Annotated in this window: 45 protein-coding genes; 17 read left to right on the forward strand and 28 right to left on the reverse strand. The window is 68.9% G+C overall.

The features are described 5' to 3' along the window. From VI056_02380 to VI056_02400, 5 genes are all read left to right on the forward strand, one after another. The coding region (locus VI056_02380) for an alpha/beta hydrolase (protein ID HEY6201866.1) at positions 1–204 on the forward strand (204 nt) is incomplete at its 5' end. Positions 205–222: 18 nt separating this feature from the next. Continuing rightward, positions 223–786, forward strand: a complete 564-nt coding sequence (locus tag VI056_02385; protein HEY6201867.1) for a hypothetical protein — start codon at positions 223–225, stop codon at positions 784–786. A 1-nt stretch (position 787) separates the two neighbouring features. After that, the gene (locus tag VI056_02390; GenBank protein ID HEY6201868.1) at positions 788–1,240 is read left to right on the forward strand and encodes a hypothetical protein; all 453 of its coding nucleotides are present in this window, start codon (positions 788–790) and stop codon (positions 1,238–1,240) included. 12 nt (positions 1,241–1,252) lie between these two features. Beyond that, positions 1,253–5,740 carry a crosslink repair DNA glycosylase YcaQ family protein gene (locus VI056_02395; protein ID HEY6201869.1) on the forward strand — a complete coding sequence of 1,496 codons (4,488 nt, stop codon included), beginning with the start codon at positions 1,253–1,255 and terminating at the stop codon, positions 5,738–5,740. Continuing rightward, entirely contained in the window at positions 5,733–6,635 is a 903-nt protein-coding gene (locus VI056_02400) for a DNA-formamidopyrimidine glycosylase family protein (protein ID HEY6201870.1), read from the forward strand. The genes VI056_02395 and VI056_02400 overlap by 8 nt, the downstream gene beginning before the upstream one ends. Here the strand turns inward: VI056_02400 and VI056_02405 are convergent. From VI056_02405 to VI056_02420, 4 genes are all read right to left on the reverse strand, one after another. After that, positions 6,632–7,015: a hypothetical protein gene (locus tag VI056_02405; protein ID HEY6201871.1), complete on the reverse strand. Its 384-nt coding sequence runs from the start codon at positions 7,013–7,015 to the stop codon at positions 6,632–6,634. The genes VI056_02400 and VI056_02405 overlap by 4 nt on opposite strands. A 693-nt stretch (positions 7,016–7,708) precedes the next feature. After that, positions 7,709–9,127, reverse strand: coding sequence for an NAD(P)(+) transhydrogenase (Re/Si-specific) subunit beta (locus VI056_02410; protein ID HEY6201872.1), 1,419 nt, complete (start codon positions 9,125–9,127; stop codon positions 7,709–7,711). Continuing rightward, positions 9,127–9,438, reverse strand: coding sequence for an NAD(P) transhydrogenase subunit alpha (locus VI056_02415; protein ID HEY6201873.1), 312 nt, complete (start codon positions 9,436–9,438; stop codon positions 9,127–9,129). The genes VI056_02410 and VI056_02415 overlap by 1 nt, the downstream gene beginning before the upstream one ends. Further along, positions 9,435–10,577, reverse strand: coding sequence for a Re/Si-specific NAD(P)(+) transhydrogenase subunit alpha (locus VI056_02420; GenBank protein ID HEY6201874.1), 1,143 nt, complete (start codon positions 10,575–10,577; stop codon positions 9,435–9,437). The genes VI056_02415 and VI056_02420 overlap by 4 nt, the downstream gene beginning before the upstream one ends. Before the next feature lie 60 nt (positions 10,578–10,637). On the opposite strand from VI056_02420, the gene VI056_02425 reads away from it, so the two are divergent. The 3 genes from VI056_02425 to VI056_02435 all read left to right on the forward strand — a co-directional run bounded on the left by VI056_02425 (position 10,638) and on the right by VI056_02435 (position 14,231). Further along, on the forward strand, positions 10,638–12,767 hold the full coding sequence (locus tag VI056_02425) for a cyclic nucleotide-binding domain-containing protein (GenBank protein HEY6201875.1): 2,130 nt from the start codon (positions 10,638–10,640) through the stop codon (positions 12,765–12,767). A gap of 51 nt (positions 12,768–12,818) precedes the next feature. After that, positions 12,819–13,004 (forward strand): hypothetical protein, encoded by a 186-nt coding sequence (locus VI056_02430; protein ID HEY6201876.1) that lies wholly within the window; start codon positions 12,819–12,821, stop codon positions 13,002–13,004. 123 nt (positions 13,005–13,127) lie between these two features. Further along, positions 13,128–14,231 (forward strand): Os1348 family NHLP clan protein, encoded by a 1,104-nt coding sequence (locus tag VI056_02435; GenBank protein ID HEY6201877.1) that lies wholly within the window; start codon positions 13,128–13,130, stop codon positions 14,229–14,231. A 58-nt stretch (positions 14,232–14,289) separates the two neighbouring features. On the opposite strand, the gene VI056_02440 is transcribed toward VI056_02435, so the two are convergent. Both VI056_02440 and VI056_02445 read right to left on the reverse strand, forming a co-directional pair. Continuing rightward, the gene (locus tag VI056_02440) at positions 14,290–14,964 is read right to left on the reverse strand and encodes a Crp/Fnr family transcriptional regulator (protein HEY6201878.1); all 675 of its coding nucleotides are present in this window, start codon (positions 14,962–14,964) and stop codon (positions 14,290–14,292) included. 4 nt (positions 14,965–14,968) lie between these two features. Further along, positions 14,969–15,904 (reverse strand): TIGR03560 family F420-dependent LLM class oxidoreductase, encoded by a 936-nt coding sequence (locus tag VI056_02445; protein HEY6201879.1) that lies wholly within the window; start codon positions 15,902–15,904, stop codon positions 14,969–14,971. Between the two features lie 17 nt (positions 15,905–15,921). Here VI056_02445 and VI056_02450 point away from each other — a divergent pair, with 17 nt between their 5' ends. Continuing rightward, positions 15,922–17,280, forward strand: coding sequence for an aminotransferase class III-fold pyridoxal phosphate-dependent enzyme (locus tag VI056_02450; protein ID HEY6201880.1), 1,359 nt, complete (start codon positions 15,922–15,924; stop codon positions 17,278–17,280). A gap of 340 nt (positions 17,281–17,620) precedes the next feature. Here VI056_02450 and VI056_02455 read toward each other — a convergent pair whose 3' ends face one another. Both VI056_02455 and VI056_02460 read right to left on the reverse strand, forming a co-directional pair. Next, positions 17,621–18,634 (reverse strand): TIGR03842 family LLM class F420-dependent oxidoreductase, encoded by a 1,014-nt coding sequence (locus VI056_02455; GenBank protein HEY6201881.1) that lies wholly within the window; start codon positions 18,632–18,634, stop codon positions 17,621–17,623. A 13-nt stretch (positions 18,635–18,647) separates the two neighbouring features. Then, on the reverse strand, positions 18,648–18,851 hold the full coding sequence (locus tag VI056_02460) for a hypothetical protein (protein ID HEY6201882.1): 204 nt from the start codon (positions 18,849–18,851) through the stop codon (positions 18,648–18,650). Between the two features lie 90 nt (positions 18,852–18,941). Here VI056_02460 and VI056_02465 point away from each other — a divergent pair, with 90 nt between their 5' ends. Continuing rightward, on the forward strand, positions 18,942–19,583 hold the full coding sequence (locus VI056_02465; GenBank protein HEY6201883.1) for a CGNR zinc finger domain-containing protein: 642 nt from the start codon (positions 18,942–18,944) through the stop codon (positions 19,581–19,583). On the opposite strand, the gene VI056_02470 is transcribed toward VI056_02465, so the two are convergent. Together VI056_02470 and fgd are read right to left on the reverse strand one after the other, a co-directional pair. Continuing rightward, positions 19,561–20,001, reverse strand: a complete 441-nt coding sequence (locus tag VI056_02470) for a TIGR03668 family PPOX class F420-dependent oxidoreductase (protein ID HEY6201884.1) — start codon at positions 19,999–20,001, stop codon at positions 19,561–19,563. The two genes, VI056_02465 and VI056_02470, sit on opposite strands and share 23 nt — an antisense overlap. Further along, positions 19,994–20,986, reverse strand: coding sequence for a glucose-6-phosphate dehydrogenase (coenzyme-F420) (gene fgd / locus VI056_02475; protein HEY6201885.1), 993 nt, complete (start codon positions 20,984–20,986; stop codon positions 19,994–19,996). The genes VI056_02470 and fgd overlap by 8 nt, the downstream gene beginning before the upstream one ends. Between fgd and cofE the strand changes: the two genes are divergently transcribed. Genes cofE through VI056_02490 form a run of 3 tightly spaced genes read left to right on the forward strand, consistent with a single transcriptional unit; the run spans position 20,985 to position 22,821 of the window. Continuing rightward, entirely contained in the window at positions 20,985–21,764 is a 780-nt protein-coding gene (gene cofE, locus VI056_02480) for a coenzyme F420-0:L-glutamate ligase (GenBank protein HEY6201886.1), read from the forward strand. The genes fgd and cofE overlap by 2 nt on opposite strands. Positions 21,765–21,784: 20 nt before the next feature. After that, complete coding sequence (locus VI056_02485) at positions 21,785–22,195, forward strand: TIGR03618 family F420-dependent PPOX class oxidoreductase (GenBank protein HEY6201887.1); 411 nt, start codon at positions 21,785–21,787, stop codon at positions 22,193–22,195. Beyond that, the gene (locus VI056_02490; protein ID HEY6201888.1) at positions 22,195–22,821 is read left to right on the forward strand and encodes an amino acid transporter; all 627 of its coding nucleotides are present in this window, start codon (positions 22,195–22,197) and stop codon (positions 22,819–22,821) included. Before VI056_02485 ends, VI056_02490 begins: the two co-directional genes overlap by 1 nt. A gap of 59 nt (positions 22,822–22,880) precedes the next feature. On the opposite strand, the gene VI056_02495 is transcribed toward VI056_02490, so the two are convergent. The 5 genes from VI056_02495 to VI056_02515 all read right to left on the reverse strand — a co-directional run bounded on the left by VI056_02495 (position 22,881) and on the right by VI056_02515 (position 26,606). Then, entirely contained in the window at positions 22,881–23,210 is a 330-nt protein-coding gene (locus VI056_02495) for a zinc-ribbon domain containing protein (protein HEY6201889.1), read from the reverse strand. A 155-nt stretch (positions 23,211–23,365) separates the two neighbouring features. Then, positions 23,366–23,944 carry a GNAT family protein gene (locus tag VI056_02500; protein HEY6201890.1) on the reverse strand — a complete coding sequence of 193 codons (579 nt, stop codon included), beginning with the start codon at positions 23,942–23,944 and terminating at the stop codon, positions 23,366–23,368. After that, positions 23,944–24,531: a GNAT family protein gene (locus VI056_02505; protein ID HEY6201891.1), complete on the reverse strand. Its 588-nt coding sequence runs from the start codon at positions 24,529–24,531 to the stop codon at positions 23,944–23,946. Before VI056_02505 ends, VI056_02500 begins: the two co-directional genes overlap by 1 nt. 18 nt (positions 24,532–24,549) lie before the next feature. Continuing rightward, a complete protein-coding gene (locus tag VI056_02510) occupies positions 24,550–25,920 on the reverse strand; it encodes an ATP-binding protein (protein HEY6201892.1) in 1,371 nt (456 codons plus the stop codon). After that, positions 25,920–26,606, reverse strand: a complete 687-nt coding sequence (locus VI056_02515; GenBank protein HEY6201893.1) for a response regulator transcription factor — start codon at positions 26,604–26,606, stop codon at positions 25,920–25,922. Before VI056_02515 ends, VI056_02510 begins: the two co-directional genes overlap by 1 nt. A 34-nt stretch (positions 26,607–26,640) precedes the next feature. Between VI056_02515 and VI056_02520 the strand changes: the two genes are divergently transcribed. After that, a complete protein-coding gene (locus tag VI056_02520; GenBank protein HEY6201894.1) occupies positions 26,641–27,468 on the forward strand; it encodes a PIG-L deacetylase family protein in 828 nt (275 codons plus the stop codon). Here VI056_02520 and VI056_02525 read toward each other — a convergent pair. Together VI056_02525 and VI056_02530 are read right to left on the reverse strand one after the other, a co-directional pair. Continuing rightward, positions 27,435–27,947 (reverse strand): hypothetical protein, encoded by a 513-nt coding sequence (locus VI056_02525; GenBank protein ID HEY6201895.1) that lies wholly within the window; start codon positions 27,945–27,947, stop codon positions 27,435–27,437. The genes VI056_02520 and VI056_02525 overlap by 34 nt on opposite strands. Positions 27,948–28,168: 221 nt before the next feature. Next, positions 28,169–28,717, reverse strand: a complete 549-nt coding sequence (locus VI056_02530) for a nuclease-related domain-containing protein (GenBank protein HEY6201896.1) — start codon at positions 28,715–28,717, stop codon at positions 28,169–28,171. Between the two features lie 112 nt (positions 28,718–28,829). Between VI056_02530 and VI056_02535 the strand changes: the two genes are divergently transcribed. Next, positions 28,830–29,849 carry an SIS domain-containing protein gene (locus tag VI056_02535; GenBank protein HEY6201897.1) on the forward strand — a complete coding sequence of 340 codons (1,020 nt, stop codon included), beginning with the start codon at positions 28,830–28,832 and terminating at the stop codon, positions 29,847–29,849. Positions 29,850–30,210: 361 nt separating this feature from the next. Here the strand turns inward: VI056_02535 and VI056_02540 are convergent, their stop codons facing one another. From VI056_02540 to VI056_02580, 9 genes are read right to left on the reverse strand one after another with little or no spacing between them, the layout of a single operon-like run. Next, positions 30,211–31,137 (reverse strand): family 10 glycosylhydrolase, encoded by a 927-nt coding sequence (locus tag VI056_02540; GenBank protein HEY6201898.1) that lies wholly within the window; start codon positions 31,135–31,137, stop codon positions 30,211–30,213. Then, positions 31,134–31,892, reverse strand: a complete 759-nt coding sequence (locus VI056_02545) for a ChbG/HpnK family deacetylase (protein HEY6201899.1) — start codon at positions 31,890–31,892, stop codon at positions 31,134–31,136. The genes VI056_02540 and VI056_02545 overlap by 4 nt, the downstream gene beginning before the upstream one ends. Further along, entirely contained in the window at positions 31,889–32,692 is an 804-nt protein-coding gene (gene murQ / locus VI056_02550) for an N-acetylmuramic acid 6-phosphate etherase (protein HEY6201900.1), read from the reverse strand. The genes VI056_02545 and murQ overlap by 4 nt, the downstream gene beginning before the upstream one ends. Beyond that, positions 32,689–33,597: a BadF/BadG/BcrA/BcrD ATPase family protein gene (locus VI056_02555; protein ID HEY6201901.1), complete on the reverse strand. Its 909-nt coding sequence runs from the start codon at positions 33,595–33,597 to the stop codon at positions 32,689–32,691. Before VI056_02555 ends, murQ begins: the two co-directional genes overlap by 4 nt. Then, entirely contained in the window at positions 33,594–34,700 is a 1,107-nt protein-coding gene (locus VI056_02560) for an anhydro-N-acetylmuramic acid kinase (protein HEY6201902.1), read from the reverse strand. Before VI056_02560 ends, VI056_02555 begins: the two co-directional genes overlap by 4 nt. 37 nt (positions 34,701–34,737) lie before the next feature. Continuing rightward, entirely contained in the window at positions 34,738–35,778 is a 1,041-nt protein-coding gene (locus tag VI056_02565) for a serine hydrolase domain-containing protein (GenBank protein ID HEY6201903.1), read from the reverse strand. After that, a complete protein-coding gene (locus tag VI056_02570; GenBank protein HEY6201904.1) occupies positions 35,775–37,448 on the reverse strand; it encodes a glycoside hydrolase family 3 N-terminal domain-containing protein in 1,674 nt (557 codons plus the stop codon). The genes VI056_02565 and VI056_02570 overlap by 4 nt, the downstream gene beginning before the upstream one ends. After that, positions 37,445–38,914, reverse strand: coding sequence for a glycoside hydrolase family 3 N-terminal domain-containing protein (locus tag VI056_02575; GenBank protein HEY6201905.1), 1,470 nt, complete (start codon positions 38,912–38,914; stop codon positions 37,445–37,447). The genes VI056_02570 and VI056_02575 overlap by 4 nt, the downstream gene beginning before the upstream one ends. After that, positions 38,911–39,300: a hypothetical protein gene (locus VI056_02580; protein HEY6201906.1), complete on the reverse strand. Its 390-nt coding sequence runs from the start codon at positions 39,298–39,300 to the stop codon at positions 38,911–38,913. Before VI056_02580 ends, VI056_02575 begins: the two co-directional genes overlap by 4 nt. A 37-nt stretch (positions 39,301–39,337) precedes the next feature. On the opposite strand from VI056_02580, the gene VI056_02585 reads away from it, so the two are divergent. Next, positions 39,338–40,903 (forward strand): beta-N-acetylhexosaminidase, encoded by a 1,566-nt coding sequence (locus VI056_02585; GenBank protein HEY6201907.1) that lies wholly within the window; start codon positions 39,338–39,340, stop codon positions 40,901–40,903. Between the two features lie 13 nt (positions 40,904–40,916). Here VI056_02585 and VI056_02590 read toward each other — a convergent pair whose 3' ends face one another. Next, complete coding sequence (locus tag VI056_02590) at positions 40,917–42,095, reverse strand: hypothetical protein (protein ID HEY6201908.1); 1,179 nt, start codon at positions 42,093–42,095, stop codon at positions 40,917–40,919. A 19-nt stretch (positions 42,096–42,114) separates the two neighbouring features. Then, the gene (locus VI056_02595) at positions 42,115–43,650 is read right to left on the reverse strand and encodes a molybdopterin-dependent oxidoreductase (protein ID HEY6201909.1); all 1,536 of its coding nucleotides are present in this window, start codon (positions 43,648–43,650) and stop codon (positions 42,115–42,117) included. A 41-nt stretch (positions 43,651–43,691) separates the two neighbouring features. Here VI056_02595 and VI056_02600 point away from each other — a divergent pair. Continuing rightward, on the forward strand, positions 43,692–45,547 hold a 1,856-nt coding region (locus VI056_02600), incomplete at its 3' end, for a S9 family peptidase (protein ID HEY6201910.1).

Here is a 45,547-nt window from a genome sequence, read left to right on the forward strand (position 1 = left end):
CTTCTGATCATCGCCGGCGAGCTGGACCGCACGGTCGAGAAGAAGATGGTCGTCGCGAACTTCCGGAAGTACGCGCGCTCGACCGCGGTGACGGACTACCACGAGTTCTCCGGCCGCACGCACTGGATCTGCCGGCAGCCGGGCTGGGAAGAGGTGGCCGACTATGCGCTGGAGTGGCTCGCGAAGCAGGTGCCCGCGACCTAGCCGCGCATACTTTCCCGCGTGATCTACGACCTCGACGCCGGCCGGCCGGAACGCCCGGCTCGTGGCGTGCGCATGACCGCCGTCACCGTCGTCGCCGTTGGGGTCGCCCTGGTGTACTTCACCGCGATGGCCTTCGCGCCCGGCCAGCGCGCCGCACAGACGCCGATCTTGACGTTCTCGACGCCGGCGCTCCCGACGATGGCAAGTCCGACCTTCAATACGCAACCGGTGCCGGATCGGACGCTCGTCCTTCCCGAGGAGGACGCGGTCAGGACGTTCCGGATCACCTCGCAGGGTCAGACCGGCCTGGTGAACAACGACTCCATTGCGACGACGTACCGGTTGCGCGCGACCGGCGACCTCGTCACGGTCGCGCCGCTGCCGCAGAGCGAGGCGCTCCCGTACACGTCGCCGCTGGACATCGATCCGCCGCTACGAGTGCGCGGCCAGCCGGCTCAGGCGACCATCACGTTCGGTGGGACGAGCGCGATCCGCTGGGTCGAGAACACCGTGGTGTTCGAGATGTCGTCGCGGACGCTGAGCGTGGCGCAGCTCGTGGAACTGGCGAACAAGCTGCGCTGACATGATCGAGGACGTCGAAGGCGCCACTTCGGAGCCGACACGACACCTCCAGGCTGTCGCGCTCTCGGCGCTCAGCGCGGCGGTCTCCCTGATCGTGCTTCTCGTGCTCGTTCTGCCTCGCTCGGAGGTGGGCGGCCCGCCGGCGGCATCGCCGGCCGCGAGCCCCAGCGCAGGCTCGTTCACGATGACTTTCGCCAGACCGGACGCGGGTGTCACGTGGAACCAGGTGTTCTCGCGCGACGGGACCGTGCTGCTGCTGTGCTTCGCCGGCAGTGACGCGTCGCCGCTCGTCTTCGCCAGGCCGGATATCTGGGGACCGTTCGCCGTCGTCGCGCCAGAAACCCCCACGGCCCGTTTGGTCCCGGTACCCGTCGCTGCGGCGAACACCGGCTGGCTCTCTGTGAACTGCGCAACGTCCGAAGTCTTCGTGCCCTGGGAGATGTTCGCGCGCTAGTACTCTCTCCCGATGGGGAGCGGCGCACTCGCGACCTTCCATGAGCCCACCCGCGACTGGTTCGAGAGCTCGTTCGCGGCGCCAACGCGCGCGCAGGAGCTCGCATGGCCGGCGATCGCGTCGGGTCAGAGCACGCTCGTGCTCGCGCCGACCGGGTCCGGGAAGACGCTCGCGGCGTTCCTCTACGCGATCGATCAGCTCCTGTACGCGGAGCCGGACGGCTGCCGCGTCGTGTACGTCTCGCCGCTGAAAGCGCTCGCCATCGATGTCGAGCGCAACCTGCGCGGGCCGCTCGTCGGCATCCGCCACGTCGCCGAGGGCATGGGCACGCCGCTCCGCGAGCCCAGCGTGGCGACGCGGACCGGGGACACCCCGGCGCGGGACCGCGCGCGCTTCGCGAAGACGCCCGCGGACATCTTCATCACCACGCCGGAGTCCCTGTACCTCGTGCTCTCGAGCTCAGCGCGCGAGAGCCTGCGGAATGTTCGGACCGTGATCGTCGACGAGATCCACGCGATGGTCGCGACCAAACGCGGCGCGCACCTCGCGCTCTCGCTGGAGCGGCTCGAGGAGCTCGCCGGCCGTCCGTTGCAGCGCATCGGCCTCTCGGCCACGCAGCGGCCGCTCGATGAGGTCGCGCGTTTCCTCGGTGGCTTCAACGCCGATGGCCAGCGCCCCGTGAAGATCGTCGACGCGGGTCACACCAAACAGCTCGACCTGCGCGTCGAGGTCCCGGTCGACGACATGTCGAAGCTGGGTACTGAGACGCTCGAGATCCGCAGTGGCCCCGCATCGCGCGCCGACGCGCGGTCGAGCATCTGGCCGGCGATCTATCCGCGGCTTCTCGAGCTCATCCGCGAGCACCGCTCGACGCTCATCTTCGTCAACAGCCGGCGCCTCGCGGAGCGCATCGCGAACGCCGTGAACGAGCTCGCCGGAGAAGAGCTGGTCCACGCGCATCACGGCTCGGTCGCGCGCGAGCAGCGCCTCCGGATCGAGGACGATCTCAAGGCGGGCCGGCTGCGCGCGCTCGTCGCAACGTCGTCGCTCGAGCTCGGCATCGACATGGGCGCGATCGATCTGGTCATCCAGGTCGAGTCGCCGCCGTCGGTCGCGAGCGGCATGCAGCGCATCGGGCGCGCCGGCCATCAGATCGACACGCCGAGCAAGGGCGTGATCATGCCGAAGTTCCGCGGCGACCTTCTCGCGTGCGCCGCGCTCACCGAGCGCATGCACGCCGGCGCGGTCGAGCAGTCGCGCTACCCGCGCAATCCGATCGACGTCCTCGCGCAGCAGATCGTCGCGATGGTCGCGGTCGAGCCGTGGACCGTCGACGACCTCGAGCGCGTCGTGCGGCGGGCGGCTCCGTTCTCCGATCTCGCGAGGCCGATCCTCGAAGGCGTGCTCGACATGCTCTCGGGCCGCTTTCCGTCGGACGAGTTCGCCGAGCTGCGGCCGCGCGTGGTCTGGGACCGCGTCGGGAATGCGCTGCGCTCCCGTGAGGGCGCCGGCCGAATCGCGCTGACGAGCGGCGGCACGATCCCGGACCGCGGGCTGTATGGAGTGTTCCTCGTGGGCGCGGAGCCGGGAAAGGGACGCGTCGGCGAGCTCGACGAAGAGATGGTGTTCGAGACACGTCAGGGCGAGACCTTCCTCCTCGGCGCGTCGACCTGGCGGGTCGAGGAGATCACCCACGACCGCGTGCTCGTCTCGCCCGCGCCCGGTGTCCCCGGGAAGATGCCGTTCTGGAAGGGGGAGGCGGCGGGACGCCCGCTCGAGTTCGGCCGCGCGATCGGCGCGCTCACGCGAACGCTGCGCGCCTCGGATCCTGCCGAGGGAACGCGCCGGCTGATGGAGAAGCACGACCTCGACGAGCGCGCCGCGCGCAACCTGCTCCAGTACCTCGCCGATCAGTACGCGGCCGCAGGCGCGGTGCCCGACGACCGCACGATCATCATCGAGCGCTACCTCGACGAGGTCGGCGACTGGCGTGTCTGCGTGCTCACTCCGTTCGGCGGAAAGGTGCACGCGCCATGGGCGATGGCGATCGGCGCGATGGTCCGCGAGCGCAGCGCTCTCGAGATCGACGTGCTGTGGACGGACGATGGCATCGTCGCGCGATTCCCCGAGGCGGACGCGCCCCCGCCCGCGGACGTCGCGCTGCCCGATCCCGATCGCGCGCAGGACCTCGTTGTCGCGCGCCTCTCGGAGACGCCGCTGTTCGCGGCGCGCTTCCGCGAGGCCGCGGGTCGCGCGCTGCTGTTGCCGCGCCGCTTCCCGGGCAGCCGCTCGCCGCTGTGGCACACACGGCGTCGCGCATCCGAGCTCATGCAGGTCGCGTCCCAGTTCAGCTCGTTCCCGATCATCCTCGAGGCCTATCGCGAGTGCCTGCAGGACGTGTTCGACATGCCCGCGCTCATCGAGGTGCTGCGCGGCATCCGCAGCCGCGACATCCGCGTCGTCACCGTCGACTCGAAGACGCCGTCGCCCTTCGCGTCCTCCCTGCTCTTCACGTACGTCGGCAACTTCATCTACGAGGGAGATTCGCCGCTCGCGGAGCGACGGGCGCAGGCGCTGACCGTCGATCCGACGCAGCTGCGCGCGCTCCTCGGCGAGGCCGAGCTTCGCGAGCTGCTCGATGCCGAGGCGCTCGCCGAGCTCGAGCTCGATCTGCAGCACCTCGCGCCGGAACGCGCCGCGCGACACGCCGACGGCGTTCACGATCTGCTTCTCCGCGTCGGCGATCTCACGCGCGACGAGTTGGCGGCACGCGTGAGCGACCCGTCAGCGCTCGATGACTGGCTTGCCGCGCTCGAGCGGGATCGCCGGACGATCTCGCTGCTCATCGGCGGCGAGACGCGGCACATCGCGTCGGAAGACGCGGCGAAGTATCGAGATGCCCTCGGTGCCGTCGTGCCGCCGGGCCTGCCCGATGCGTTCCTCAGCAGCAGCGAGCGGCCGCTTGCGTCGCTCGTGCGCCGATACGCGCGGACGCATGGTCCGTTCGGCGTCGCGGATCTCGCGCGCCGGCTCGGTCTGTCCCCGCGTCTGGTGCTGGACGCGCTGCGCGAGCTTGCCGACGCGGGCACCGTCCTGGAGGGCGAGTTCCGTCCGGGCGGGACCGGGATCGAATGGGTCGATGCCGGCGTGCTGCGGACGCTGCGTCAGCGCTCGCTCGCGCGTCTGCGCCGCGAGGTCGAGCCCGTCGAGCAGGCGGCGCTCGCCAGGTTCGCGACCGCGTGGCACGGTCTCGACGCCCCGCGCCCGGGCGAGGGCGCGCTGCTCGACGCGATCGCGCAGCTGCAGGGCGCCTTCGTCCCTGCATCCGACCTCGAGTCGCGAGTCCTTCCCTCGCGCGTGAGCGGTTATGACGAGGGCGACCTCGACGCACTCCTCGCGTCCGGTGCGGCCGTCTGGGTCGGCGGCGGCGCGAGCGGGCCACACGACGGCAAGGTCTCGATCTTCCTCACCGAGCACCTCGCGCTCCTGCCCGAGCCGCGCGACGATCGGCCCACCGGCACGACGCACCAGAAGATCCGCGACCTGCTCGCGGCGCGCGGCGCGGTGTTCTTCCCGCAGCTGCTCGCCGGTCTGGGTGGCGGCTTCACGCCCGAGGTGCTCGAAGCGCTGTGGGATCTGGTCTGGTCGGGTGAGGTCACGAACGACACGCTCCAGCCGCTGCGCGGCTTCATCCGTTCGCCCGCGTCGCGCGCGCGCCGCCGTGCGAACGCCGCGCGCCGATCGACGTATCCGACGCGCGGGTCGATGCTGGTATCGGCCGAGCGTGCCGCGATCTATTCGCGGGAGAGCGCGGGTCGCTGGTCGCTCATCGATTCCCTGCGCGTGCCGAACCTCACACCGACGGAGCGCGTCACCGCGGGCGTCCATCAGCTGCTCGAGCGACACGGCATCGTGACGCGCGAGGCGGTGCAGGCGGAGGGCGTGTCCGGTGGATTCGCCGCCGTCTACGGGGTGCTGAAGGCGATGGAGGATGCCGGCCGCGTCCGCCGCGGGTACTTCGTCGCCGGACGTGGCGCGACGCAGTTCGCGCTGCCCGGCGCCGTCGACCGCCTGCGCGTCGTCCGCGACGCGGGCTCGTCGCGCGGGGACGAGTCGGCGCCGCGTGTCGTGACGCTCGCCGCCTCCGACCCGGCGAACCTGTACGGCGCCGCGCTGGCATGGCCGGAGCGTCCGGAGGGGCGCCGCCCGATGCGGTCGGCCGGAGCGCTCGTCGTCCTCATCGACGGCGTGCTCGCCGCGTGGCTCGCGCGCGATGAGCGCGCGCTGCTGACATTCACCGACGGCGAGGAACACGAGATCGCGACGGCACGCGGGCTCATCGCGACCGCGCTCGCGGCGGAGGCGAGCCCGGACCGGCGCGCGCCGTTCTTCCTGGATGAGGTGGACGGCCTGCCGGTCGACGAGTCTCCGCTGGCGGAGCCGCTGCGCACCGCGGGCTTCACGCGCACTCCACGCGGCTACTTGAAACGAAATGCCTGAAGGCGACACGATCCACCGCGTCGCGAATGTGCTGAGACGCGCGCTCGCGGGCCGGATCGTGACGGGCTTCGAGATCGTCGCGCCGCGGATGAGCTCAGACGGCGCGCGCTTCCAGGTCGTCGGCAGCGTCGTCCGCTCGGTCGAATCGAACGGCAAGCACCTGCTCATCACGTTCGCGCGGGGCGAGGATGACGTGGTGCTTCACACGCATATGAAGATGACCGGCATGTGGCACGTGTACCGGACCGGTGAACGGTGGTGGTCGCCGCGCCATGATGCGCGCGTGATCATCACCACCGACGAGTTCGTCGCGCCATGTTTCGCGCCACCCGTCGTCGAGCTCATGACGACGAAGGAGATCGCGTTCCATGCCGTCCTGCCGGAGCTCGGGCCGGACATCATCCGAGATGAGTTCGACGAAGACGAGGCGATCCGGCGGCTGCGCGCGAGCCCCCCCGAGCGCGACATCGCGACCGCGCTCCTCGATCAGCGGACGATCTCCGGCATCGGCAACGTCTTCAAGTGCGAGGCGCTGTTCCTCGAGCGGGTCTCACCCTGGGCGCTCGTCGCCGATCTCGACGATGCGACGCTCCAGCGGCTCGTCACGCAGGCGCGGAAGCTGATGCGCCTCAATCGCGACGGGGGCGAGCGTCGCACACGTTTCGCGCTCAACCCCGCGGAGGGGATGTGGGTCGACGAGCGCACCGGTCTCCCGTGCCATGTCTGTGGAACGCCGGTCGCGTGGGGCTACCACCCGAGTGAATTCCGGAAGAGCTGGTATTGCCCGCGGTGCCAGAACGTGCAGTGGGCACCGACGACGGCGGAAGAGATCGGGCGGCTGGCAACGATGACGGCGGCCCGGATGTCGCCACCCGGGCCGCCGGCCAGTCGCTAGAGGATGCCCCGGTCCGCGAACGCTGCGTGGACCTTGTTCGCCGCCTGATTGCCGTAGAGGCGCTGCGCGGTGTTGACGGTGCGAGTGGCGAGATCGGTCATCGTGGTGCCGGGGAAGTCGAACTGCGCCTCGAGGATGACGGTGTCGGCCTTCACGTTGCCGAGCGCGTTCCGGATGTCCCAGAGGGCGCGTGACCAGATCCGTCCGTCGTGGTGGACCTCACCGTTGAGGTCGATGGGGTAGTGCAGATCGTTGTCGACGCGTCGGAGGCAGTGCGGAGAGGTGGACCGGTAGCCCTCGCTGATCGCGCCCGCCTCTTCCGAGGCGAACGAGAAGTTCTGCGAGAAGTGGACCGCGTGGCCGTACTCGTGAAGGATCACCTCGGCGTCCTCCGCGTCGTCGACGCCGCCTTTGCCGAACCGAAGCTCGTCCTTTGTGCGTCGTCGCGAACGAGCTGTCGAGTCCCCACTGGTTGATCCGCACGCGCTGTGGCTCTTTATTGACCGCGCGGAAGGTCGAGCCGAAGCCGAGGCTCTGGATGTACTTCTGCGCCTCGGTGATCCAGTAATACGCCATGACCTGCTCGCACTCGTCGTCGTGGCGGTTGTAGATGAAGGAATTCGTCGTCGAGTACGCGGGGTTCCCGGTCTCGCTGACGACCACCGCCCAATCGCCCGACAGGAATCCGCTCCCATCGAGGTTGGTGAGCGTCCGCACGACGTAGGCCGGCTGGAGCGCGGCGTAGTCCTCGTCGTTCTGATCCCTCGGCGACTGGTCCTGAAGCTGTGCCACGGGGTTCGGGAAGAACACCCGGCCGCTTCCGGTACTCGTGCCCGGGCCGGGCTTCGTTCCATACGCGTCGCCGCCGGACAGGACGAGAAGCGCGATGACCGCGAAGAGCGCGAGCAGCTGTCACATGAGAGCCCTCCCCTTTTCCGTGTAGGCCCGAAGACTACCGGCTCAGCCTGCCGGTGCGACTGTCACGTTCCGTCGCTCCGCCTGAAGCTGCCCCGTGCCTAAAAGAATGAGACCGAGCGAGATGAGGACGACCGGGGGCGCGAAGAGCAGGGCAGCTATGAGGCTTTCTTGAGCTCGGCGACGACCCGGCCGACGGCTTCCTTTGCGTCGCCGAACAGCATCCCCGTCTTGGGATCGAGATACAGCTCGTTGTCGATGCCGGCAAAGCCCGGCTTCATCGAGCGCTTGATCACGATGATGTTCTGGGCCTGGTCCACGTTGAGGATCGGCATCCCGTAGATCGGGCTCGTGGTGTCCTTGCGCGCCGCAGGGTTCGTCACGTCGTTCGCGCCGATCACCAGTGCGACGTCCGCGCGCTGGAAGTCTTCGTTGATCTGCTCCATGTCGAAGAGCTTCTCGTACGGGACGTTCGCCTCCGCGAGCAGCACGTTCATGTGGCCCGGCATGCGACCGGCGACCGGATGGATGGCGTACTTCACCTCGATGCCCTTCGCCTCGAGCAGGTCCGCGAGCTCGCGCACGTTGTGCTGCGCCTGTGCGACCGCGAGCCCGTAGCCGGGCACGATGATCACGCTCTGCGCGTAGCCGAGCAGGATCGCGGCATCCTCAGCGCTGACCTCGCGGAAGGAGCGGCCGTCGTCCGTCTTCGCGCCCGCCGTCACCGTGCCGGCGGCGCCGAACGCGCCGAAGAGGACGTTCCCGAGCGAGCGGTTCATCGCCTTCGACATGAGGCGGGTGAGGATGGTTCCCGAGGCACCGACGAGGGTGCCAGCCACGATGAGCATCTGGTTGCCGATCGAGAAGCCAGCCATCGCGACGGCGAGCCCGGTGTACGCGTTCAGGAGCGAGATGACGACCGGCATGTCGGCTCCACCGATGGGCATGACGAGCGCGACGCCGAACGCCAGAGCGATCAGCCCGACCAGACCGAGCACGAGCTCTCTCGGCGCGGCGATCATGCCCGCAGCGTCGGCCACCAGCACCAGCGCGAGCAGGAGCATGCCGCCGAAGAGCCCACCGGTGACGAGCTGCTGGCCCGCGTACTTGAAGGCCTTCGCGTCGATGAGGCCCTGCAGCTTGCCGAACGCGATGATGCTGCCGGAGAACGAGACCGAGCCGATGATCAGACCCAGCAGGATCGCGACGACCTCGCCGACCGACGCGCCGCCCGCGCTCGCCGCGCGCAGGTACTCGAGCAGCGACACCAGCGCCGCCGCGCCACCGCCTGCGCCGTTGAAGATGGCGACCATCTGCGGCATCGCGGTCATCGGGACCTGTCGCGCGCCGACGACCCCGATGACCGTGCCGATCGCCATCGCTGGTAGGACGAGGATCCACGCGGCGGCGACCTGCTGCTCGAGGAATGTCGCGATGACCGCCGCGAGCATGCCCGCCGCGGCGACGCGGTTGCCCATCTGCGCGGTGGTCGGACCGGAGAGTCCCTTCAATCCGAATATGAAAGTGATCGCGGCGATCAAGTACACCCACGGAACGAGCTCACGAAGCTGTTCCACTACTTCTTCTCCGCGGGCTTCGCCGGTCGCGGGCGCGCCTTGAACATCTGCAGCATCCGGTCGGTGACGACGAAACCGCCGACGACGTTGATCGTGCCGAGCACGACCGCGAGGAAGCCGAGCAGCGTGCCGAGCGGCCCCGGCAGCGCGGTCGCGACGAGCAGGGCGCCGACGATGATGATCCCGTGGATCGCGTTCGCGCCCGACATGAGCGGCGTGTGCAGCGTGCTCGGGACCTTGGAGATGACCTCGTTGCCGACCCAGATCGCGAGCATGAAGACATACGCGCCGAGAAGGACCTCGTTGCTCACGCGCGCGCTCCCGCGGCCGCCGGCTGCATCGCCTTCTTCACACCCTCGTGGACGACCTCACCACCGTGTGTGATGACCGTGCCCTTCACGACCTCGTCGCCCAGGTTGAGGTCGAACGTTCCGTCCTTCTTGATCATCAGCGCGAGCAGGCTCGCGACGTTGCGCGAGTACATCTGGCTCGCGTGGAACGGCATCGTTGCCGGGATGTTGAGCAGGCCGATGATCGTCACGCCGCTCGAGACGACGGTCTTGCCGGGTTCGGTGAGCTCGACGTTGCCGCCGGTCTCGGCCGCGAGGTCCACGATTACAGAGCCCGGCTTCATCGTCGGGATCATCTCCTTGGTGATGAGCACCGGTGCCTTGCGACCGGGGATCGCGGCGGTCGTGATGATGATGTCGTTCTCGCGCGCGGCCTTGGCGAGGAGCTCGACCTCTTTGCGGTGCGCCTCCTCGGAGAGCTCTTTCGCGTAGCCGCCGGCGCCGGCCCCGCTCTCGCCGAGGTCGATCTCGAGGAACTTCGCACCGAGGCTCTGCACCTGCTCCTTCACGACGGGCCGGGTGTCGAACGCCTCGACGACAGCGCCGAGGCGGCGCGCCGTCGCGATGGCCTGAAGCCCGGCCACGCCGGCGCCGATGATCAGCGCCTTCGCAGGCGCGATCGTGCCGGCCGCCGTCGTGAGCATCGGGAAGAACTTCGGGAGCGCCGCCGCGGCGAGAAGGACCGCCTTGTAGCCCGCGACGGTCGCCTGTGACGAGAGCGCGTCCATCGGTTGCGCGCGGGTGATGCGCGGGATCGCGTCCATGCTCAGCGCGGTCATCTTGCGCTCGGCCAGCGTTCTCGCGAGAGCGATGTTGACCAGGGGCTGCAGGAAGGCGATCAGGACCGTCCCCTCGCGGAGTTTGCCCACCTCCGCGTCGGTCGGGCGCTGCACCTTCGCGACGAGCTCGGCGTCAAATGCGTTGTCGACGAGCTGCGCGCCGGCCTTCTCGTAGGCGTCATCCGGGAACGCGGACGCAACGCCCGCGCCGCGCTCGACGACGACCGTGTTCCCCGCCTTCGCGAGCCGCCCGACCGTCTCGGGGACGAGCCCGACACGCGTCTCGCCGGGCATGGTCTCCTTCGGGACGCCGATCTTCATTGGACGACGAAACGCTAGCAGGTGCGCTGACGCGTTGCGCGCGGTACCGTGCGCGGCGGGATGGAAGGTATCTGGGCGGTGCTGCGGGAGCGGCTCGACTACGCGTCGTTCGTGCCGCGGCTCGTCCCCGACATCGAGCGCGCTGAGCTCCGCCGGCGCGACGGCAGCACGTACTACGTGCTGAAGAACCCACGTGGCGAACGCGGCGCGGGTCTGTACGTGCGGCTCGAGCCGGAGGATCTACGCCTCGTCGATCTCATGGACGGCCAGCGGTCGGTTCAGGACATCCTGGTCGTGCATCTCGAGCAGCAAGGCACCTTCGCCCTCGACCGCCTGGCTCGAGTGACCGCGGTGCTCGGCGCGAACGGATTCTTCGGCGAAGAGCGCGCGCCCGTCTACGAGAAGCTGGCTGCGCGACGGGCGATGCGCGATCCGCTGACGCGCGCGTCGATGCTCCTGCGCAAATTGATCATGTGGGACATCGCGCGGTGGAATAACGCGGACCGCGCGGTGGATGCGATCTACCGGTTCGGCGGACGCCTCGCGTTCACGCGGATCGGCGGGACGTTGCTGGTGCTTCTCGCGCTGGCGGGGATCGTCGTCTGGATCCGAGAGCTGGGCACCGGACGTCACGGGCTCGCGACGGTGAATGGCAACTACACGCTGGGGATCCTCGCCTTGACTCTCCTGCAGGTCGTCTCGATCTCCGTCCACGAGGCCGGACACGCGCTGGCGATCCGACATTACGGCCGTCGGGTCCGCCGCCTTGGTCTGATGATCTACTACCTCTTCCCGTGCGCGTACGTCGACGCGACCGACATGGCGATGTCTTCGCGCGGACAGCGGATCGTCGTCTCCCTCGCGGGTCCCATCGGCGGCGCGACCGTCGGTGCGATCTGCGCGTTCATCGCGGCGTTCGAGGGCGGCATCGTCGGAAGCGTCGCGTTCCAGGGGGCCAGCCTCTTCACTTTTCAACTGGTGCTCAACCTCCTCCCGATCCTCGAGCTCGATGGATACAACGTGCTCGTGGATCTGCTGGACGCTCCATTCCTCCGTCAACGCTCGATGGCGTTCGCGCGGACGGCGATCGTTCGGAAGCTGCGACGTCGCGAGCGCTGGTCACCCGGGGAGGTCGGTCTCGGTCTATTCGGGGCCATAGCGATCGTCACGTCTGTCCTCATCCTCGTCTTCTCGCTCACCCTGTGGCAGTCGCGGGTCGCCACCGCGGCGAAGGAGCTGATCGCCTACGGACCGGTCGGCGTGCTCGGCCTCGCCCTGCTCGTCGTTGTCTTCGTCGGCCCTCTGCTGGTGGCCCTCGTGGCGCGGCTGGTCGGCGCGGTCCGTACCTTCGCGCGCCTACGCGGCGCGCGCGCGCGTCAGGCGCGGCTCGGGACCGTCCAGGAACGTGCTGCGGTGCTGGCGCGCGTGCGCTTCTTCGCCACCCTCTCCCGGCCAGCGCTCCTCGCCATCGCCTCTCACCTTGAGGAGCAGCCGGTGGAGGTCGGCGCGACCGTCGTGGTGGCCGACGAGGTGGGCGACCGGTTCTACCTCGTCCGCTCCGGACGGCTTCAGGCCATCGGACGCGACGGAGAGGTCCTGGGCACGATCCTCGCCGGGGAGGGCTTCGGCGAGATGGCGCTGCTGGATCGCAAGCCGCGCGGCGCGACGGTCCGCGCGCTGGAGCCGTGCGAGCTCTGGTCCCTGGACCGCGGGCACTTCGAACGCTGGGTGCGCGACCGTTACGAGGTCGCCGCCCGCATCCGCGCGTCAGCCGAGGAGCGCGCCGCGCTGGCCTCGCTGCCGTTCTTCCGAGGCCTCGACGCACTGGAGCTCGACCGGATCGCGGCGCGGCTCGTCACCCGCCGGGTGCCGGCCGGCCAGACCGTCTTCTCGGAGGGAGATCCAGGGGACCGTTACTACGTCGTCCGCGACGGCCAGGCGGAGGTGTCGATCGCCGGCGACGTCGTCCGGAGCCTGGGCCGGGGGGATTCGTTCGGGGAGCTGGCCCTTCTCTACGGGCATCCGCGGACCGCCACGGTGACCGCCCGGACGGATCTGGTGCTGGCCGGGCTCGGCCGGGAGGACTTCCTACGCCTCGTCCGGGGCTCCCGGGAAAAAATAGGCGAATTCCGCGCGCGAACGGCGCATTATGTCGGCGCCGGGCTGGGCTCGGCGGCGCGAGGAGCGTGAGGAAGCGGGGAGTGTGACAGGTTGGACTGCTGGACATGCGAGCGGACTGCCTTGGGAGCGTGTCGCTTTTGCGGCCGCGGCACCTGCCGCGAGCACGCGAAGACGCACCCGTTCCTCATCGATGTGTTCCGCGGCAACAAGCACCAGACGCTCCGTGCGCTCGTCGTCGAAGACGCCCTGCACTGTGGCGTCTGTCGGCCGCGCGGCGATCCGGTCGATCTGCCTGAGCTTGAGTAGTAGAGGGGGGTAGGGAAATAGCCGAATGTCATCAGGATTACAGAGGACGCGTCGTACCGGTGGACGAAGCGCGCTTCGGTCAGGACCAATCTGCCGGCAGCACCAAAACGCAGGAGGATTGACATGTCGAAGGATGCACTCGCAAAAGTCGTCCAGCGCGCAATCAGCGACGCCGCCTTCCGGCGCCAGCTGAACTCGGACCCCACCGGCGCGCTTCGCGGTTTCGATCTCAGCACCGATGAGCTGTCTGCGCTCCGCACCGGCGATGCGGGCCGTCTCTCCACCTTGGGCATCGACCAGCGCATGAGCAAGGCGTTCGCGATCGGAGGCGGGCTCGCTTCCACGCGCATGTCCCAGAGTGATCTGACGCCGGGCGGTGGTCCCTCGATGGTCGACGACGCCTCGGGCGCGTCTGCCAAGACGGTCATCCCCGCAGACCCGACACGGCCTGGTGGCTCCGCCGATCTCGATGGTGGGATCAGCGGTACGAGCACGGTTCGCGCGGGCGACGACTACAAGTTCGCCGGCCGAGTGGCCCCGGAAGGTGGCAGCTCAGTCCGGACCGGCGACGACTGGAAGTTCACCGACCGCGTGGCCGCGGACACTGGCAACACAGTCCGGACCGGCGACGACTGGAAGTTCGCGGACCGCGCTTCACAGGGCGCCGTCGCACCGGTAGAGGGTTCGCCTGAGGCCACCGCGCTTGAGAACAAGGCCAGCGGTGGTATGGCGAACTACCCAGCGCACGACGGACTCGCTGGCCCATCAGGTGCTAGCTCGGTCCGCGCCGGCGACGACTGGGCTCGCAACAGCGCAGGGATCGCGGACTCCGGTCGCATCGGCTCTGCGCGTCTCGACGACGCCAGCGGCGCGGCCGACAAAGCGAGCGTGATCCACGACGACCCCAACGGTTTCCTCGCAGCGAACGCCGACGCGGGCGGCTCGGTCGTCAGGGCGAACGTGATCCACGACGACCCGAATGGCTTCCTCGCGGCGAACGCCGACGCGACAGGCGGAGCGGACATGCCGACGACTGCGTTCATCGACGAATCAGAGAGCTATCTGACCAAGGTCGGCTACGACGCGACCGCGGATTCGGCCAGCGGTGGCGCGACCGCGATCCACGACGATCCCGATGGCTTCCTCGCCGCGAACCAGGACGCGAGTGGCGCTGACAGCGCAACCCCGACCACGGACGCCGAGGGCGGACCGCACATCACTCCATAGGAACGATCCACGCGGGTGGCATGGGGAACGAGCGGCTCGAAAGAGCCGCTCGTTTCGTCTAGTAGCGGATCTCTCTTTTCAGCAGCGCCGGATCCACGATCTCTACCTGCCCGCGGCCGAGCTTCACCCCGCCGCGGCGCTCGAGATCCACGAGCACGCGGTTCACCGCGACGCGCGTCGCGCCGACGAACGAGGCAAGGTCCTCCTGGGTCAGCAAGATGACGTTCGGCGCGCCGAGCAGCTCGTTCTGATCGAGCAGGAGCTTCGCGACGCGCCCGGGCAGATCCAGGAACACGAGATCCTCGATGTGGCCGGTGCTGCGACGGATGCGCGTCGCGAGCAGTGCGAGGAGCTGCCGCATCGCGTCGGGACTGCCGCGCAGCACGTCCATGAAGTCGCGATTCGCGAGGGCGAACGTGGTCGTCTCCGTGATCGCGGTGACGGTGGCGGAACGCGGCCCCTCGTCGAAGAGCGAGATCTCGCCAAAGACATCACCGCCGCGGTGCAGCGCGATCACGACCTCCTGCCCACCCTCTTCGGGCACGGAGACCTTCACGGTGCCGGACGCGATGAGATACACGTGGCCCGCGGGATCGTCGCGGTGGAAGATGACCTCGTTGCGCTGGAAGTGCTTCGAGCGCATCCGCGCCGCGAGCTCGAGACGCTCGCGCTGTCCAAGCGGCGCGAAGACCGGCGAGTGCGCGAGGACGTCCGCGATCCCCGTCGCGTCCACGGGACTATGCGGCGACCCCGACGAGCTTCTCGAGACGCGGTCGGACCTCGTTCGCGAGCCGTTCCATGCTCTCCGTGTCGTAGGGATAGGCGAAGCCGACGATGTAGCCGCGGATCCCGACGTCCCAGTAACGCTTGAGGTGCGTCGCGACCTCGTCGTTGTTCCCGATGAACGCGTTGGGGCGGTTCATGCCGTGATGGTGCTTCGCGATCTCGGAAAGAACGGCCTCGCCCTCAGCTTTCGTGTCGCGGACCACGAGCCAGCTGCCGCCATACGGCTCGACCTGCGAGGGATCGCGACCGGCGTCGGCGCAGTGCTGGCGCAGGATCTCGAGCTTGCGCGCCATCGTCTCCGGCGGACCGAAGCCGTGCCACATGTCCGCGTAGCGCGCCGTGGTGCGCAGCGTCTTCTGCTCGCCCCCGCCGCCGATCATGATCGGAAGGCGCTTCTGCACGGGTCGCGTGTTCAGCACCGCGTTCCTGAGCGTGTAGTACCTACCCTTGTAGGTCACGCGCTCGCCCTCGAGGAGGGCTCGGATGACCTTCGCCCCCTCGGCGAAGCGGCGCGAGCGCTCGCCCGGCGTCCCGAGATCGATCCCGTATGCCTTGTGCTCGGTCTGATTCCATGCGGCGCCGATGCCGCAGATCGCGCGGCCGTTCGAGACCTGATCCAGCGTCGCGGAGATGTTCGCGATCACGGCCGGATGGCGGTAGGTGATACCCGACACCATCGCGCCGAGGCGCACGCGCTGCGTGACCGCCGCGAAGGCGGCCAGGATCGTCCAGGCTTCGAAGTTCGGCCGCTCCTCCTCACCCGAGAGCGCGTAGAAGTGGTCCCAGGTCCATACGGAGTCGATGCCGATGCGGTCGGCGAGCTGCGCGGCATCTCGCATCGCGGGCCAGGTCGTGTTCTGCGGCCAGAGTTGGAAGCCGAGTTTCATGAGCGAACGCGAAGCGTATGCTCCTTTTTCTCATGGCGCTCGACACCAAGCGACCGACCGACACCGCCGCGGTCGTGAGGGACACCAAGGACCACGTCCTCGTCTCATGGTCGGCGCAGGGCGCTCTCTCGCCGCTCGTCATCACCGGCGCGAAGGGGTCCTGGCTATACGCCGGCGAGCGGCGGATCCTCGATTTCTCTTCCGGCCTCATCAACGTCAACCTCGGCCACGGTCATCCGAAGGTCGTGCGCGCCATCCAGGAGCAAGCCGCGAAGCTGTGCTACGTCACGCCGTCGTTCGGTGAGGAGAGCCGCGCCGAGCTCGCGCGCCTCATGGCCGACATCACGCCCGGTGATCTCACCAAGACGCTCTTCACCACCGGCGGCAGCGAGGCCAACGAGCACGCCCTCCGCATCGCGCGCATGTACACCAAGCGCCACAAGGTCCTCACGCAGTGGCGCTCCTTCCACGGTCAGACGCAGGGCGCCGCGACGCTCGGCGGCGACAACAGGCGGTGGGCGAACGAGCCCGGCATCACTGGCGTCGTGCGTTTCCTGAATCCCGACCCGTACCGTTCGATGTTCGGCAACGACGCGCAGAAGGCGCTCGCGCATGTGGAGGAGGTCCTCTGGTACGAAGGCCCCGACTATGTCGCGGCGATCTTCCTCGAGCCGATCGTCGGCAGCTCCGGCCTCATCGTCCCACCCGAAGGCTTCATCCGCGGACTGCGCGCGCTCTGCGACAAGCACGGGATCCTGCTCATCCTCGACGAGGTCATGACCGGCTTCGGTCGCACCGGCAAGTGGTTCGCGGCGGAGCACGATGGCGTCGTGCCGGACATGATGACCTTCGCGAAGGGCGTGAACTCGGGCTACGTCCCGCTCGGCGGCGTCATCGTCGACGAGCCGATCGCGAAGCACTTCGACACCAACGTCCTGTGGGCGGGGCTCACGTACGCCGGCCATCCCCTGGCGTGCGCGGCCGGCGTGGCCACGATCGAGGCGTATCGCGAGGACGGTCTCATCGAGCGCGGCGCGCGCAGCGGCGAGCTCCTGATGCGCCAGCTGCGAGCCGTCGCCGAGCGTCACCCGTCGGTCGGCGACGTGCGCGGCAAGGGACTGTTCATCGGCATCGAGCTCGTGAAGGACCGTAGGACGAAGGAGATGCTGGAGCGCTGGAACGGACCGTCGGCGAAGCTGCAGACCGCGATCAAGAACGCGCTCATGCAGCGCGACGTCTACATCCTGAACCGCTGGAACATGCTCTTCATCGCGCCGCCGCTCAACGTCACCGAGGACGAGATCGCATTCGGCGTGAAGGCGATCGACGAAGCGTTGACGGTCGCCGACCGGTACGCCGCGACCGGCGAGCTGTAGGGACGGGTTCTGGCCGAGCACGCACAAGTTTCGGCCGCGATCGACTCAGCCGGCGTTGGGGAGTTCGACGGCGATGAGTGGGCCGGTGGCGAATGCGTTCTCCACCGTTCGCGGTCAAACGCCGTGGTGATGCGGGGGCCGCGAACGCGAATGAAGAGCGCGTGACTCTGAGCTAGACGATCCAGCGCGTGCGCGCGCGACGATGTGTGTCCGCGCCGTCCGCACCGATGAGGTTCGCGAGGACACCGAGGACGCCGAGCGCGCTGATCGCGATGAGAAGCTCCATTTCGACCTCCGTTCACGGATAGAACGGAGCCGTGGCGCCCCGTGTGAGATGAGGCTAGGCCGTGAGGGTCGGCGCGACATCCCTCAGAGCGGGGATTATTTCCCGGCCGTAGGTCGCGAGGATCTCCTCCTCGTCGCCGCTCATGAGGTAGATGTTGAACTGCTTCACGCCGACGGCGGCGAGCTTTCGGAGCTTCGCGATGTGCGCTTTTGTATCGCCGATGACACAGAAGCGTTCCACCGACTCATCGTCGACGAACGCCGCGTTCGATGACCCCGATTCAGCGTGGTGCTGGTAGTCGTATCCAGGCCGGCCGCGAACGTATGCGGTCAGTTCCGCCGGTAGTCCCTGCTCGCCGTATCGCTTCACAAGATCGACGACGTGATTGCTCACGAGGGCGGGGAACCAACGGACCGCGTCGAGCGCGCGTTTTCGGTCACCGAGGTGCGCCGGCGCTGCGGCCATGACGGCGACCGAGTTCGGGTCGCGACCCGCGTCGCGCGCGCCTTGTTGCAGGAGGCCCACACACCAGCCCACGAGGCTCGGGTCGGCGAGCTGGATGATCGCGCCGTCGGCGACTCGCCCCGTGAGCTCGAGCGCTTTGGGTCCGTAGCCGGCGATCCACACCGGCAGCCGGTAGTTCTCTACCCAGTCGAGACGCAGCTTCGTTCCCTCGTACGTGACCTCACGGCCCTCGCAGAGGTCGCGGATCACCTTGGTCGCCTCCTCGAGGCTCGCCAGCGTCGTCGGGGCCTTTCCCAGCACGCGCCGCGCGGAGTCGCCGCGGCCGATGCCGAGATCCATGCGGCCTTTGGAGAGGAGCTGGAGGACGGCGAGGGTGCTCGCGGTGACCGATGGCTCCCGCGTCGCGGGGTTCGTGACGCACGTCCCGAGCCGCATGCGCTCGGTGTTCTGCGCCATCAGCGTGAGGAGCACGTAGGGCTCTTTCCAGAGCACGTGGCTGTCGAAAAGCCAGCCGTAGGTGAAGCCGCTTTGCTCCGCGAGCCGCGCGAGGCTGACCGCGCGCTCGAGCGTGACGTCCGGCTTCAGGGTGAACCCGAACTCCATAGGAGCCGCGAGTCTAGAAGCCCGGCCAGACGTCCTTCAGGATGCTGCGCTCGAACTGCGCGAGCTCGTGGCTGTACGCGTCGAACTGTCCGCGCCGGATCGCCTCGAGCGCGCGATCGTGATGGTCGAGCGCCCTCCCCTCGCGGCTGTCGTAGCCGAAGAAGTAGGCAGCCACGTCGAGTACAACGAGTGCGCCTGCGAATACCAAGAGTTCCATTGGACTCCGCCTTTCATTCCGGCGGTGTAACCACCGTTGCCAGCAACAGTGGTGTATGCTGTAACCAGCGTCAAGGCCTACGGAGGTAACATGCGAGACATTCCGAGAGCGGACCACGATTTCGAATTCGTGGGTGGCTCGGTCGCGCTCGACTTCGCGAACACCCTCGGCGGCATGCACACCGCACCGACCCACGAGCACCTCGTCGAGTACGCGGATCTCGTTGAGTTCGGTCGCAGCGCAGGGACGCTGGCGCGCCCCGAAACGCGGCGACTCGCCGAAGAGGCCGCCCGGCAGCCCGCACGGGCCGCTGGCGTGCTGCGCCGCGCGATCGCGCTGCGCGAGGCGATCTGGCGCGTCTTCGACGCCTTCGCGAAGAGCGAGCGCGCCGATCCTGCCGACTTCGCCACGATCCAGGGGGAAGAGCTCGCCGCGTTGAAGCACGCGCGCTTCGCGCAGAGCGGATCGGACGTCGCCGACCGATGGTCCGACGAGCTGTTGCTGGACCGACCGCTGTGGGACATCGCCCGCTCCGCAGTGGAGCTGCTTCGCTCGAAAAGCGATCTCTCCCGTGTTCGCGAGTGCGGTTCCGACACGTGCGAATGGCTCTTCATCGACAAGAGCCGCAATCACAGCCGTCGGTGGTGCGATATGAACGACTGCGGCAACGTTGCCAAGGTCCGTCGCTTCCGGGCGCGACAACGCGCGCCTACGACGAAGGCGTCTCGCTAGACCACTCGCTCGCGCGCTCGATCTTCATGCGCACGAACGGCCGTCCCGCCAGCGACAGCGTTTCGTACTGCGCATACTTCGCGAGGAGCTGAGCCGCAGCCTTGTCGCGTTCCTCGCCGTTCTCGAGGATCGTCGCCACGCCCTCGAGCATGACCCACGCGAGTCGCGACCAGTCCTCGTCGTAGCGGTCGATCACCACGGCGACGCGGCCGTTCGTCTCGATGTTCCGCACGCGGCGCAGCGCGTGCCAGTCATCGTCGCGCTTGGGCTTGCGATCGAGTGGTGTGTACAGGACGTCGTCGCTCCAGACGAACACGATCGGCACGACGTGCGGCCGCGCGTATTGATCCGAGGTGGCGAGATGCCCCACGCGAGCGGTCGAAAGGAGGTCGCGCGCGCCGGCGGAGAGACTAGGCACGGAGGCGGGGAAGGATCTCGCGCGCGTAGAGGCGCATCGCCCGCTCCTGATCCTTACCGGGGAAGTGGAAGACCAGGTGCGTGAAGCCCCACTCCACGTAGCGGCGGATCTTCTCGACGTGCTCGTCGGGATCGGTCGAAACGATGAAGCGCGTGTGCGCCTTGTCTGCCGCGGCCTCGGCGCGGCGCTCCATCTCGCGGGGATCCTCGACCCCCGCCTTGTCCTCGGGTGGTAACGCGAGCGCGGCCCACTCGCGTGTGTCGGCCATGGCGCGGCTGCGGTCCGTATCGAACGAGACCTTCATCTCGATGGTGCGCTCGATCTTCGCCGGGTCGCGTCCCGCCTCGCGCGCTCCGGTCTCGACCGCGGGCAGCAGCGTCTCGCGATAGAGCTCGTCGCCTTTCCCACTGGTGCAGATGAAGCCGTCCGCCTCCTTGCCCGCGTAGGTCGCGGTCTGCGGACCGGCGGCGGCGATGTACAGCTTCACGCCATCCTTCGGCTTGTCGAAGATCTTCGCCGCGCGCGTCTTGAAGTACTTGCCGTCGAACGTAACGTAGTCCTCCGACCACAGCAGCTTCATGAGCTTCACCGCCTCACGCAGGCGTCGGAAGCGCTCCGCGGGCTCCGGCCACTCGGTCGCGAGGACCGGCGTCTCGTTCATCGACTCACCGGATCCGACGCCGAGGAAGAAGCGATCCGGGAACAGCAGCGCGATCGTGGCCGCGGCCTGCGCCACGATGGCCGGGTGGTAGCGGAACGTCGGCGTCACCACGCTGGTGCCCATGCGCACCCGCGACGTCTTCGCGCCGATCGCGCCGAGCCAGGCCCACGAGAAGGGCGCGTGGCCACCGGTATCGCGCCACGGGTGGAAGTGGTCGCTCACGACGACGCTGTCGAAGCCGAGCTCCTCCGCGAGCACGCCGTACCGTAGGAGATCGGCGGGCGCGAATTGCTCCGCGGACGCTTTCCAGCCGAGTGTCAACATGGCCCGCACATCCTATGAGGAAGTCGTGACGCAGCTCACCGTCACCGCGATCAACGGTCTGCCGGAGATCCTGCCCGGCAAAGAGCTCGCGACCCTGATCCGCGACGCCGCGCGCGCGCAGCGTGAAGCGATCCGCGACGGCGACATCGTGGTCATCGCGCAGAAGATCGTTTCGAAGAGCGAGGGCCGCATCGTGCATCTCGCCGACGTCGTGCCGGGCGAGCGTGCGCGCGAGATGGCCGCCGAGGCCGGCAAGGACGCGCGCCAGATCGAGGTCGTTCTCGGGGAGTGCGCGAAGATCGTGCGCTGGGAGCGCGGGATCCTGATCTGCGAGACGCACCACGGGTTCGTCTGCGCGAATGCCGGCGTCGATCGCTCGAACGCGGGGGCGCCGGACACGGTGGTGCTCTTGCCGGTGGATCCAGACGCGTCGGCGACGCGGCTGCGCGACGCATTCCGTGCGGCGACAGGGGCGACCGTTAGCGTCGTCGTGACCGACACCTTCGGGCGCGCGTGGCGCGAGGGTCACACCAACGTCGCGATCGGCATCGCCGGGCTTCCCGCCCTCAAACGCTACGTCGGCCAGCGCGATCCGGAGGGCTATGAGCTGCGCGTGACCGAGATCGCTGTCGCGGACGAGATCGCCGCGGCCGCGGAGCTCGTCATGGGCAAGCTGGACCGCTGCCCGGTCGCTCTGGTGCGCGGATTCACGCTCGACGAGCCCGCGGAGACGGCGCAGGAGTACGTTCGGCCCGCGGACCGCGACCTGTTCCGCTAGAAATACCGAGGGGTGTGCGAGTGAAACGGGAACTGACAGTGGCCGAGCGCGATTTCCTTCATGAGACGCGCTTCGCGGTGCTCGGCACGACCAACGAGAACGGGTCCGCGCACCTCACGGTCATGTGGTACGTGCTCGAGGGTGACGAGATCATGTTCAACACCGCGGCCGGCCGGCGGAAGCCGGACAATCTCGCTCGCGATCCGCGTGCGTCGCTGATCGTCGTGGACGGCTACCGCTTCGTGCGCGTCGATGGCACGGTCCGCGCGAACGACGACCAGACGGTGGCGCAGGCGGACATCCGGAAGCTCGCGCTGCGTTACTACCAGAGCGAGGAGCGCGCGCGGCGGGGCGTGGACGCGACGTGGGCGAAGCAGCACCGGATCACGTACCGGATGCCCGCACTTCGCGTGTACAGCTCGGGGTTCTGATGCGGGACGCCGCGACGGCGACGCCCGAGCAGCGCTGGGAGCCTCTGACTCTCGAAGAGGTCAAGCGTCTCTTCGGGACGGTGGCGGCGCCGTGGTGGATCGCCGGCGGCCGGGCACTCGACATGTTCCTCGGGCACGAGACGCGCACGCACGCCGACATCGAGGTCGCGGTCCTCCGGCGTGACCAGAAAGCGTTCCTCGAGGCGCTCCGGAAGTGGGATGTGCAGATCGCGCATGACGGTGGGCTCATCCCGCTCAAGGCAGGCGATGTCATAAGCAAGCCGGAACATCACGAGCTCTGGGCGCGCGAGACACGTGACGGACCGTGGCGTTTGGAGCTGCTGCTCGAGGAGAGCGAGGGCAAGCGGTGGTCGTATCGGCGGAACGATCGCGTCGGACTCAACGTCGCGGATCTCGGACGACGCGATGCGTACGGCATCGAGTTCATACGGCCGGAGGTCGCGCTGCTGTACAAGTCCGCGTCACCGCGGCCTGTCGACGAGACCGACTTCCTCTACGTATTGCCGCGGCTCGACGTCGCGCAGCGCGGCTGGCTCTGCGGTGCGCTATACACGATCGATCCGACGCACCGCTGGCTCGAACGGATGAAGCTGGTCACGGAGTAAAGAGAACCCCCGCCGCTAGACCGGCGGGGGTTCTCGCTTTCAGCTGATCGGTGCGCCGCTTAGGCGTATCGACGGGATGCTGAAGGCCGGACCTGCTCGAAGCAGGAGCTGCAGTACACGGGCTTGTCGCCGCGCGGCTGGAAAGGCACGCGCGCCTCGTTGCCGCAGTTGCTGCAGGTGGCCGTGAAGAACTCACGGGGTCCACTGGAGCCCTGGCCTGCGCCATAGCCGCCGGTGCTACCGCCTGCGCGGCGTGCCGCGCGACAGCTGGAGCATCGGCCTGGCTCGTTGACCAGGCCACGGGCCTGGTAGAACTCCTGTTCCCCAGAAGTCCAGATGAATTCCTGACCGCAGTCTTTGCAGGTCAGAGTCTTGTCGGTGAAGCTCATAGTTGAAGCTTCCTCCCTTTATGTTGCTGACGCCTTGAGCACTCGCCAGGGTTCGGGAGGAAGAAAAGCCTCAGAACGCCCGCGTTGATCACTCTTGCCGCCGCGTGTCCCTTGCGGGACGAGATCATTGTACCTTCTCTGCGGCGCTCACACCATCATTTCGGGTGCTCTTCATCGCGCCATGGGCTCGGGAGCCTGTCCGATGGAAAGGTGCCCGGAAAGGCCTCCCCCAGCCATTCATCGAACCATTCGCCCGAGCGGAACCACGAGCGCGGGTACGTCCCGATCTGGGAATAACCCGATTTCTGATTCGCGCGCCAGCTGCCCTTGTTCGCGAGCGCGATCCAGTTGTGCGCGCGATGGAGGCCCATCTCGTTCCAGATGAACGCCATCCGCAGGCGGATCGCCTCGCTCGCGATGCCTTTGCCGTAGAGATCGTGGCGTCCGATGAAGATCCCGGTCTCGCCGTCGCGGCTCGGCCAGCTGATGTCGAAGATCCCGGTGAAGCCGACGGTCTCGCCCTGGTAGGCGATCGACCACGAGACGCTGTCATGGCTCTCGAGATGCCGCTTGAGCCGCTCCTCCGCGGTGGCGATGGTCTCCGTCGTGAAGCGCGGACCCCAGAAGCGGGTGACCTCGGGCTGCATCTGCCAGCCGGTGAAGAGCTTGTAGTCCTCGAGCGTGGGCGGGCGAAGCTCGATGCCGTTGTCCCCGACGATCCGCGGTCCGAACATCAGCGCGCGGCCCCGAACGGAACGTACTCGCGCTCGGTCTTCCCGAAGCGCTCGTCCCACGTCGCGCGCTCCATGAGGATCCACGTTTCGTCGACATAGCCGCCGTCGCGGTAGTGGACCTGATGGCCGCGTCCGAACTCGGCGTAGCCGAGCTTCTCCGCGATCCGCAGCGCGGCGACGTTGTCGGTGCGCAGCTCGGTGCCCGAGCGCTTCAGATCGAGGTAGTCGAAGAAGTACCGGTGCAGCGCGAGGGCGGCGTCCCAGCCGTACCCCTTGCGCCACTCATCGGGATCGATGATGAAGTGCTGGAGATTCGCGGACGGCGGTGACTCGAGACCGCCGACGCGCGCCCGCGCCAGGCCGATGAGACGTCCCTCGGTCTCGATCGACCAGAGCACGCCGCGCTGTTCCTTCGCCTGTTCCTTCAGGCGTTCTTTCCACGTCGCTGGCATCGCCGGCTGATGCCACACCCCGGCCGCGCGCCGCACGCGCATGTCGGCCATCCAGCGCGAGTACGCCGCGAGGTCGTCCTCCGTCGGTGTGCGCAGCGCGGTGCGCTTGCCTCTGATGATCCCGCCGAGTGCCACGGCTCTTCAGGATACGGACTAGACGGCGGGGAGACGCACCGTGAACTCCGCACCGCCGCCATCGACGTTGCGCGCCGTGATCTTGCCGCCGTGTGCGGTAGCGATCGCGTGCGCGATCGCGAGACCGAGACCCGCGCCGTCGCGCTGCGCGTTCTCGCCGCGATAGAAGCGGCGGAAGAGCCGCGTCTGCGCGCCGCCCGGAAGTCCGGACCCCGCATCGCGCACGCGCACGACGGCCTCGCCATCCTCCCGCGCTCCGCGCACGGTGACCGCTGATCCATGCGGGGAGTGCTTCACCGCGTTGTCGATGAGGTTGATGAAGAGCTGCGCCAGCTTGTCAGGATCGCCGCGCACCGCGGGCAGCCCGTCGGTCGCGACGTTCAGCGTCACGCCGGCCTCATGCGCCTGCACCTCGAGCGCAGCGACCGCGCTGGTCACGAGCGCCGTCGCTTCGACGCGCTCGCGCGCGAGCTCGGGGCCGCCGGCCTGGAGCTTCGCCACCTCGAGGAGACCCTCGACCATGCGGATGAGCCGGCGCGACTCGCGCTGGATGATCTTCGCGGCCGACGGCGCGGCGTCGCCCGCAGCCTCGCCCTCCGCGATCGCCTGCGCGAAACCTTGGATCGACGTGAGTGGCGTGCGCAGCTCGTGCGAGATGTCAGCGAGGAAGGCTTGCTCGCTGTCGCGCGCGCGCTCGATCTCGCCCGCCATCTCGTTGAACGCGCCGCCCAGCTCGGCCACCTCGCCCGGGCCGGCGACGGGAACGCGCGTGCGGTACTCGCCGTGCGCGAAGCGCCGTGCGCCGCTGACGAGCTCGCGGAGCGGTCGCGTGATCGTCCGCGACAAGAGGCCCGCGACGATCAGCGCGAAACCCGCCGCGACGACGCCCGCCACGAGCAGCGACGGAAGCAGAGCGCGCAGCGCGTCGCCGAACGCCGCACGCGGTCGCGCCACCACGATGATCGCCGGGTTGACGTTGCCGCCGGTGGTGGCCGGACGGAATGCCTGCTGCACGAAGAGCCACTGGTCGCTGCTGTCGATGAACTGGCCGAACGTCCCCTGCGTCGGCGGCGGAAGCGTTTGGTTCACGAGCGAGTTCTCGCTATCGACGAGCACACGCCGGCTGTTCGCGATCACGAGCAACCGGGCATCCGCCGATGCGGCCTGTTCCTTCAGGGCGTCGATGACCTCGCGTGGCTGCTGCCCGTTCCGTAGCCCGGTCTGCATCGCGGTGAGAAGCGGCGCGGACAGCTCCTGCAGCCGCAGGCGAAGCACATCGTTCTCGTAGCGGACGAAGAGGCCGGAGATCGTGATGGCCGCGACGAGCAGGCCGACCGCGACGACACCGAGATACGACAGGAACAGCCGGCCCGCGACACTTCGCGGCATCAGGTGCTGGGCCCGACCATCTTGTATCCCACGCCCCAGACCGTCTCGATCTTCGCATCGGCGCCGGCGAGCTTGTCTCGCAGCTGCTTCACGTGCACGTCGACGGTGCGTGTCTCTCCCGGATACGCGAAGCCCCAGACGTCTTCGAGCAGGCGGTCCCGCGTCAGGACCATGCCGGGCTGCCGGCAGAACGCTTCGAGCAGCTCGAACTCCTTCGCGCGAAGCGCGACCGAGCGTTCGCCGACGAGCACTTCGTGCCGCGCCGGATCGACGCTGACGTTGCCGACGCGCAGGACGCGCCCACCGCCGGGCATGCCCGACGCGCGACGGAGGATCGCGCGTACGCGAGAGACGAGCTCGCGCGGATTGAACGGCTTCGCGAGGTAGTCATCCATTCCCGCGTCGAGTCCGGCGATCCGCTGCGCGTCCTCAGCACGCGCGGTGAGGGCGATCACCGGCGTGTCGGCGCGGCCGCGAAGCTCGTTGAAGAGATCGATGCCGTCGGTGTCGGGCAGTCCGAGGTCGAGCACGACCAGCGCCGGCTTCACCTCGTCGAATAGCACCCGCGCTCGCTCGCCGGTGGCCGCGTGCTCGACGATGTATCCCGCGTTGCGCAGGTAGAGCGTGACGAGCTCCGCGACCGACGCATCGTCCTCGACGACGACGATCCGCGCGGTACCGCTCACCTGCCGAGCATAGCCTCGGGTATCGTCCGCGCCGATGCCTCCAAAGCTCGCGACGATCCTCGCGCATCCCGATGACGAGACGTTCGGAACGGGTGGCACGCTCATCCGGTACGCGCGGGACGGAGTCGAGGTCCACAGCCTGTGCCTTACGGAGGGCGAGAAGGGCTGGGCCGGTGTCGACGACAAGATCGTTCCGCGCGAGCTCGTGGGACCGACGCGCGCGCGAGAGCTCGCGGAGGCGGGACGCCGGATGGGCCTGGCGAGTGTCACGTGCCTCAGGTACCCCGACGGCGGCCTCGCCGATGTCAACGAGGAATGGGTCGTCCGCGACATCGTCCGCTGGCTGCGCCTCGTGCGGCCGGAGGTGGCGATCATCTGGGGACCGGATGGCGGATACGGCCATCCCGATCACATCGCGGCGGGCGAGCGCGCGCTCAAGGCGATCGAGCTCGCTGGAGTGCAGCGTCACGAGCCCGAGCTCGGCGCGCACTGGCATGCGAAGCGGTGCTACCGGTTCGTCGCCTCGGCCGAGCTCATCGATCGACTCTCGTCGCTCATGCCGGCGTTCGCGCAGTACATGGAGACGCTCGCCGTGAAGCCTCAGCGCTGGACACGGGAGCGGCTCGGAGCCGTCATCGAGATCGGTGATGTGCTCGACGCGAAGGTGCACGCGATGGATGCGCACCAGACGCAGGCGCCCGATCTCCGCATGTGGGCGACGGCGCGCGCGCAGCTGCCGGAGATCTTCAACGAGGAGACGTTCATCCGCGAATACCCCGAGCCCGGCGGCCCGCCGATGGAGACCGATCTGTTCGCGGGCCTCCGCGCTCACGAGCAGGAAGAACCCGCGCGCCCCACCTGAGCTAACCGCGGATAGTCGCCTGGCGCCAGTGACGACTCCGACACGCTGAGCACCACGTCGTTCTTGCGCCAGCGCTCGGTCCCGAGACCCGTTCCGCACGAGCTCCAGCCCTGCTGCGTGAACGCGGAGCCGAGCGTTCCGCGTGCATTGTTGTTCGCGCCGCCGCAGTCAATGCTCCACTCGGTCTGCACTGTGCCGACGATGGGTGAGGCGGCGTAGGCGCATGCCTGTGGGAGGACGAAACCCGTTGGCGCTGGTGATGCGAACGTCGCTGGAAACGTGCCCGATGGAATGAAGTTCGCCACGCCACCCGGGACGAAGCCGGCAAATAGCGGACGAGGGATCCCGGCGAGCACTCCGGCGCACACGTAGTTTGCTGCGACGCCCCCGAGTCTCCCGGCAGGGATCGTGACCTTGAACGGATCGCGTCCTGGCGAATTCAAAACGAACGATCCGTTCGCGACACCGCTGTCGCTCACGAAGTCACTGATCGTTCCGCAGACGAATGCGAACGTTGCCGCTGTGGTCGCCCCTGGGGAAGGGGTGAGTGACGCCGTCGCGGGGGCTACGGTCGCCGTGGAGGTGGGCGAGGCCGTGCTGACCGAAGGCGGTCCGCAGGCCGTGACGGAAAGGCCAAGCAGCGCGGCGAAGAGTGATCGCACACGGGCATAGTGCGTCGGCCCGCAACATGCGGGCCGAACTACACCGTTGCCAGCTTGATCGGGCTGGACAGTGCGCCGACCAGCTCGCGGGTGTGCTCGACGGAGCTGTCGCGCTGGGGGTGCGATTCGAGATGGCGGACCAGCGCGTCCATCCCAGCGATCACCGGTACGCACGAGCTGCCGACGTCGTCGGGTTGCCCCCGGGTCAACACGACCACGCCATCGACGGCTGTGTAGATGAAGCCGCCGCTCGCGAGGTCGCTCTTCACTCGTGCCGCGTTCGCGCGTGCCCGCTTCGACGGTGAGTCGGAAAGAGGATGCGAGACACCGGGACCCGTCCGCCGGTACCAGTGATCCTGATAGCAGACGAGCGCGCCATCTTCGTCCCGCGGCTCGACGACGAGCACGCCGTGCGGTCCGAGCACGACGAGCGGAACGACGTCGGAGCTGACATCGCGCGGGGCGTAGCGCGCCATGACGACGAAATCGGTGGACAGTCGCTCGCTCAGGTACGACGCGGCACGCTCCGCGAGGCGGGCGCGCGGACGGTCGGCGAGCGCCGTGAACGCCGAGCGGATTCCCCCCATTTGTGCTTACCGCCTCTCGGCGGTGGATGCTGGTCGCCGCCTCCGCCTGCCACAAGTAGGCCGGTCGTCATGCCCCTCTCGTACCTCCGCGCCGGCGTGCATCATCGCTTTCATGTCGCTTCGTTCTGAGATCGCGGAGCAGCCGGCCGCGGTGGCGCGCCTTCTCGACGAAGGCGCCGCGGACGCCCGGCGACTCGGTGCGCTCCTCGCGCGCGCGAAGCACGTCACCGTCGCGGCGCGGGGCTCGTCCGATAACGCCGCGACGTACGGCAAGTACCTGTTCGAGGGTCTCGCGGGCATCGTCACCGCCTCGGCCGCGCCGTCGCTCATCACGCGGTACGGCACGCCGCCGCGCTACGCGGGTGGCGCGGTCATCGGGATCTCGCAGTCGGGCGCTGCGCCCGACGTCTCAGCGGTCATCGCCGCGGCGCGGCGGGACGGCGCGCTCACCATCGCGATCACGAACCGCGCGTCGTCGGCGCTTGGCCGTGCGGCCGAGCATGTCTTCGAGCTCCGCTGCGGACCGGAGCGCGCGGTCGCCGCAACGAAGACGTACACGACCTCGTGTGTCGGGCTCGCGATGCTCGCCGGCGCCGCGGCGGGGCGGCCGCTCGACTTCGCGGAGCTGCCGGAGGCGGTGCGCGAGGCGGTGGACAGCGAGCCGGACGGAGCGCGCATCGCTCGCAAGATCGGGCCGGCGCGCGCGCTCGTCGTCCTCGGTCGTGGCTATGGCTACGCCGCGGCGCTCGAGGCCGCGCTGAAGATCAAGGAGCTCGCGCGCGTCTGGGCCGAGCCGTACTCGAGCGCGGATTTCGCGCATGGTCCGCGCGCGCTGCTCGAGCGCGGCACACCGGTGCTGTTCCTCGCGGCACGTGGCGCGACCGAGCGCGAGACGCGCTCGCTGGCGGCCGCGATGCGCCTTCGCGGCGCGCGCGTGTACGCGATAACAGACGACGAAGCGCTTGCGGCGAGGGTGACCGACGCGGTGTTGCTGCGGTGCCGGGTGGGTGAGCTGCTCAGCCCGATCGTGCTCGTCGTCGCGGCGCAGAACGTCGCGGCGCACGTCGCGCGCCGCCACGGCCGCGACCCGGAGAAGCCCGCCGGGCTTTCGAAGGTGACCCGGACGCTCTAGCCGCTCTTGGCGCGGCCCGCTTGGGCTTGATCTCCTTCGCCGGTGCGGCGCGCTTGGCTTGCGCGTCCTCGCGGTCGAACGCGACGCTCAGCTTGTATCCATACGCAAGCGCGACGCGTTGCAGTGAGCGGAGCGACGGAAGGTAGCGCGGATCTTCCATACGACGAAGCTGCGTCTGCGATGTGCCGAGCTTGCGCGCCGCCGCGCGCTCCGAGAGGCCGGCCTCGCGGCGAAGGCGCACGACGCCTTCGGCCACCGCGGCGGCGAGGGGGTCGGGACGCCGCGGCTCCTCGGGGGGCGTCGCTGCGACCGGTGTTGGTGTCGGTTCGTTCGGCACGGGGACAAGAGAGTAGCGCCGCCGCTACCCCTGGGCGAAAACGTCCAGAAGATCGGGTGAATCGGGATCGTACGCGAACAGGATCGCCCCCTCGCAGCCGGTCCTCGCTGCGACGCGAACTTGCTCGCGCAAGAGCTGTGGCTCTCCTTTGTATGCCATGAGACCGCCCCACATCTCGGTGCGTGGCGCAGCCGCGCGCGCGCGAGAGAGCACGCGCTCGACCTCCGCGGTGTCGCGCCGGTACGCCATGGGGCACAACAGATCCACCAGACCCTCCGCCGCCCACTCGGGCCAGTGCTGCAGCACGCGGCCTCGCGCGACATCGGGGTCGGGGAACACCGCCGCGGAGATGACGATCCCCGGTCGTGCGCTCCGCAGCCGCCTTGCGCCCTCGCGCACCAGCGCGGTGACCTGGTCGTGGTCATCCGGACTCGCCGCGTAGGTCACCTGCGGGTAACGCACGTAGTCGTAGTGGAAGCCTTCGACCGCGTATCGCGACACGATGTCGGTGAAGACCGCGAGGGTGTGCTCCCGCGCCGCCGCGCTCCGCGGATCGATGTAGATGCCCTCCCAATCCGAGCCGCCGACGGGGTCGAGGTACTTCACGCCGCCCGGGCGGAGCAACCAATCTGGGTGGCGGTTGACGAGGTGCGCGGTCGAGCTGGGCAGCGAACCGTGCTTGTCGGACCAGACGAAGAACACGTTGCCCCAGGCGTGGATGCGGACGCCGACCGCGGCGCCGAAGCGGACCAGATGCTCGAGCGGATCGAGGTCGGTTCCGGCCAGGGCGAGCGCCTGCGGCTCGAGCCGAGAGCGGTAATACGCGTCGCCGCGCCCGCGGACCTGAACGACGAGGTCGAAGATCCCGCGTGATGTCGCGTCGGCGAGGAGCTCGTCGATCGCGTGCGCGTTCGTGATGCGGTCACGCACGACCCACAGTGCTTTCCTCATATGTCGGCGAACGTCACGAGCGAGATGGCGAGGTCCTTCACCTTCGCGCGGACACGCGGGTCGGTGAGTGTCGCGAGCTCGGTCGCGCGCTCGCGCGCGTAGCCCGACCGCTTCGCCAGAGCTTCGTCGGGCTCACCCGGATGGCACATGAGCTCGGTGACGCCGCCCTTCGCCGCGATGCGCCCGAGAAGCGCGAGAAGCGAGTCGACGCCGACCTTGCCCTCGTGCTGGAAGTCGCGCACGAAGTGGTCGCACGTGCGCACGCCGCGCGCGCGCAATCGGTCGCGCTGCTCGTCCGAGTGGATGCGCGCCGCGGCTCCGGTCTCGCGCGCGAGCTCCCCGATCGCCCACTCGAGCGCGGGATGGTCGTGCACCCAGTGATGTGAATCGAGGTGCGTCGGCTCGCGGCCCAGGAGCTCTCGTGCTTTCAGGTACTGCGCGCGATATTCGATGAGGGCCTCCCTCCGATCGATATCCCGAGCGAGGAGCGCGATCGGACGAAAGAATCGTCCATCTCTGTCGACGAGTGTCGGGACGCGTTCGACGCCGGCCAGCGGCCGGTCGAAGGTCAATACGAGATGCACGCCCACATCGAGCGACGGCGTCGCGCGCGCGAGATTCGCGGCGCCTCTGGTGTGCGGAGCGTTCGTCATGAGCGTCGTCGCGCCGACGATCCCGTCCCGGTGCGCGCGGAGGATCCCCGCGGACACGCTCTCCGAATAGCCGAAGTCGTCGGCGTTGACGATGAGCTTCATCGCTCGAGCGCCTTGCGCACGCTCCATCCGGCGCTCTCGAGCCGCGCGCGCGCCTCGTCCTCGCTCAGGCCGCTCTCGTCCATCACCATCCGCACCGCGCGCTCGCGCAGCTTCGCGTTCGTAGGGCGCAGGTCGATCATGAGATCGCCCCGCGTTCGGCCCGAGCGGATCATCGCCGCGGTCGACAGCATGTTGAGCACCAGCTTCGTCGCGGTGCCCGCCTTTAAGCGGCTCGAGCCGGCGAGGACCTCGGGCCCGACGTCGACAACGACCGCGATGTCGGCGTCGTGTGCGAGCGGCGACGACCCGTCGCACGTGAGCGCGACGGTGCGCGCGCCGATCTCGCGGGCCATGACCATCCCGGCCGTGACGAACTTTGCGCGGCCGCTCGCGGAGATGCCGACGAGCACATCGCCGCCGCGCACGTGCTCGCGGACGGCGCGCGCACCCGTGCTCGAGTCGTCCTCCGCCCCTTCGATCGACCGGCGCAGGGCCTCGTCGCCGCCCGCGATGATCCCGCGCACCAGGTCCTCCTCGACGCCGAACGTCGGCGGCGCCTCGCTCGCGTCGAGCACACCGAGCCGGCCGCTCGTGCCCGCCCCGATGTAGCGCAGCCGGTGCCCGCGTGCGAACGCTCGCACGGTCTCGTCGACGGCGCGCTCGATCTCCGGCAGCGCCGCGCGCACCGATGCCGGGACAGTCGCATCTTCGTCGTTCATCAGCTCGAGGATCTGGCGCGTTGTGAACGACTCCAGCCCGCGCGCCTTCGCGTTGCGCGCCTCGGTCGGTCGTTCGCTCATTTCACGCTCCACGCGAGCGCGGCCGCGAGGCGCGCCGCGCCCATCGCCGGCTCCTCACGCACCGGTTCCACCGTCGCCTGCGGCAGCAGGCCGAGCAGCTCGAGCTGCACGAGGCGCTGGAGGAGCGACAGGTTCTCGAACGCGCCGCCTGCGAGATACACCGGGCCCGCGGGAAGACCCAGCGTCAGCGCGACGACGGTCGCGGCTCGCGCGAGCGCGTTCGCGCCCCGCTGCAGGATCGAGTTCGCGATCGCATCGCCCTCGGCGGCCGCGCTCGCGAGCGCGCGCGTAGCCGCGCCGATCGCCGGCGCGGGGTGGGGACGTCCGTACACCAGCGGCAGGACGTCGCTGAACTGACCGACGCCGAGCTGTTGAAAGAGGAGCGCGGTCATGCGCGTCGGCGCGCCACGTCCATCGACCGCGTGCGAGATCGCGCGGAGCGCCTCGAGGCCGCACCACACGGCGGAGCCTTCGTCTCCGATGAGGTAGCCCCATCCGCCGGCGCGGTCCTCTTCGCCTTCCTCGTTGCGGCCGTACGCGATCGACCCGGTGCCGGCGATGAGGACGACGCCGCAGCCGGTCGGATTCCCCGCGTAGAGCGCGGCGATCGCGTCATGCGTCACGAGCAGCTTCGCGCCAGGCGGCGCGAATCGGGTCAGGATCTCGAGTCCTCGCGTGCGCTCGCCCTCGCGATCGCCGCCGGCGCAGGAGAGCACGACCGCATTCGCACCGCGGCCGCCGAGCGCCTCGGCGAGCGCCGCGGCGATCGCGCCCTGGGGGTCGGGTGAAGTGAGGAGGTTGCCACCGCCACCGGCGCCGCGCCCCACGACCGTGCCGGCGTGGTCCACCGCGAACGCGCGCGTCTTCGATGCGCCGGCGTCGATCCCGACGACGATGTCGTTCAAGGCAGATGCACCGCGCCGCCGCGCACCGCCTGACGCGCGCCAGTCGCGCTTGGCAGGATGTTCGGGAGCTCGCGCATGCGGTACGCGGCCATGATCGCGAACGCGATGGCCTCGCGCGCGTGCGACGGCACGCCGAGCTCGTCGGTCTTCACCACGCGCAGCGGCGCCACGGCCCGCGCGAGCGACTCCATGAGCATCGGATTGCGGGCACCACCGCCTGCGACCGCGAGCAGATCCCACGTGATGCCATCAGGGGTCTCGCGTGCGAGAGCGTCCGCGATGCTGCGGGTCGTCACCGCGAGCGCGGTCGCGAGGGCGTCGTCGAGCGAACCGCCGTCCGCCGTGACGCGAGCCTGGAGGCGCGTCGCGTAGGGCCGGCCGAACTCCTCGCGGCCGGTGCTCTTCGGCGCAGGGCGCGCGAAGTACGGATGCGCCAGCGCTTCCTTGAGGGCGCTCTCGTTCACGCGGCCCGCGCGCGCGCGGCGGCCGTCGCGATCGAACGTTTCACCCGACGGCGCGATGAGGGCGTCGCTCGGCATGTTGGCCGGGCCGGTATCGAACGCGATGACGTCATCGGCGGACGCCGACGGGATCAATGTGAGATTGGCGATGCCGCCGAGATTCAGAACGGCGATCGGCGCGCGCGATCCGAAGAGGACGTGATCGCCGAACGGCACGAGCGGCGCGCCCTCGCCGCCGGCGGCCATGTCGGCGCTGCGGAAGTCGTTCACCGTCGGCAACCCGGTCGCGCGCGCGACGCGGGACGCGTCACCGAGCTGCAGCGTCGTGTGCTCCGCGGGAAGGTGCGAGACCGTCTGGCCGTGGAGCCCGATCACGTCCGGTCGCCGCGGCAGCGTCGCGACGAACGCCGCCGCCGCGGCGGCATACGCATCGCCGAGCTGGCCGTGAAGGCGCGCGACGTCTGACAGCGCGAAGGGAGCGTCCGCCCCGGCGCGCAGCACCGCGTCCCGCAGTGCGGCCGGATACGCATGTTCGGCGGTCGCGATGATGCGCACGTTCGGATTCGGACCGGGCTCGACGTCGATCGCGGCCAGGTTCATGCCGTCGCCCGAGGTCCCGGACATCATCCCGACGGCGATCACCTGGCGATTGTCCTTCCGTCGGACGGGCCCCGTCCGGTCAAAGGTTTGCCGATACCGCTTCGTGCACCGCGATGCGGAAGCGGTACGTGGCGTCGTCGTTGCCACGTCCGAAGTACACGCGGTTCGTGAGCAGGACGACCGAGAGGTCGAGCTGCGGATCGATCCACAGTGACGTGCCGGTGAAGCCGGTGTGGCCGTACGCATCGACGCTGAAATGCCGGCCGACCATCGGGCCGGCGGGCGCGCGCAGAGCGAGGCCGAGCCCCCGTCGCACGTTCTTCTCCTTCACGTGCTCCGTCCGCGCGAGTGCGGCGAGATCGTTGCCGATGACGGCGCCGTCACGGAAGACTCGCGCGATCGCGGCCACGTCCGCGGCGGTCCCGAAGAGGCCCGCATGCCCGGACGTCCCCGTGAACGCGAAGGCGTTCTCGTCGTGGACCTCGCCGCGGAGGCGGCGCATGCGCCACTCGGTGTCTTCCTCCGTCGCGACACAGCGCTCCGAGAGACGCGGACCGAAGTCCGCGTTGATCGCCTCGACCGGACCGAGTACCCGCTCGCGCATGAGATCCGCGAAAGGCTCGCCGCCGATCGTCGCCAGGCCCTGCGTCAGCATGATGTAGCCGAGATCGCTGTACGTGAACGTGCCGAGATCCTGCGCGAGCGGCTCCTGCGCCGCGCGCCACACCGCCTCCTCGCGCGACTGCGCTTCCTTCCACAGCGGCAGCCACCATTTCAGGCCGGCCGTGTGCGTCAACACGTGCGTCAGCGTGACGTCGTCCTTGCGGCCGCCACGGAAATCGGGGACGAGCTTGCTGAACGGAGTGTCAAGGCTGAGCACCTTGTCCTTGACGAACGAGAGCACCAGAGCGGTCGTCGCGAGCTTCGTCAGCGACGCCAGGTCGAAGAGGGCGTCGACGGTACACGGCGCGTCCGGACCCGCACGCGGGTCAGGACAAAGTGTCCCGATCGCGAACTCGTCGACCTCGCCGCGACGCTCGACGCGCACCACACATGCGGTGCAGAGGGAGCCGATCGCGGCCTCGGCGACGGAACGCGCCGGCGCGGCGAGATCGCTCAAGCGAAGTCGCGCAATCCGGCGCTGAGGGGAAAACGGTCGCTCACGGCGACCGGTAGAGAACCCGTGGGCTTGCGAGCTCCGGTGAGGATGTCGGCCACGGCCTGAAGTGTCGGCACTCTGCCGTCGTACGCGCAGACGCAGGCCGCGACCTTGGGCGCGAAGCGCACGTCGTACGGGCCGCGCAGAGACACCAGGACCGTTGGCTTCGCTGCCGCGAGACGCGTCACCAGCCTCAGTTGGTCGTCATTGATGCCGATGTCGGCCACGCCGACGACCACGACGTCCGCTGGCTTGGCTTCATCCAGCATGTTGGCGATGACCGACTCAGAGAGGTTCGAGCCAAATGTGCGACCTGCAACGTCAGCGCGTGCACGAATGAGCTCCGTCACCAGGTCGCTGTCGCCGGGCATCGTCGTGAGTTCGGCCGTCCCGGTGGCGACCGCATACACGCGGCCGCGCAGCGGCAACACCCGTCCGTCGTTGTGCAGCAGCGTGATGCTCGAGCGCGCGATGTCGAGCGCCACCGCGGCATTCGCGGCGAGGTCCGGCTGTGGAACGTTCGGCCGGTCGAGGATGCCGTACCGCAGCCTCGCATCGAGCAGGCGCGACAGGGTCGCATCGAGATTGGGCAGAGAGCCGTTGCGGATCGCCACTGAGATGAGGCGATGACCGTCGCGCTGCGCGTTCTCGTCGAAACGGAACAGGACGAAGTCCGCTCCGGCTTCGAGTGCACGCTCGCCGGCAGCGGCCTCGCCGATCGAGGCGAGCGCGCCCATCTCGAGATCGTCCGTGAGAACGATGCCCGCAAAGCCGAGCTCGCGGCGCAGGAGATCGGTCACGACGCGCCGCGACATCGATGCGGGAAGTGATGGCGTCGGATCGAGCGCCGGCACGATGAGATGCGCCAGCATGATCGCCGGCACGCCCGCGGCGATCGCGGCACGGAACGGGGGTAGCTCGACGCGGTCGAGGCGCGCGCGGTCGACATCGATGATCGGAAGGGCCACGTGTGAATCCACGGTGGCGGCGCCGTGTCCGGGGAAGTGCTTCGCGCAGCAGAGCAGGCCGGCCGCGTCGTAGGCGCGGACCGCGGCGGCGACCAGCGTCGAGACGCGCTGCGGGTCCGATCCGTAGGAGCGGTTCCCGATGATCGGGTTGAGGGGCTCGTTGTTCACGTCCGCGACGGGCGCGAAATTCCAGTTCACGCCGTTGGCGCGCAGCTCGCCGGCCGTGATCGTCGCCGCCCGCTGGACCGCGGCGACGGGATCGGGCGTGGCCGCGAGGCCCATCTGGCTCGTGAACACCGTCATGCCACTGGCGATCCGGACGACCGAGCCGCCCTCCTGGTCGAGCGCGAGGAAGAGCGGTGGGATCTTCGACTCGGCGGCGATGTGCTGCAGATCCGCGCAGACCTTCGCGAGCGCGGTGGCGTTCGGCGCGTTCTCCGCGCGGAGCACGATGCCGCCGAGGCCGCGTGTGCGGATCATGTCCTCCACTGCGCTCGTCACGTATGAGCTGTGGAACCCGATCGCCATCGTTTGCCCCGCACGCTGATCGACGCTGAGGGACGCGAGGAACTTGGCGACGCGATTCGCTTCTGGTTCGGGCGCGGGCGCGGCGCATGCGGCCAGCGTCGCGGCCGCGGCGCCGAGGAAGGTGCGCCGCTTCACAACCGGACCGGCGCGCGACCGGGCGGCCGCAGCTCGCCCGAGAGCACGGCCGCGAGCGCGTCGAGCGAAGGCGGAACGTCGCTATATGTAAGGAGTGCCGGCGTGTTCGGCACCAGTGTCGCGTCATAGGGGCTGCGGATCGCGCAGAGCACGCCACCACCGGACAGCAGCTCGCGGGCGCGCGCGGCCTGCTCGGGCTGGAACGACGCGTTCGACGTGACGACGATCACGGTGCCGTCGCCGTCGGGCAGGCGACCCTCGCGACCGAAGGCGAGGCGACCCGCGAAGCGCTGTCGGAGCGCACGCTCCAGACCACCGACGGGATCCGCGGTCTCTTCGACGAACGACTGCCGCGCCGACCCGAACGTCACGACTCGGACGAGCGCATCCAGGCGTGGTAGCTCGGGCCCATGGTGCGTCACCGAGCGCTTCGCGATCTCCGCCGCGAGGCGGCGCGCCGGCGTGTCGTCGATGTCGTCCTCCGGGACTTCCACCGCGAACCGCTCGCGGAAGATCGCCGCGCGCCCGAGGGCTTCCTTCACGCGCGCCGCATCGACGCCGGCTTCGATCCAACCGGCAGCCGCGAGCTGGCGGTCGAGACCGGTCGTGACCATCGCCGCGTCGACGCCGGCCGCGATCGCACGCGTGACGATCTGGTCGGGTGCATCGACGTCGGTGATGCCCTTCATGTCGAGCGAATCCGTGACCGCGAGACCGGTGAAGCCGAGCTCGCCGCGCAGGAGATCGGTGAGGATCGCGCGCGACACGGTGGCGCCGTCCTTTGGATCGAGCGCCGGATAGCGAACGTGCGCGGTCATCGCGCCGCTGGCGCCCGCGGCGAACGCCGCACGGAAAGGGACGAGCTCGCGCGTCTCGAGCGTGGCGCGATCGACGTCCGCCTCGGGTCGCACCAGATGTGAGTCCTGCGAGGTGTGACCGTGACCGGGGAAATGCTTCGGCGTCGTCGCGACCCCCACGCGCTCGCTGCCGCGCACCCACGCCGCGGCGAACTCGGCGACGCGCGCCGCGTCGTCACCGAACGCTCGCGTTCCGATCACCGGGTTGCGCGGATCGGAATTCACGTCGCACACCGGCGCGTGATTCACCGCGATGCCGTCAGCGCGCAGGCCCTCTCCGACGGCGCGCCCCGCGCGCTCCGCGTACGCCGGGTCGCCCGTCGCGCCGATCGCCATCGCGCTCGGGAACGTCGCGCGGTAGCCGATGCGGATGACGGACCCGCCCTCCTGATCGATCCCGACCGGCACGGGTGGAAGGCCACCGCGGCGCGCCGTGTCCTGGATCTCGCGCAGCATCGCGCGGACCTGCGTTTTCGATTCGATGTTGCCGCGGAAGGCGAAGAGCAGGACACCTCCCACGGTCCCGCGCTGGATCGCATCGAGGAGCGGACCCGGCGCCTGCGGCCCGTCGAAGCCGGCCCATACGAGCGCGCCAGGGCCGAGCTTCACGCGCGCCGGCGTCGGTAGCGCGAGATCGTGAGCTGGCCGAGCGGTCTCCCGCGCAGCGAGCGCGTGTCCTTCTCCAGGATGATCCGGCGTATCTGATCGGGGAGCGGGATGATCGGCGCGATCCGACGGCGGCTGCGCGGGCCCGCGATCCGTCCGCCGAGCGCGTCGAGGATGTCCTTCACGCGTTCGTCGATCTCGTGGATGTCGAGCGAGCGCTGGCCGAGGAAGAGAGCGATGCGCAGCTCAAGACGATCGCTCTCGCGGTAACCGACGCCGCGGCTGGTCTGGGCGTCGAGCACCGCGGAGTGGACGCGACGACGCCACTCGTTGCTGGGCGCGGTGTACCCCGGCAGGACAGCGGTGATCGTGAAGCGTCTCTTCGCCACTGGAACAACACACTAGCGAGGTAGGTACGATGCCGCGATGACCGCACCGACCCTTCCACTGATCCCGATCCCGGCCAAGGTGACATCACGCGGAGGCCGCTTCGCGTTGACGGCATCGACGCAGATCGAGGCCGCCGATGCGCTCGGAGCCGTCGCGGAGCGTCTGCGCGATCACCTGCGCCCGGCGACGGGCTTTCCACTGCCGATCGTCACGCGTGCGAGCGGACCGCGCATCGCACTCGGGCTCGATGAAGGCCTCGCACGTCTCGGCGACGAGGCTTATCGCCTCGCCGCTACCGCCGACACGGTCGCGATCTCAGCCCCTCGACCCGCGGGCCTCACGCACGGCACGGAGACGCTTCGTCAGCTGCTTCCGCCGTCGATCTTCCGGCATGCCGTCGTTCCCGGCGTGTCGTGGGATGTCCCCGGTGTCGAGATCGAGGACGCGCCGCGATTCTCGTGGCGGGGAAGCCATCTCGACGTCGGCCGCCACTTCATGCCGAAGGCGGCGGTGCTGAAGCACATCGATCTCCTGGCGCTGCACAAGCTCAACGTCTTCCACTGGCATCTGACCGAGGACCAGGGATGGCGGATCGAGATCAAGCGTTATCCGAAGCTCACCGAGGTCGGTGCGTGGCGGAAGGACAGCATGGTCCCGCCGCTCACGCGGGACCCCGCGATGCGCAAGTTCTCGGGACAACCGCACGGTGGCTTCTACACGCAGGACGACGTGCGCGAAGTGGTGCGGTACGCGACCGACCGCGGCGTGACCGTCGTGCCGGAGATCGAGATGCCCGGCCATGCGCTCGCCGCGATCGCCGCGTATCCCGAGCTCGGCAACACCGGCGCGAAGCACGAGGTCCAAACGTACTGGGGCATCTCGGAGCACGTCTTCGGGGTGGGCGACAACGTTCTGGCGTTCCTCGAGAACGTCCTCGAAGAAGTGCTCGCGCTGTTCCCGTCGAAGTTCATCCACGTCGGTGGTGACGAGTGCCCGAAGACGGAGTGGAAGGCGAGCCCCGCCGCGCAGGCGCGCATGAAGGAGTTCGGCCTCAAGGACGAGGACGAGCTGCAGAGCTGGTTCATCACGCACTTCGACAAGTGGCTCGCCGCCCACGGCCGGCGTCTCATCGGTTGGGACGAGATACTCGAAGGCGGGCTCGCACCGGGAGCGACCGTCATGAGCTGGCGCGGCGAGAAGGGTGGCGTCGCCGCCGCGAAAGCCGGGCACGACGTGGTGATGGCGCCGGAGAAGCCGACGTACTTCGATTACGACAACTCGGAGAACGAGCCGCTCCCGATCCGCAGGCTGAACACGCTCGCCGAGGTGTATGGATACGAGCCGGTGCCCAAAGAGCTCAGCCCCGCGGAGGCCAAGCACGTTCTCGGCGCGCAGGGTCAGCTGTGGACCGAATACATGCCCGATCCGCAGCGCGTGGAGTACATGGCCTGGCCGCGACTTACAGCACTTTCCGAGGTGCTCTGGTCGCCGCCGGAAACGCGCGACCCCGCGGACTTCGCTCAAAGGCTCGAGGCGCATCTGGAGCGACTGCGGATCCTCGACGTGAATTACTGGCGTCCGCGGGGGAAGCTCCCGAGCTGAGTCGCGTGCGGCATCAATCGATACGGAAGGTCCCCGCCGGGCCCGAAACGATGAATCCACCTGTAGGTACAGCAGCGCCGTGATCGGCTTCGCTACTCGGGCGAAGGTCGATGCCGATGTCTCGCACCGCACCCGTTCGCAGGTCCATCAACACGACGAACCCAGCACGCACGACGAGCAGCGTCTCTCGCTGAGCGGCGAGGACCATGTCGCCGGGCAGGAGCTGAGCCGCCTGTTTTGTACGAATGGCGGTGACAGCGTCGAACGTGGACAGCGATCCCGAGTCTGGGTCTCGGACCAGCAAAGTGTGCGGTCCAAACCACAGCGGATCGAGCCCGCTCCTGAATGGGAATGGATTGCCGTCCTCCACGATCGAACCGAGGGAGTAGTCCCACGGCATGACGCGGTCGTTCGCGACGATATGCGTGCGTGCATCACGGATCCCGGTCGCGAAGATCGCGGTCCCGTCGGGTGACGTGCTTGCCGAGGAAAGGCGGGCGTAGTCCGGCGACGACGCGAGGCGTACCGCGGTGCCGCCGGCAAGCGGTATGCGCATGACGTCCGCTCCGTCGCGATAGACCACGCGGTCGGCCGAATCGAGGCCGAGCAAGAACACAGGTGTTGGCTCCGACGTCACCGAGGAAGTGACGAGCGTTCGAGTGCCGTTGCCGTCACGGCGTGCGACGCGGATCTCCCGCTGCACGATCGCGACGCAGCATCCTTCCTGCTGTTGCGCGACGATCAGCGTTCCGTCACGGGAGAGCGTCTGTCGCGAAAGCTGGAGCTCGGTCGACGTGACGCGGCCGTTCAGCTCGAGGATCGCGAGCGGTGGCGCACGTTGCGGTACCTCGAGGGCGACGAACAGGCCACTCGAGTCGGGAAGCCACGCCCAGAATCTGCCGGCGTCGAATTCGCGCACCGGAATGCCGTCGATCGTGAAGAGCTGCAACGGCGAACCGTTCCGCTGCCCTTGCGCGACGAACCATCGCCCATCGGGCGACGACGCGGCGCCGCCCGGAACGGGCAAGACCCGATAGGCCGCTCGCGGGGAGGAGGCCGCAGGTGAGCTGCTCGCGGCGACGCTCGCGGTCGGTGGGAACGACGTGTTGGGAGACCCGGTCGTGCTCGAGACCGGCGGCGCGACGCAGGCGGCCGACGAGAGCGTCACGAGAGCTACGACGACGCTCTTCACCTGGACGTGCACGTCCGGCCTAACGGCCGACGTTCACCTGGAGCACGGCGTAGCCGCTCGCGCCGTTGGGGAACGGCTCGCGGCTCACTGGCGTCTCGGTGTCGCCACGACCGTCGGTCGCGCGCGCCTGCACCGTGTTCGTCCCGACGTTGGCCGGGGTCCACTGCGCTGACCAGCGCCGCCAGGTGAGCGGACCTTCCGCCGCCTCCAGCTTCGCGGCCTGCCACGTCTTCGCGCCGTCGAAGGAGACCTCCACCTTGCTGATGCCGCGCGCGCCCGCGAAGGCGATGCCCGCGAGGGTGATCTCGCCGCCGTTCCACTTCAGCGTGCGCGCCGGAACGTCGATGCGCGTCCCGGTGTTGACGATCGCGCTGTCGGACCAGCCACCCTCCTGCCAGTGGCCGAGCTTGTCGAAGGTCACGACCTCGATCGAGCGAAGCCACTTCACGTTCTTCATCCCGTAGATGTTGGGCACGAGGGTGCGCACGGGGTAGCCGTGGTCCTGCGGCAGCGTTCTTCCGTTCATCAGGTAGACGAGCAGGGTCTCCGGCTCCATCGCCTTCGCGATGGGGAAGGAGTCGACGTAGCCGTCGACCGAGGTGAGCACCACGTCGAAGGCCTTCGCCGTCGGCTTCGCGCGCTGCAGGAGATCGCGCATGCGCACACCGGTCCAGACAGCGGTGGAGATGAGCTCGCCGCCTGTCGGGTTGCTGATGCACTCGAGGGTGTGCACTTGCTCGATCGCGTCGAGGTCGAGCAGCTCGTCATAGGTGAGAGAGAACGGCGCTTCGACCGCGCCGGTGATGTCGAGCTTCCAGGTGGCGATGTCGACGCGCGGCTTCACGAGCGTGGTGTCGACGGTGTAGTGATCCTCGTTCGCCGTGATGCGCGGCGTGATCCCGGGGAGCGAGTCGATCGCGGGGTCGGGTGCGGTGAGGGTCACGGCCTGGATGAGATGCCGCGCCATGGACGGAAGGTTTCCCAGCCGCGCGCCGGCGACCGGCAGCGCGCGCGAGAGCGGCAGCCCGCCGAGCGCTGCGACGGCTGCGACCGCCGCACCTCCGAGGAGGACGCGGCGGCGTGACTGCATGGGTTCCGCGTCACGCGCCACTGCGGCGGGTGCGAGGTACATCAGCGCGAGCGCGTTCGTTGCGAGGCCGACCGCGGAGTCGACGACGCTCGTGCCGAGGTCGATCTTCTCGGCGGCGAAGAGCTGCCCGAGGATCACGGCGAGGACCCACGGCGCTGCGACCGCGCCCATCACGGCCGCGTCACCGCGCCGGGGCGAGATGGCGAACATCCCGGCGATGCCGCCCGCGATGAGGAACAGGGTGAGCACGCCGATGACGAGGAGCGCCTTCGCCCAGAAGTGGAGCAGCTCGATGAGTGGGATGGAGATCCAGGCGGGCAGCACGTCGATGATCGCCTGACCGAGCGCGAACGGCGTGAACGGCAGCCCGACGAGCGAGACGAGGAACGCGACGTCCAGCGCGAGGAACATCGCGAGCACGCCGACGAGGAGGCCGGTGCGCTCTCGCGGCGTGAGACGTCCCATATGTGGCACGATACGACTCGTTGCCAGACCTTCTTCCTCCGATGACCGCGGAGGATCTCTACGCCTTCCGTTTTCTCGCCGACGCACAGCTCTCGCCTGACGGCGAGCGCGTCTCCTTCGTCGTGCGCACCGTTGCTCCGGAACGCGATGGCTACCGCTCGGCGATCTGGCTCGTGCCGTTCGACGGCTCGCGGGAGGCCGTCCGCTTCACGTCGGGAGGCGGCCAGGATGCGCACCCGCGCTGGGCACCGGACGGCCGGACGCTCGCGTTCCTGTCGGACCGCGGGGCGCCCGCGGGGGAGACGGCCGAGGGCAAGGGCAAGAAGGGGAAACCGAAGAACGTGTTCGTGCTCTCGCTCGACGGGGGCGAGGCAAGGCAGCTGACGACGTTCGACGACGACTGCGGTGACATCGTGTGGTCCCCCGACGGGCGCCGGATCGCGTTCACGTTGAAGGACGCCAGGACCGCGGACCCGGAGGACGACGGGCCGCGCGTCTACGAGCGCATGCGCTACAAGACCGATGAGGGATTCCTCTCCGATCAGCGCCGCAAGCACATCTGGCTCGTCGATGCGGCGGGCGGCGAACCTCGGCGTCTCACCGAGGGCGACTGGGACGACCAGCAGCTGGCGTGGTCGCCGGATGGTCGCGAGATCGCGTTCGTTTCGAACCGCAGCGCCGACCGGGAGCGCAACACCGTGGCAGATATCCACGTCGCCGCCGTCGTAGGCGGCGCGACGCGCCGCGTGACCAACGAAGTCGGTCAGTACGGCAATCCGTCGTGGTCGCCCGACGGCAAGACGATCGCGTGCTACGGCGTCGAGAAGGCGCTCGGCTCCGCGTCGAAGAACGTGCACCTCTGGCTCTGGCCGGCGGCCGGCGGCGGCAAGGGCGCCGACCTGCTCGCGAAGTGGGATCGCACCGTCGGTTCGGTCGTGATGAGCGACATGCGCGCACAGATCCCGACGCTGTCCCCAAGATGGAACGCCGACCGGACTCGCGTCATCTTCGTCGGCTCCGACCAGGGCACCGCGAACGTCTACAGCGTCCCCGTGGCGGGCGGCGAGGTGGTCGCGGAGACGCTCGGTGCGCATCAGGTCGTGAGCCTCTCGCTGGCGAACGACGCGCGTCGCTTCGCGTGCGTCTTCTCGCACGCGACATGCCCGGGCGACGTCGCGGCCGGCGAGCTCGGCAAGGGTCTTCGCTGCCTCACCGACCTGAACGGCGAGCTCATGAGGACGCGGCACATCACGCCGCCGGAGCGCGTCGAGTTCAAGGGCGCCGACGGCTGGATGGTCGAGGGCTGGCTCATGAAGCCGCGCGGTTTCGACGCGTCGAAGAAGTGGCCGCTCGTGCTCGAGGTCCACGGCGGACCGCACTCGACGTACGGCAATGGGTTCTTCCATGAGTTCCAGGTGCTCACCGGACGAGGCTATGGCGTCCTCTACACGAATCCGCGCGGCAGCCACGCCTACGGCGAGAAGTTCTCGAGCGCGTGCGTCGGCGATTGGGGCGGCAAGGACTACGAGGACCTCATGGCCGGCGTCGATCACGCGCTCTCGACAGGCTGGGTCGACGAGAAGCGCCTGTACGTGACCGGCGGAAGCTACGGCGGGTTCATGACGAACTGGATCATCGGCCACACCACCCGCTTCCGCGCTGCCGCGACGCAGCGAAGCATCAGCAACAACATCTCAGCCTTCGGCACGAGCGACATCGGCTGGCACTTCTGGGAGCACGAGATGGGGGAGGCCACCCCGTGGCACAACGCCGACAAGCTGATCGAGCGCTCACCGCTCACGTATGTGCCGAAGGTGAAGACACCGCTGCTGATCCTTCACGCCGAGCGCGATCTCCGCTGTCCCATCGAGCAGGCAGAGCAGTTCTTCATCGCGCT

Source organism: Candidatus Limnocylindria bacterium, assembly GCA_036523395.1.
Classification (GTDB): Bacteria; Chloroflexota; Limnocylindria; order P2-11E; family P2-11E; genus CF-39.

What these genes read in the sequence shown, in the direction of transcription:
- VI056_02390 (HEY6201868.1), top strand. Translation starts at nt 788, where the DNA reads ATGATCGAGGACGTCGAAGGCGCCACTTCGGAGCCGACACGACACCTC.
- VI056_02395 (HEY6201869.1), top strand. Translation starts at nt 1,253, where the DNA reads ATGGGGAGCGGCGCACTCGCGACCTTCCATGAGCCCACCCGCGACTGG.
- VI056_02400 (HEY6201870.1), top strand. Translation starts at nt 5,733, where the DNA reads ATGCCTGAAGGCGACACGATCCACCGCGTCGCGAATGTGCTGAGACGC.
- VI056_02420 (HEY6201874.1), bottom strand. Translation starts at nt 10,577, where the DNA reads ATGAAGATCGGCGTCCCGAAGGAGACCATGCCCGGCGAGACGCGTGTC.
- VI056_02425 (HEY6201875.1), top strand. Translation starts at nt 10,638, where the DNA reads ATGGAAGGTATCTGGGCGGTGCTGCGGGAGCGGCTCGACTACGCGTCG.
- VI056_02435 (HEY6201877.1), top strand. Translation starts at nt 13,128, where the DNA reads ATGTCGAAGGATGCACTCGCAAAAGTCGTCCAGCGCGCAATCAGCGAC.
- VI056_02445 (HEY6201879.1), bottom strand. Translation starts at nt 15,904, where the DNA reads ATGAAACTCGGCTTCCAACTCTGGCCGCAGAACACGACCTGGCCCGCG.
- VI056_02450 (HEY6201880.1), top strand. Translation starts at nt 15,922, where the DNA reads ATGCTCCTTTTTCTCATGGCGCTCGACACCAAGCGACCGACCGACACC.
- VI056_02455 (HEY6201881.1), bottom strand. Translation starts at nt 18,634, where the DNA reads ATGGAGTTCGGGTTCACCCTGAAGCCGGACGTCACGCTCGAGCGCGCG.
- VI056_02460 (HEY6201882.1), bottom strand. Translation starts at nt 18,851, where the DNA reads ATGGAACTCTTGGTATTCGCAGGCGCACTCGTTGTACTCGACGTGGCT.
- VI056_02465 (HEY6201883.1), top strand. Translation starts at nt 18,942, where the DNA reads ATGCGAGACATTCCGAGAGCGGACCACGATTTCGAATTCGTGGGTGGC.
- cofE (HEY6201886.1), top strand. Translation starts at nt 20,985, where the DNA reads ATGGCCCGCACATCCTATGAGGAAGTCGTGACGCAGCTCACCGTCACC.
- fgd (HEY6201885.1), bottom strand. Translation starts at nt 20,986, where the DNA reads ATGTTGACACTCGGCTGGAAAGCGTCCGCGGAGCAATTCGCGCCCGCC.
- VI056_02490 (HEY6201888.1), top strand. Translation starts at nt 22,195, where the DNA reads ATGCGGGACGCCGCGACGGCGACGCCCGAGCAGCGCTGGGAGCCTCTG.
- VI056_02495 (HEY6201889.1), bottom strand. Translation starts at nt 23,210, where the DNA reads ATGAGCTTCACCGACAAGACTCTGACCTGCAAAGACTGCGGTCAGGAA.
- VI056_02500 (HEY6201890.1), bottom strand. Translation starts at nt 23,944, where the DNA reads ATGTTCGGACCGCGGATCGTCGGGGACAACGGCATCGAGCTTCGCCCG.
- VI056_02510 (HEY6201892.1), bottom strand. Translation starts at nt 25,920, where the DNA reads ATGCCGCGAAGTGTCGCGGGCCGGCTGTTCCTGTCGTATCTCGGTGTC.
- VI056_02520 (HEY6201894.1), top strand. Translation starts at nt 26,641, where the DNA reads ATGCCTCCAAAGCTCGCGACGATCCTCGCGCATCCCGATGACGAGACG.
- VI056_02530 (HEY6201896.1), bottom strand. Translation starts at nt 28,717, where the DNA reads ATGGGGGGAATCCGCTCGGCGTTCACGGCGCTCGCCGACCGTCCGCGC.
- VI056_02535 (HEY6201897.1), top strand. Translation starts at nt 28,830, where the DNA reads ATGTCGCTTCGTTCTGAGATCGCGGAGCAGCCGGCCGCGGTGGCGCGC.
- VI056_02540 (HEY6201898.1), bottom strand. Translation starts at nt 31,137, where the DNA reads ATGAGGAAAGCACTGTGGGTCGTGCGTGACCGCATCACGAACGCGCAC.
- VI056_02545 (HEY6201899.1), bottom strand. Translation starts at nt 31,892, where the DNA reads ATGAAGCTCATCGTCAACGCCGACGACTTCGGCTATTCGGAGAGCGTG.
- murQ (HEY6201900.1), bottom strand. Translation starts at nt 32,692, where the DNA reads ATGAGCGAACGACCGACCGAGGCGCGCAACGCGAAGGCGCGCGGGCTG.
- VI056_02585 (HEY6201907.1), top strand. Translation starts at nt 39,338, where the DNA reads ATGACCGCACCGACCCTTCCACTGATCCCGATCCCGGCCAAGGTGACA.
- VI056_02595 (HEY6201909.1), bottom strand. Translation starts at nt 43,650, where the DNA reads ATGGGACGTCTCACGCCGCGAGAGCGCACCGGCCTCCTCGTCGGCGTG.